The following is a 55,975-nucleotide window of genomic DNA, read 5'->3' as shown; positions in this document are numbered from 1 at the left end:
CGCGATCGTAACCGCAGCCGCCGGGACGCGGTACGGCAGGTACAAAGGGCGCGGCAGGCGCGGCAGGTACGACGGCACCGCGTACCGGCGTCCCGGACGCCACCGGTCATACGGCGGCACCGTCCGCGCCCCTGCCTTCCGTACCCGTGTCCGCCGTACCGCCGCCTCCCGCACTCCCGCCCGCGCCCCCACGCAACCGGAAGCGCTGGAGCTTGCCCGTCGGCGTCCGGGGCAGCGCGTCGTGGAAGACGATCTCGCGCGGGCACTTGTACGGCGCGATGGCCGCCTTGGTGAACGCGCGCAGCTCGGCCTCGGTCTCCGCGCCGCGCGGCACCCCCGTACGCAGCACCAGGTGGGCCACCACGACCTGGCCGCGCTCCGCGTCGGCCCGCCCGACGACCGCTGCCTCGGCGACGTCGGGATGGCGCAGCAGGGCGTCCTCGACCTCGGGTCCGGCGATGTTGTACCCGGCCGAGATGATCATGTCGTCGGCCCGTGCCACGTAGCTGAAGTAGCCGTCCGTGTCCCGGACATAGGTGTCACCGGTCAGGTTCCACCCGTCGCGTACGTACTCCCGCTGCCGCTCGTCCGCCAGATAGCGGCAGCCGGTCGGGCCGCGCACCGCGAGCAGCCCCGGCGTCCCGTCGGGCACCGTCCGGCCGTCCGCGTCGACCACCCGCGCCTCGAACCCGGGCACCGGCAGGCCCGTCGTCCCCGGCCTGGCCTGCTCGTCGGCGGCCGAGACGAAGATGTGCAGCAGTTCCGTCGCGCCGATGCCGTTGATGAGGCGCAGCCCGGTCGCCCGCTCCCACCCCCGCCAGGTCGCGGCGGGCAGGTTCTCGCCCGCCGACACGCAGCGGCGCAGCGCGGAGATGTCGTGTCCGGGCAGCTTCGGCAGCATGATCCGGTAGGCGGTCGGCGCGGTGAAGAGAACGGACACGCGGTGCCGCGCGATGTCGCGCAGCAACTGCTCCGGGCCGCCCCAGTCGGCCAGGTACGACGACGCGCCGGCCCGCAGCGGGAAGATCATCAGCCCGCCGAGCCCGAAGGTGAAGCCGAGCGGCGGGCTGCCGGCGAACACGTCGTCCGGTGTGGGCCGCAGCACCTGCGCGGAGAAGGTGTCGGCGATGGCCAGCACGTCGCGGTGGAAGTGCATACAGCCCTTGGGCCGTCCGGTGGTGCCCGAGGTGAAGGCGATCAGCGCGACGTCGTCGGCCGCGGTCGGCACCGCCTCGTACGGACCCGGGTGCCGCCCGGCGAGCCGCAGCAGGTCGTCGGGGCCGTCCCCGCCGTACGGGATGATCCGCAGCCCCGGCACCCCGGCCGCCGCCAGGTCCCCGACCACCCGTACGTCGCACAGCGCGTGGTGCACCCGGGCCAGGCCGCAGAGGGTCGCCAGCTCGTGCGGGCGCTGTGCGGCCAGCACGGTCACGGCCACCGCGCCCGCCTTCATCACCGCCAGCCAGCAGGCGGCCAGCAGGGGAGTGGTGGGGCCGCGCAGCAGGACCCGGTGGCCGGGCAGCACGCCGAGGTCGTCGGTGAGGGCGTGCGCGATGCGGTCCACCCGGTCACGCAGCTCCCCGTACGTCCAGACCGCGCCGGACGCGTCCCGGAAGGCCGGGCGGCCGGTGCCCAGCCGCTCGATCGTGGCGTCGAGCAGTTCGGCACCGCAGTTGAGCCGGCCGGGGTAGCCGAGGTCCGTGAGGCGTGGCCACTGTCCGGCCGGCGGGAGGTGGTCGCGGGTGAAGGTGTCGATGTGCGCCGAAGGCGTCAGGTCCATGCCGGTGTGCCCCCTTGCGGACGACGGCGGGGACGCTCGGAACCTTGCTCGGACCTGCCCGGCGCCCCGGCTGTGACGTGCTGGGGAAACCGTCCGGGTACTGCCGTGCCGGCCCGCCGTCAGCGTAACGTGTCGGTGACGACAGTCAACAGAGCGCGATACGGTCCGGCGGCGCGGGCCGTACCGCACAGCCCACCGGCACCGCCGCACCCCGACCGCGCAGCACCCCGCACCGCACCGCCCCACCCCGCACTGCCCCGAGCGACCCGCCCGGCCACCCCGGGCCCGAGACGAGGGAGCCGCCCGTGACCGCATTCGCGCTGGAACCGCAGGACCGGAAGTGGTGCGCCGAACTGCGCGCCCTCGCCGCCGAGCGACTGCGCCCGCTGGCGGAACGCGGCGAACCCGGCCGCGTCAACCGGCCCCTGGTGGCCGCCCTCGGCGAACTCGGCCTGCTGCGCCGCATGTTCCCCGCCGAAGGCCCGGTGCGCGCCCTCGACCTGTGCCTGCTGCGCGAGACGCTGGCCCAGGAGTCGACCGAGGCCGAGACCGCGCTCGCGCTCCAGGGCCTGGGCACCTACCCGGTCGTCCAGTCCGGTACGGCCGCCCAGCGGGACCGCTGGCTGCCCGAGGTGGTCGCGGGCCGCGCGGTGGCCGCCTTCGCGCTGAGCGAGCCGGCCGCGGGCTCCGACGCCGCCGCGCTCACCCTGGCGGCCGAGCCGGACGGACCGCCGAGCGCCGGACGCTGGCGGCTCACCGGCGAGAAATGCTGGATCTCCAACGCGCCCGAGGCGGACTTCGCCACCGTTTTCGCCCGTACCGGCGGCGGCGCGGGCTCCCGCGGCATCACCGCATTCCTCGTACCCGCCGGCCGCCCCGGCCTGTCCGGCACCCCGCTGGACATGCTCAGCCCGCACCCGATCGGCACCCTGGCCTTCGACGGCGTCCCGGCCACCCGTGACGACGTGGTGGGCGAGGTGGACCGTGGCTTCGGCGTCGCGATGCGCACGCTGAACCTCTTCCGCCCGAGCGTCGGCGCCTTCGCGGTGGGCATGGCCCAGGCCGCCCTGGACGCCACCCTCGCGCACACCGCGGACCGCACCGCGTTCGGCGGCCCGCTCAAGGACCTCCAGGCCGTCTCCCACCAGCTCGCCGAGACGGCCACCCGGATCGAGGCCGCCCGCCTCCTGGTCTACGCGGCCGCGTCCGCGTACGACAGCGGCGCCCCCGACATCGCCAAGCGCTCCGCGATGGCCAAACTCCTGGCCACCGAGACCGCCCAGCACGCCGTGGACACCGCCGTCCAGCTCCACGGCGCCCGCGCCCTGCGCCGCGGCCACCTCCTGGAACACCTCTACCGCGAGGTGCGGGCGCCCCGCATCTACGAGGGGGCGACGGAGGTCCAGCGGTCGGTCATCGCGAAGGAGCTGTACCGGGACCGGTGAGCGGGCCGCGCGGCGGTCGGGTCATCGGCGGCAGTGGTCGAGGCGGGCGGGGGTGGGCCAGCGGACGTCGGTGGCCCAGCCGAGGCGTTCGAAGAGGCGGATGGCGGCGGCGGTCGGGTCGAGCTGGCCGCGGTCGACGCCGTGCCGGGCGCAGGTGGGGTCGGCGTGGTGGAGGTTGTGCCAGCTCTCGCCGAAGGAGAGCAGGGCCAGCGGCCACAGGTTGGTGGCGCGGTCGTGGCGGCGGGTACGGAACGGGCGGGTGCCGACCATGTGGCACAGCGAGTTCACGCTCCACGTCACGTGCTGGAGCAGGGCGATGCGTACCAGGCCGGCCCACAGCAGCGCGGTGAGGGCGCCGTGCAGAGTGCCTCCGACGCCCCAGCCGATGGCGAACGGCAGCGCGAGGCTGAGGGCGCACCAGGCCGGGAAGGCGCGGGAGACGGTGCGCAGCCCGCGGTCGGCGAGCAGGTCGGGTGCGTAGCGTTCGGCGGGGACGGTGGCGCTGGTTTCGCGGTGGAAGAGCCATCCCACGTGGGCGTGTGCCAGGCCGCGGAGCTGACCGCGCAGGCTGGTGCCGTAGCGGAACGGTGAGTGGGGGTCGCCGGGGCGGTCGGTGAAGGCGTGGTGGCGCCGGTGGGTGGCGACCCAGCCGATCACGTCGCCCTGGAAGCTCATCGAGCCGGCCACCGCCAGGACGAGACGCAGCGGCCGGGCGGCGGTGAAACCGCGGTGCGTCAGGCCCCGGTGGAATCCCGCGGTGACGCCCAGACCGGTGACGACGTAGAAGACGAAGGCGATGAGGAGGTCGGCCGGCCCGAGCAGGCGCCCCCACAGCACCCAGCCGGCCAGGACCACGGCCAGCAGCGGGAACGCCACGATGGTCCCCGTCAGAAGCATCTGGAGGCGTTGGGCACCGGTGCGGGGGCCGGGCCGCCCCTCCGGGAAGGGGGAGGACCCGTCATAAGCGTGTGGGCTCCCGTGCCGTTCGGGCGGTGCCTGGGGCGCGGTGGTCGTGGTCATACATGGCTCCTCGGCCTGGTCGGACGGGTCAGGTGCGGCCGGGGTCCTGGGCCTGTGGGGAAGGAAGGTGCGGGAACGGCGGGAGGCGGCACGCTGAGTACGGCCGCGGGAACCGTCAGGTGGGGAGACGGTGCGGGCCGTAGCCCGCTGGGGCGGCCGGCGCTTCGGTGTCCCCGCCCGCGCGGGAGGCGGCGGTCATGATGTGCTCGGCCCGGTCCGGTGGGGTATCGGGCGCTATGACGCGCAGGTCGCACCGGCCGGTGCCCAGGGTGAGCAGGCATACGCTGTGGTGGTGCCCCACCCCGACGGACCGGCTGATGTGGATCACCCGTCGGCCGAGCACCAGGCGGTGGGGGCCGGAGTTCCACATCGAGCTGTCGACGGTGACCCGGGTGATACGGCCCCAGCGGGGGGCCAATGCATCCAGCAGAGGCGGCAGTTCGGTGGCAAGGTGGCGGGTGCGTGGCCACCATGCCCCGTCGATCCGGTGCAAGCCGGTGCCCTGCGGGAGCAGGGCGAGCCGGGCGGGAAGGGACCGTTGAGGGGCGGTCGGGGGCACGCTGGTGGTGGTCATGGCGTCAGCCTCTCTCCGGACGGTTCGTCCGGGGTGGTGGGTGCGGACCTCCACGGGACGCCGTTCACGAGTTCGTCGTGGTGGGGCCGGCCGGCGATCGGCCACGGCCGGGGGGCTTCTGCGGCGTCGGGGGTGCGGGTGGTGTCGACCGTCAGGTGGAGCCTGGTGCCGCCGTCGGGCGCGTCGGGATAGCTGCGCTGCTCGGCGCCGGCGTAGCGCTCGCGCAGCGTCTGGGCGACCAGCCGGGCCGCTTCGGGAGACGCCGCCTCGATGCGGACATCGGCGTAACCGGGTGCCACCAAGGACTCCTGGGCGGCCTCGGCGGGCTGCGGAGCGGGAGTGGTGCGCTCGGGGCGGTCGGTCAGTGGGTGGTCTGTCATGAAATATCCTTCCGGGCCGCACGGAGGCGGCATCGGGGGCGCGGTGGTCCGTAGGGGGCGGCCGAAGAGGATTCCTCCGGTGCGGTGCGGTGCGGTGCGGTGCGGTGCGGTCGCGAAGCCGGGGCCGAGCAGCGGGCTGCTCAGGCGCCGCGGTCACCGTGGCGACCCGCCGAACGCGCGACAGCCCGTTCTACCTGGTCGGGGCCGGGGCCGTGCGGACGGCTCCGCCCTCGCTCTCCCACTCGGCTGTGCCGGGCGGCACGGTCCGAGTACCCGCTGTCCGGTGGCTACACGCAACGTTCAGCGGACCGACGGTCTCCAACAGGCCGCTCGCCGTGCGGGTGTTGTGCGGATCGGCGGCCGCGCGCATGAGGGCCGCCGCACGGTCGGGAGCGGTTTCGGGCGGCACGATCAGCAGGTCCCAGCGCCCCACGGTGTACGAGGCGAGGAACAGCTCGTGCGGGTCCTGTTCGGCCCCGAACGCGCCCACCCGGACCACATGTCCGTTGACGGGCACCCTGCGCGGGATCACCGGCCAGCAGGCCGGGTTCACTGTGACATGTGTGATGCGGCCCCACAGGGGGTCCAAGGCGGCGGTGAGGTCAGGGAGTTCGCGCGCCAGGTCGCGGGAGCAGGGCCACCAGGCGCCGTCCAGCGGGCCACTGCGGCGATCCGCCGGCGTCAGAAGGATCCTGGCTGCCCGGGGGCCGGTGGAAGCAGTCGTTGGTTCGTCGAGCACGGTCATGGCTCGGTCCCACCTGAGAGGCACCACGACGGGCGACGTCGTCTGCCTGGGGGTCGTCGTTCTCCGAGAGCGACTCCAGCTCTGAGCCAGCGTGCGAAATGCTCTCGGTGACACCCAGTCTACCGCGACCGGCGAGCGATCGGCCTGGGCGAAGGGCTCCGGCTTGCTCACACCGGTGCCGCTTGGCTGGTGAAGCAGCCTCAGTGCCGACTGTGCAGTTCCGTTTGGATCGCCTTTCGAGTCCCAGACCGGCACACAGCGGGGCCACCTGCCGGACAAGTACGGCAACCGTCGAGGCGCCTGCAACCGGCTGCGGTGGTGAGCCACCGACGGCACCTGGGAGGGAGTGCGCACCGCGCTGATGGCTCAGACCGACGCGGACGAGGACATCGACCGGGTTGTGCCGGTGGGCCCCATCGGCCCCGGCTGCCACCTGTACGAACGCCGCGACTGCGCCCAGCAGCGCCAGCCCTCCGACGGCCGGTCGGCTCAGCGTCGCCCCGGACCGGTGACGGATGCATGTGCCGTATCCGGTGGTCGGGGCCCGCCCCGGCGCGGCGGGCCCCGAGGGCGCTCACCGGTGCCTGAACTCCGCCGCCCGCTTCTCCACGAACGCCGTCATGCCCTCCTTCTGGTCCGCTGTCGCGAACACCGCGTGGAACAGGCGCCGTTCGAAGCGGACGCCCTCGGCGAGGGTGGTTTCGAAGGCGCGGTTGACGGCTTCCTTGGCCATCATGGCGACCGGCGCGGACATGGCCGCCACCGTCTCGGCCACGGCGGCGGCCTCGGTCAGGAGGTCGGCGGCCGGTACCACCCGGGAGACCAGGCCGGCGCGCTCGGCCTCCGTCGCGTCCATGGTGCGGCCGGTCAGGCAGAGTTCCATCGCCTTGGCCTTGCCGACGGCGCGGGTGAGGCGCTGGGAGCCGCCGATGCCGGGGATGACGCCCAGCTTGATCTCGGGCTGGCCGAAGACGGCGGTGTCCGCGGCGAGCAGGATGTCGCAGAGCATGGCCAGTTCGCAGCCGCCGCCCAGCGCGTGGCCGGCCACCGCCGCGACGGTGGGGGTGCGCAGGGCGCCGAGGCGGTCCCAGGCGGTGAACCAGTCGCTGAGGTACATGTCCATGTACGACTGCGGGCGCATCTCCTTGATGTCGGCTCCGGCGGCGAACGCCTTCGCCGAGCCGGTGATGACGATGCAGCCGATGTCCGGGTCGCGGTCCAGTTCCTCGGTGGCCGCCACGACCTCGGTCATCACCTGGAGGTTGAGGGCGTTGAGTGCCTTGGGGCGGTTGAGGGTGAGGGTGGCGGTACGGCCGGTGCGCTCGACGAGGATCGTCTCGTACGGGTGGGTACGGGCGTTCATGGGTGTGGTGGCGCCGGTCATATGGCGGTTGTTCCGTTCTGGTCGGTTTCCTGCGGGTCCGCGCCGCCGCCGGAGCGGTGCCGGATGGTGCGTACGATCCCGGAGAAGTCCTCCGCCGCGCCGTCCCCCTCGGCGAACGCCGCGTACAGTTCGGCGGCGCGCAGGCCGAGTTCAGCGTCCACGCCGCCCGAGCGGACCGCGTTGGCGGCCAGGCCCAGGTCCTTGGCCATCAGCGGTGCCGCGAAACCCGGACGGTAGTCGTGGTTGGCGGGGCTGCCCGGGACCGGGCCCGGCACCGGGCAGTTGACGCTCAGCGCCCAGCACTGGCCGCTGGCGGTGGACGCCACGTCGTACAGGGCCTGGTGGGACAGGCCCAGGCTCTCCCCGAGGACGAACGCCTCGCTGACGCCGATCATCGATATGCCGAGGATCATGTTGTTGCAGATCTTCGCGGCCTGCCCGGCGCCCGCCGCGCCGCAGTGCACCGCCTTCTTGCCCATCGCCGTGAGCAGCGGCTCGGCGCGCGCGAACTCCGCCGCGCCGCCGCCCGCCATGAACGTCAGCGTGCCGGCCTCGGCCCCGACCACACCGCCCGAGACCGGAGCGTCCAGCGCCTGGTGGCCCGCGCGTACGGCGGCCTCGTGGGCGGCACGGGCGTCGGCCACGTCGATGGTCGAGCAGTCGACGAACAGGGTGCCGGGGCGGGCTGCCGCGAGCAGCCCGCCGTCCTGGTAGAGGCCCAGGACGTGCCGTCCGGCGGGCAGCATGGTGAGCACCACGTCCGCGTCCGCCACCGCAGCCACAGCCGAAACGGCGGGTTCGACACCGGCCTCGGCGGCGGTCGCCAGCGCTTCCGGTACGAGGTCGAAACCGGTCACCCGGTGACCGGCCTTGACCAGGTTGGCGGCCATCGGGCCGCCCATGTTGCCGAGTCCGACGAATCCGAGGGTGAGGGGCGCGCCATCCCCCTGGCGTGTTTCCGTGGTCACCAGGGCACCTCCTGCGTACCGGCGCCGCCGGCGAGGCCCAGTTCGCGGGCGCCGAGCGGGGCGAAGAAGCGGGCCACGTCCTCGTCCGTGACCTCGGTGAGCCCGGCGGGGGACCAGCGCGGCGCGCGGTCCTTGTCGATCACCTGCGCGCGGATGCCCTCGACCAGGTCCGGCGCGGCCAGCGCCGCGCACGAGACGCGGTACTCCTGGTCCAGTACCCGTTCGAGCGGCCCCAGGTCGCGGGCCCGGCGCAGTGCGGCCAGGGTGACCTTCAGAGAGGTGGGGGACTTGGCGAGGATCGTCTCGGCGGCCTCCTTGGCCTCCGGGACGCCGCTGCTGAACAGCCGGTCCACGATCTCCTCGACGGTGCCGGCCGCGTAGCAGGGGTCGATCCACTGGCGGTGGGCCGCCAGTTCGCCCTCGGGCACCTCCTGTACGTACCGGGGCAGTACCTCGGGCACCGGGGCGGCGGCGAGGTCCGCCAGCAGCCCCGCCACCCGCTCCGACGGGACGAAGTGGTCGGCGAGCCCGCACAGCAGCGCGTCACCGGCCCGCACCGGTGCCCCGGTGAGCGCCAGGTGCGTGCCCAGTTCCCCGGGTGCGAGTGCCAACAGGTACGTGCCGCCGACGTCCGGTACGAAGCCGATGCCAGTCTCGGGCATGGCGACCTGGGAGCGCTCGGTGACGATCCGTACGCTGCCGTGCGCCGAGACGCCGACGCCGCCGCCCATCACGATGCCGTCCATGACGGCGACGTACGGCTTGGGGTAGCGCGCGATCCGGGCGTTGAGCCGGTACTCGTCGCGCCAGAACGCGGCGGAGGCCGAGCCGTCGCCGGTCCGCGCGTCCGCATGGATGGCGCGGATGTCGCCGCCGGCGCACAGGCCGCGCTCGCCCGCTCCAGTGATCACGACGGTCTCGACCGTCGGGTCGTGCTCCCACGCGTCCAGGGCCGCGTCGATCCGGCGCACCATGGCGTGGTCGAGGGCGTTGAGCGCCTTCGGCCGGTTGAGCGTGAGGTACGCCGCGCCGCCCTCGATCCGCAGCAGTACGGAGTCGTCGGTCATCGGGCGGCCCCCGTCCCGGCGCGGGCGCCGCCGGTCTTCGCCCCGGTCAGCCCGCGGGCCACGATCAAGCGCATGATCTCGTTCGTCCCTTCCAGGATCTGGTGCACCCGAAGATCGCGGACGATCTTCTCGATGCCGTACTCACTCAGGTAGCCATAGCCCCCGTGCAGTTGCAGCGCGCGGTCGGCGACGGAGTAACCCGTGTCGGTGGCGAACCGCTTGGCCATCGCGCACAACTGCGGCGCCTGCGGGTCCGCCCGGTCCAGCGCCTCGGCCGCCTGCCGTACCAGCGCGCGGGCGGCGGTCAGCTCGGTCGCCATGTCGGCGAGCCGGAACTGGAGTGCCTGCGCCTCCAGCAGCCGCCCTCCGAACGCCTCCCGGTCCGCGAGGTACGCCTGCGCGGCGTGCAGCGCGCTCTGCCCGCCGCCGAGGGAGCAGGCGGCGATGCCCAGGCGGCCGCCGTTCAGCCCGCTCATCGCGATACGGAAGCCGTCGCCCTCCGCACCGAGCCGCCGGCCGGCGGGGACGCGCACCTCGTCGAGGATCACCTGCCGGGTGGGCTGCGCGTTCCACCCCATCTTCTTCTCGTTGGCGCCGAACGACAGCCCCGGGTCGTCCCGCTCCACGAGGAACGCCGAGATGCCGCCGGGGCCGTCCTCGCCGGTACGGGCCATCACCACGTACACCTGCGAGGTCCCGGCGCCGGAGATGAACTGCTTCACTCCGGTCAGCACGTAGGAGTCGCCGTCGCGCACCGCACGCGTGCGCAGCGCCGCGGCGTCCGACCCGGCGCCCGGCTCGGTCAGGCAGTAGCTGCCCAGGTCGGCCATCGAGCACAGGCCGGGCAGCCGGCGGGCGCGCTGCGCGTCGTCGCCGTACCGGTCGATCATCCAGGCGACCATGTTGTGGATGGAGAGATAGCCCGCGATGGACGGGCAGGCGGTGGCCAGCACCTCGAAGACCAGCACGCCGTCCGCGCGGCTCAGCGCGGACCCGCCGTGCTCCTCCCGTACGTAGATCCCGCCGAGCCCGAGCCCGGCGGCCTTGCGCAGCACGTCCACGGGGAAGTGCTTGTCCTGGTCCCAGGCCACGGCGTGCGGCGCGATGTGCTCCTGCGCGAAGTCCAGCGTCGTCTCGACGATGGCGAGCTGGTCGGCGGTGAGTGAGGTCAGCGAGGCGGCCGTGGTGGCGGTGGTCATGACGCTCATCGCGCTCAGCCCATCGTCGGGAGGGTGAAGCTCGCGCCTTCCTTGACCCCGGGGGGCCAGCGCGAGGTGACGGTCTTGGTACGGGTGTAGAAGCGGATCGCGTCCGGGCCGTGCTGGTTCAGGTCGCCGAAGCCGGACCGCTTCCAGCCGCCGAAGGTGTGGTAAGCGACCGGCACCGGGATCGGCACGTTCACGCCGATCATGCCGGTGTCCACCCGGCGGCTGAAGTCCCGCGCGGTGTCGCCGTCGCGGGTGAAGATGGCCACGCCGTTGCCGTACGGGTGCTCCGTGGGCAGCCGCAGCGCCTCCTCGTAGTCCGCGGCCCGTACCACCGACAGGACCGGGCCGAAGATCTCCTCCTGGTAGATCCGCATGTCCGGGGTGACCCGGTCGAAGAGCGACGCGCCCGCGAAGAAGCCGTCCTCGTGGCCGGGCAGGGTGAAGCCGCGTCCGTCGACGACGAGTTCCGCGCCCTCGGTGACGCCGAGGTCCACATAGGCGCGGACCCGGTCCAGCGCGTCACGGCTCACCAGCGGCCCGAAGTCGGCGTGCGGGTCGTCGGAGCGGCCGACGCGCAGCGTGCCGACCCGCTCCTTGAGCCGCGCCACCAGCGCGTCGGCGGTCTCCTCGCCCACCGGCACGGCGACCGAGATCGCCATGCAGCGCTCACCCGCCGATCCGTACCCGGCGCCCACCAGCGCGTCCACCGCCTGGTCGAGGTCGGCGTCCGGCATCACGATGAGGTGGTTCTTGGCGCCGCCGAAGCACTGGGCGCGCTTGCCGTGCGCGGCGGCGGTCGCGTAGATGTGCGCGGCGATCGGCGTCGAGCCGACGAAGCCCAGCGCTTCGACGCGCGGGTCCGCCAGCAGCGTGTCCACCGCCTCCTTGCCGCCGTGGACGACATTGAATATGCCCGGCGGCAGTCCCGCCTCCAGGAACAGCTCGGCCAGCCGCAGCGGCACCGAAGGCGCCCGCTCGGACGGCTTGAGAAGGAACGCGTTGCCGCAGGCGATGGCCGGCGCGGCCTTCCACAGCGGGATCATCGCGGGGAAGTTGAACGGGGTGATCCCGGCCACCACGCCGATGGGGCGGCGCAGCGAGTGCACGTCGATGCCGGTACCGGCGTTGTCGGTGAACTCGCCCTTGAGCAGGTGCGGGACGCCGGCCGCGAACTCCACCACCTCCAGGCCGCGCTGGAGATCGCCGTGCGCGTCCGCGACCGTCTTGCCGTGCTCGCTCGACAGCAGCCGGGCCAGCGCGTCCCGCTCGCCCTCCACCAGGCGCAGGAAGTTCAGCAGGACGCGGGCGCGCCGCTGCGGGTTCCACTCGCCCCACTCGGGCTGGGCGGCCGCGGCGTCGGCGACGGCGGCCGCCGTCTCGGCCTGGCCGGCGAGCGGCACCCGGGCCTGCACGGTGCCGGTGTTGGGGTCGTACACCTCGCCGTGCGCGCCCGATGTTCCCGGTACGTGCTCGCCGCCGATGAAATGGGTCAGTTCTCGGACCATGGGGGCCTGCTCTCGTCAGGTGAGATCCGGGGATGGCACGGCCGGGCCCACGGGCGGCGCGGATGGCGCGCGGACCGTGGCGGGGCCGTGGGACGCGAAAGGCGTGGAACCGTCAGCGCGCGGGCGGTGCCGCGGGCCGGGCCGGATCACCTGGGTTGTGGGTACGCACCGATGCCATGCGTGTCTGCTCCATCCTCGTGGACAACACGGAACAACACCCGCGGCCGGTATCCTGGCTTCCGGATCGTCGTGCGCCGCCCGCCTTCCCGACGCACCCGCGTCAGTGGCGTGTTGCTCGGCGTCGCACTCCCCGGTCACAGTGGCGGGACCACGCCGGATTCGCACCGGCTTCCCTGCACCGCGGGCCTACGTCACGAACATATAGTTGGACGTCCTAGTAAGTCCAGGGGGATCGGTGATCTTCCGGGTGCCCCGGGGCGGGCCGCTGGGACCGCGTACGCCTCTCAGCCGTCCCGTACCCCTCAGCCCTCCCGCACCGGATACGGCACGAACGTGCTGCTGTTCTCGTCGATGGCCAGGGGACGGCCGAGCGGCGGCACGGCGCGCTGCGGGCACTCCAGGCGTTCGCAGACCCGGCAGCCCATGCCGATGGGGATGGCGGCACCGGCGTTGTCCAGGTCGAGGCCGTCGGAGTAGACCAGCCGGGAGGCGTGCCGGATCTCGCAGCCGAGGCCGATGGCGAAGGTCTTGCCCGGATCGCCCCAGCCGCCGCGGTGCCGGGTGACGGTGCGGGCCGTCCACAGGTAGCGGCGGCCGTCCGGCATGGCGGCGATCTGCACGTGGATACGGCTGGGCGCGGTGAACGCCTCGTAGACGTTCCACAGCGGGCAGGTACCACCCGCCCGGGAGAAGTGGAAGCCGGTGGCGGACTGCCGCTTGGACATGTTGCCGGCCCGGTCGACGCGGACGAAGGAGAACGGGACCCCGCGCCGGCGCGGCCGTTGCAGGGTGCTCAGCCGGTGGCACACCGTCTCGTACCCGAGGCCGAACCGGTCGGTCAGCCGCTCGATGTCGTACCGCAGCTCCTCGGCCGCGGCGTGGAACGGGCCGTACGGCAGCACCAGCGCCGCCGCGAAGTAGTTGGCGATCCCGATCCTGGCCAGCGACCAGGCCGTCGTGCCCTCCTCGAAGTCCTCGGAGGCGGGCCGCGACAGCTCCTCGCCGGCCTCCAGCAGCGCGAGCTGGGTCGCCATGCGGAAGGCGCGCTGCCCGGGCCGCAGTCCCGCCGACAGGCGCAGCACCCGGGCGGACGGATCGTAGTGGTGCAGCGGCCCGTCGGGCGTGTCGACGAGGCGTACGCCGTGCCGTCCGGTGAGCCGGGCGGTCAGGGCGCGTCCCGCCTCACCGGGGCGGATGCCCAGCTCGGCGGCGAGTTCCTCGGCGGCGGTGTCGGCCTCGTGCAGGTAGTTCTGCCGCCGGTAGAAGAACTCGCGGATCTCCTCGTGCGGGGAGAGCGGCGCGGCCGGGTCGGTGCCGCCGCCGTCCCGGCCCTCCGCCACCTCCGCCAGCCGCTCGGTCAGCGCCAGGTTGCGCCGCCCGAGGCCGAGCAGCACCGACGCCACCGCGGGCTGCCGGGAAGCGAGTTCGGACAGGTCGGTGGGGGAGATCCGGCCGGCGGCCAGCTCGTCGGCGAGCGCCTCGCGCAGGTCGGCCAGCATCCGGCTGGTGTCGCGCTCGGAGAAGAAGCCGGGGTCCACCCCGAAGGTCTCGGTCAGCCGCAGCAGTACGGGCACGGTCAGCGGCCGTGAGTCGTGCTCCATCTGGTTCAGGTAGCTGGGCGAGATGGCCAGGACGCGGGCCAGCGCCGCCTGGCTGAACCCGCGCTCCTCCCGCAGCCGGCGCAGCCGCGCCCCGGCGTAGATCTTGCTCACGGTGTCCCCTCCGTCGCTGCCGCCCGGCTCACCCTAGTCGCCGTACGGCGGTCACGGACCTTCGCAACCTTGGCAGAAAGGTGCCACAAGATGGGCAGAACTTGGCTGCGGGCCACCGTTGATGGCACCAAGTGCCACTGCCAGAGTCGGTGGTGCGGCCCCCCGGCAGCATTGCTCACCCCGCCACCGGGACCTCCGGCGGGCCGCACCTCAGCAATTCGTGGCGCTGCTACGGCACTCGGTGCACGCGGTGCCGAGGATTCGCACCCTTCACCGGCAGTCCACCACAGCAGCCCACCACCCACCACCACAGAGCAGTCCACGGCTCAGCACAGCGGTCCGAGCGAACACCCGGGAGATGGTCATGGCACAGACAGGTACCGAGACGGCCGAGGAACTGGCCCGGCGGTGGGCGACCGACCCGCGGTGGCAGGGCACCACCCGTACCCACAGCGCCGCCGACGTGCTGCGGCTCTCCGGCAGCGTCCGCGAGGAGCACACCCTGGCCCGGCGCGGCGCCGAGCGCCTGTGGCGGCAACTCCACGAGCAGGACTACCTCCACGCCCTCGGCGCGCTGACCGGCGGCCAGGCCGTGCAGCAGGTCAAGGCCGGTCTGCAGGCGGTCTACCTCTCGGGCTGGCAGGTCGCCGCCGACGCCAACCAGGCCGGTCACACCTACCCGGACCAGAGTCTCTACCCGGCCAACTCGGTGCCGCAGGTGGTGCGCCGCATCAACAACGCGCTGCTGCGCGCCGACCAGATCGCCACCGCCGAGGAGGCCGGAAACACGACGGACTGGCTGGTGCCGATCGTCGCCGACGCCGAGGCCGGGTTCGGCGGCCCGCTCAACGCCTTCGAGCTGACCAAGGCGATGATCGAGGCGGGCGCGGCCGGCATCCACTACGAGGACCAGCTCGCCTCGGAGAAGAAGTGCGGCCACCTCGGCGGCAAGGTCCTGGTGCCCACCTCCCAGCACCTGCGCACCCTGGGCGCGGCCCGCCTGGCCGCCGACATCGCCGATGTGCCGACGGTGCTCGTCGCCCGCACCGACGCCCTCGCCGCCAACCTGCTGACCAGCGACGTCGACGAGAACGACGCCCGCTTCTGCACCGGGGAACGCACCGCGGAGGGCTTCTACCGCGTCGAGAACGGCATGGCCCCCGCCATCGCCCGCGGCCTGGCGTACGCCCCGTACGCGGACCTGCTGTGGATGGAGACCGGCACGCCCGACCTGGCCCAGGCCCGCGAGTTCGCCGAAGCGATCCACGCCCACCACCCCGACCAGATGCTGGCGTACAACTGCTCGCCGTCCTTCAACTGGCGCGCCGCGCTGGACGACGACCAGATCGCCAAGTTCCAGCGGGAGCTGGGCGCGATGGGATACCGCTTCCAGTTCATCACCCTGGCCGGCTTCCACTCCCTCAACCACGGCATGTTCGACCTCGCGCGCGGCTACGCCGAACACGGCATGACGGCCTACGTCGACCTCCAGGAGCGTGAGTTCGCCGCCCAGCAGCACGGCTTCACCGCCGTCAAGCACCAGCGCGAGGTCGGCACCGGTTACTTCGACCTGGTCGCCGGCGCCGTCAACCCGGCCTCCGAGACGACCGCGCTGCGCGGCTCGACCGAGGAGGAGCAGTTCCACTAGAGACGGCCGCTGGAGACGGCCGCTGGGGACGGGCACCAGGGGCGGCCTCTGAGTACGGTCCTCGACAACGGCCCCTCCAGCCGGGCGGACCCCCCGTACGAGACCTGACGGGCACTGAGTACGTGCCCGCCCGGCCCTGAGTACCCGACCCGATACCGCGCCGTCCCGTCCCGGGCAGGCTGACGACCATGAACGCACCAGCCCCTTCGCCCGCCTCCGCCGACCTGTCGGCGCCCGATCCGTTCGCCCCTTCCACGACCGCCCTGCGGGTGTTCGCCGCCCTCGGCATCCCGCTGCTCGGCGTCGCGTACGTGCTGTTCGCGATCATCGTCCTCAACCAGGCGCACAGCGGCGACGGAGCGAGTGGACCGCTGGTGGGCGTGGCCCAAACGGTCATGTGGCTGTCCCTCGTCTCCGGTCTGGTCGCGCTCGCCGTCCCGATGAGCTACCGGGCACGGCGCGACACCGTGTGGGTCCAGTACGCCCTGCTGGCCGCCGGCCCGGTGCTGGCCGCCGTCGATTTCTCCTGACGGCCCCGCCGGCCGGCCCGCACGGTCGGCCCCTCCGGCCGGCTTCGTCGTCCGGCCGGAGGGGCCCGGGACCGGACCGCGTCACTCCGGTACGAGCACCACCTTGAGCGCCGAGTACGGCGTCCCGGGCGCCGCGGCGAGCGCCGCGAACGCCTCCTCGTGCCGCTCCAGCGGGAAGCGGTGGGTCACCAGCCGCTCCAGCGGCAGCCACCGGGCCAGCTCGATCGCCTTCGGGAACACCTGGCTGTTGTAGTCACCGGCCCCGATGATCTGCAGACCGCGCTGGAGGATCTCCAGCGGCCGCACGGTGGCCGAGGCCTTGCTGTTGTAGCCCATGATCACCACGCGTCCGCGGGCCGCCGCGTACCCCAGGCTCTGCTCCAGCAGGTTGCCCACGGTGTCGATGACCACGTCGCCGCGTCGCGCCAGTTCGGCCTCGTCCGGGGTGTGCACGGTCACCCGGCCCGCACCGTCCTGCGCGAACACCTTGCGGCACAGCTCCTGCCGGTACGGGTCCGGCTCGATCAGCAGGACCCGGGCACCGTAGTGCTGAGCCGCCATCGCACAGACCACGCCCACCGGCCCGCCGCCGACGATCACCGCGGTCTCGCCTGCCTCCAGGCGGCCCGCCTCGATGTTGTTCAGCGCACACGCCAGCGGCTCCACGACCACCGCGCGGTCGAAATCCATGCCCTCGGGCATGGTGTGGACGAACCGTTCGGGCAGCCGGATGAACTCGGCGAACGCGCCGTCCAGGTCCAGCCCGACCTCCGTACCGGCCTTGTTGGCACAGAAGTCCCAGTGCCCGCGCAGGCAGGACGGGCAGCCGCCGCAGTAGAGCGTCGGGTTGACGATGACCCGGTCGCCCGGCTTGAGCGCGGTCACCGCCGCCCCCACCGCGTCCACGGTGCCGACCGCCTCGTGCCCCATCACCACACCGGGCACGGCGGGGAACTTGCCCACGAGCACGCTGCGGTCGGTGCCGCAGATGCCGGTCTGCACGACCCGCACCACGACGTCGGTGGGCGCGGAAGCCTCCGGCTTCGGGTGGTCGACCAGCGACACCGTGCGCCGCTCGTTCAGGATCAGGGCCTTCACCGGGTTCCTCCTGCGGTGGTGGGGGCGGCGCCGGGGAGGTCCCACCGGATGGCGCCGAGCAGTTCCTTGTGGAGCTGGGGGGTGGCCGCCGCGATGCACGACTTCTGGTTCATCGGGTCCAGGTCGAGCAGTTGGGTGGTCCCCAGGTCGTCGCCGTAGGCGTCGGTGATGGTGACCCCGGCGCGCTTGGCGAGGTAGGTCGCGGCGGCGATGTCGTACGGGAACAGGTGCAGGATCGAGCCGCGCCCGGCCGCCAGGAAGTCCGGCTCGGTCGCCGGGTGGTCGCGCAGGACGCGGTTGCCGATGTCCACGTACGCGTCGAGCTGGCCGGTGATGATGCGCGAGATCGAGAAGGTGGCGCTGTTGAACACGAAGATGCCGCCGGTGTTGGCGGACCGGTCCACCAGATGCGCGTACGCCGCCGTCATCAGGTGCATGGGGTGGCCGTTGAACTCGATCGACCAGAACATCTTCGCCGGGTCGGTGGTACGGCTGAGCCGGGGCAGCGCGTGCGGGAAGCCGCCGTGCGTCAGTCCTTCGTCGTCGTCACCGTAGATCCATGCACCCGACTTGATCTCCAGCAGGTACGCCGCGGTGACGTCGTCCAGTGTCGGCGCGGACCGCGCCAGCGGCGCCGCGGCGATCGAGACCATGCCCATCTCCAGCCCGGCCGAGGTCGGCCGGGTGCCGTCGATGGGGTCCACGACCAGCACGTACCGCGGATCGGGTGCCAGCTCGACCAGCGAGCCGTCCTCGGTGTAGACCGCGAGCGGTACGTCCGCGTGCGCGCGCAGATACGTCAGGACGGCCCGCTCGGCCACCTCGTCCACGTCGAACTGCGCGTCGCCGCCGGGGGAGTCGCCGTGCACCTGCCGGGCCAGCCCCTGATCGGCGTAGGTCATCAGCTCGGCCCTGACGTGCTGCCCCAGTCCCGTCAGCAGCTTCTTCAGCCGGGTCATGCGGCCAGCTCCGCGCGGAAGAGGTTCTCCAGGCGGTCGCACAGCAGCTCCGCCTGGTCGAGGGTGAGGATCAGCGGCGGCCGGATCTTGAGCACGTTGCCGTAGCCGTACCGGGAGGTGCGCAGGATCAGTCCGTGCTGCCCGGCCGCGCTCGCCAGGTGGTTGGTCAGCTTGACGGCGGGCTTGCCGTCGGGGTGCGCGATCTCGAAACCGATCATGAGGCCGACGCCGCGGACGTCGGCGATGGCCGGGTGACGGGTCTGCATGTCCGCGAGCCGGCCGAGGATGTAGTTGCCGGTGGCCCGGACGTTGGCCAGGAACTCCGGCTGCCGGACGATGTCCAGGGTGACGTTGGCCGCCGAGGCCGCCAGCAGGTTGGCGCCGTAGGTGAAGGAGTGGTGGTTGGCCGGCAGGCCCGCCAGCCGCTCGTTGGTCAGGATCGCCGCGACCTGCGCGCCCGAACCGCCGAGCCCCTTCGCGGTGGTGATGGCGTCGGGCTCCACGTCGAAGTGCTGCGCCGCGAACATCTGCCCCGTACGGCCGATGCCGGTCTGGATCTCGTCGAAGATCAGCACGATGTCGTGCTCGTCGCAGAAGGCCCGCAGCTTCGGGAAATAGCCGTCCGGCGGGACGATGTTGCCGCCGTTGCCGGAGATCGGCTCCACGATGATGGCGGCGACCTGGCCGGTGCTGGCGTACTCCAGGAAGTCCTCGATGCGGTCGACGCACATCATCCCGCAACTGCCCTGCTGCTGCCCGTAGAAGCAGCGGAAGCAGTACGGGTCCGGCACCTGGAGCGTGCGCGGGAAGAGCGAGGGGAACGGCTCCTTGCGGAAGGCGTTGCCCGACATCGAGGTCATCATCATGGTCTGCCCGAGGTGGCTGCGGAACAGGGAGATGACCTCCGAGCGCCCCGTGGCGTGCTGCGCCATCTTGATGACGCCCTCGTTGGCGGTGGAACCGCCGGAGACCTTCGGGTGCACCTTGGTCAGGTTGTCGGGGGAGACCTCCACCAGCCGGCGCACCAGGCCGTTGATCGGGTCGCTCTGCACGGAGGAGGTCAGATGGGTGAAGACGTCCAACTGGTCCTTCATCGCCTGGATGACCGCCGGATGCGAGTACCCGAGGCTCAGGTTGAAGGTGGCGGAGGCGCAGTCGAGGTATTCGTTGCCGTCCTCGTCGTAAAGGTAGATCCCTTCACCGCGCACCATCTTCTGGGCGCTGACGGGGTAATAGAGCAGATCACGTACGTTTGTGGCGTCCATGAACATTTCTCCTCGAAGAAGACATGCTGTTGCCAGATATGGGTGACGGGATGCATGGGCACGCCTGCCCGGCCCCTGACCTGCGCCACTCGCGCGGGCCTGAACGCCGGCCGGTGGCGGGGTGGTGGCAGGGGTGGCGTGCTCTCCGGTGGCGGGCCCGGACTCCGCGGGGCGGTCGGTCCCCGGCCGGGCACTTCACCTTCTGACGCCAACGACACTAACAGTCAGGATGTTCGTTTCGCTTGATCATCTGTGAATCGGCTGGATTCCATCAGATCGGCGGTCGGCCGGCCTCGCGGGGGAAGCCGTGATGGGGTGCGTGAGCTGCACAGACGGGGTGGTGTGGGGGAGGGTCGGAGTTCGGCCGGGCGGTGGCGGAGTTCTGTCGCCGGGGCCGCAGGAGACTTCGACAAGGCTCTAAGGGGCGGCATACGGAGGGTTGGGGTGTTCGTTTCACGGCCTTACGCAAATTTCAAACACTATTGATGAGAACTTGGGCGGCGTGTTTGTTCGGGCCGGGTGGAGCGGTGGGAGTGGTTGGAGCGGGTGGGGAGGCCGGAGCGATCGGGGAAGTTGCGGAGGCTGGGGAGGCCGGACCGGGGGGCGTCGGGGCGTCGGCCGGGGCGGGCGCGTCGCACGGCGAGGCGCCGGGGCGGGAGTGTCAGGTCACCCGCCCCGGCGCCGGTATGGAAGGGCGGTCCGGGCTTCCGCCGGTCGCACCGGTCGCACCGGTCGCACTGGCCGTACCGGTGGCACTGGCCGCACCGGGGCGGCCGGTCGCACGGTCGATCGCTCGGCCGGCTGTCGTCGGCTCAGCGTGTCGTCAGCTCAGCGCCGGGCGCAGCTCCGCGAGCGACGTGAACAGGTGCCCGCGCATCCCCAGCGCCTCGGCCGCCCGGACGTTGTCCGCCCGGTCGTCGACGAACAGGATGCGCTCGGGCGGCAGGCCGAACGCCGTACTGCACCACGTGTACGCGCCGGGCTCCGGCTTGGCGTGTCCGATGCGGCAGGAGAAGGCCAGGACCGAGAAGTGCTTCAGCCACTCCTGGGTCTCCTCGTAGTGCGCCGCCAATTCCTCCGGAATGTTCGACAGCAGACCGAGGGTGGTGCCGCTGTCCGCAAGTCCCGCGACGCATTCCACCATCTCGTCGTCGGTCCGGCTCCAGCTCGCCACATCGGCGGCGATGAGTTCCGCGACGCGTTCCTCGTCGAAGTGCGTTCCGAGCGCCTCGGCGACCGTCCGCCAATACCGCGCACCGTCCTGGTCACCCCGGTCGTAAGGCTGCCGCAGTCCCCAGTAGCTCTCCCAGAAGGCGGCCCCGGACCGTCCGGCCGTCTCCTCCAGCCGGGCGTAGGCGGCGGGGGACTGCTGCCGGGCGATCACGCCGAACATGTCGAAGAGCACCGCGGTCATGACATCACCTCTCCGGGAGCCGGCCCCGTATGCACACAGTGTGCGTGTGAGTACACACTCAGCATGGTCGGATGTCAACCGCCGAGGCTCCGGCAGGCCCGGGAGCCCTACGGGCGGAAGGGAAGCAACTCGCAGCGGGCGTGTTGATGTGCTACATCAGCGGCATGAATGTCTCCGAACGCCACCGGTTCATCCTGGCCCTGCTGGCCGAGCGCAACCGGGCCTCCGTGGCCGAACTCGCCCGCTCCACCCAGACGTCGGAGATGACCATCCGCCGGGACCTGGAGCTCCTGGAGTCCCGGGGCGCGCTCCGCCGGGTGCACGGCGGCGCCGTGACCGCCCTGCTCAGCGGGGTGGAACCGCCGTACGCGGTGCGGTCCATGGTCGGCAGCGAGACCAAGGCGAAGCTGGCGGACGTGGTCGTGCGGATGCTCAACGACGGGGAGACCGTCGCCCTGGACACCGGCACCACGGCGGTGGCCGTCGCCCACGCGATGGCGGGCCGCCGGCTCACCGTCACCCCGCTGTCCCTGCACGCGACCATGCCGCTCGCCGAACACGAGGGCATCCGCCTGCTGCTCCCCGGCGGGCAGGTCCGGCCGGGAGAGCTGTCCTTCTACGGCGAGACGGCCCTGCGCACCTTCGAGGACCTGCGGTACGACACCTTCATCCTGGGCTGCTGCGGGGTGGACGCGGCCAGCGGCGCCACCGCCTACAGCCTGGACGACGTGCACGTGAAGCGGGTCGCGGCGCGGGCGGCGCGGCGCATCATCCTGGTGGCCACCGCCGAGAAGCTGGGGCGGGTGGCGCTCGGCAGGATCTGTTCGGTCGAACAGCTCGACGTGGTGGTGACCGACGCGCCCCAGGGCACGACGGTGGTCGAGGAGATGCGCGCGGCGGGCGTGAACATCGTGCACGTGTGACGCCCCCGCCGCGGCTCGACCGTCAACTCCGACGCACGGGTGCTCAGTTGGACGACGACCGGCCGCCACCGCAGAGCCGTCCGGCGTCGCCGCCCCACCCCGGCCGAGAACGTGCCGGAAGTCACCGAAACCCCTTACGCACATACTCGGTGTGCGTTATGGTCAGCCGTGATGAGTGAATCGACTGCCCCCACCACCGGGTCGCCGCCGTCGCGGCGCTTGCGTACGGCGCGCGCCTGCACCTTCCTGGCTTTCGCGCTCAACGGTTTCGTCATGGGGATGTGGATCGTGCACATCCCCGCGATCGAGCACCGGGTCGGCATCACCCATGCCGTCCTGGGCTGGCTGCTGCTCTTCCTGGGCGGCGGCGCCTTCGCGGGGATGCAGATCTGCGGGGCGCTGGCCGACCGGTTCGGCAGCCGCACCGTCGTGCTGGCCGGCGGCACCCTGTGCAGCGCCACGGTCCTGCTGCCCGGCCTGGCGGACTCGCCGTGGACCCTGGCGGCGGCCCTGCTGGCGCTCGGCTTCGGCAACGGCTGCCTGGACGTCAGTATGAACACACAGGCTGTTCAGGTGGAGCGCGGTTACGGCCGTCCCGTCATGTCGGCCTTTCACGCGGTGTTCTCGGTCGGCGGTGTCATCGCCGCCCTGATCGGCGCCCGCACCATCAGTTGGGACTGGCAGCCCTCCCTCACCCTCGCCGTCGTGGCGGTGGCCGGCGTACTGATCACACTCGCGCTGGTGCCGGGCATGCTGCCCCCGGAGAAGCCCGCACCGGCTCCGACCGGCCCGAAGACGGCGGAACCCGGCACCTCGCAGGCCCCGGTCCCGGCCGCCAGGCGCCGTACCCCGTCCCAGGTCTGGGCGCTGGGCGTGCTCGCCTTCATGCTCATGCTGTGCGAAGGCGTGGCGAACGACTGGAGTGTGCTGCACCTCAAGGACGTGCTCGACGCTCCCGCCGCGACCGCGGCCCTGGCGTACGGCGGATTCTCCACCGCCATGACCGTGGGCCGGTTCGTCACCGACCGGGTGGTCGCCCGCTTCGGCCGGGTCTTCGTCGTACGGTACGGAGCCGGCCTCGCGGCCCTCGGCCTGGCCCTCGCCTCGCTCTCCCCCTGGGTGCCCCTGGCCCTTCTCGGCTGGACCCTTTTCGGTATCGGCCTGTCCGGGTGCATTCCGCAGTTCTTCACCGCGGCGGGCAATGTCGACCCGGCGTCGTCCGGCGCGAATGTGTCCCGCGTGGCGGGCATGGGATACGTCGGAATGCTGGCGGGCCCCGCCATCATCGGACCGCTCACCCACCTGGTGCCCCTGAACCTGGCCTTTTTCCTGCCCGTCGCCTTCTGCGTGGCAGCGGTGTTCTCCGCCGGAATCCTCCGCCCGGCCCGCACGACGACGACCGCTCCCGAACCGGAGCCGGCCGAGGCATGACCCGCGCCCGTACGGTGGCCGGCGGCACCGGCAGCCTCGCCGACTACCTGGACAAGCGGCACATCCACCCCCGCGCACAGGCCGCCACCCGGGACGAACTCCTCGAAGCCCTGGCCGGCGGCCTGCACGCCGCGGGCGCCCTCGGCGACGTCCGCGCCTTCGTCCGCGCGGTACGCCTGCGCATGGCACAGGGCGCCAACGGCTTCCACGGCATCGCCCTGCTGGCCGCCCGGAGCCGGGCGGTCAACGGCCCGGCGGCCGCCTTCGCGCGGGTACCGGCCGAACTCGGCTGGCACGGCGCCGACGACCGCCCGGTCCGCGACGTCTTCCTTCTCGCGGCCCCCCGCAAGCTCCGCGACGCCGGCTGCGTACGGGCCTACTCCGTCCTCGCCCGCCACACCGCCCACCCGGGCTTCCGCCGCATGCTGGCGGCGGCGCGCACCACCGACGACCTGTACGAACTCTTCCGCCTCGTCCGCTGAACGGCTGCCCGCGCCCGTCCGCCCCGCGGAGCTACCGCGTCAGGCCGTACGCCAGAAAGCTCATGACGACGACAGAGGCGACGGCGGCCACCAGGTAGCGCGCGGGGAACGGGTACTTCTCCCGCTTCACGCCCCGGCTGATCTCCTCGGCGTAGCGGTACATGAGTTTCCGCGACGGGAACAGACCGATCGTGATGCCGACCCAGGCGAACGAGTACAGCACCAGCATGTGCTGCGGGGACCAGTGCTGATACTGGAACTGCCCGACCAGCACCATGCCGAGACAGCAGGCGAGGGAGACGAGAGGGAACACAACTCTCCCCTTGCGCCCGGGTATCCACGCGGCCATCGCGAAAGAGAAGACAAAGGTCGCCACGGCCGCCATGAGTAACAGCCAGGCGAGGGGGAGGGATGCGAGCACGAGGTGGTCCTTTCCGCGCTTGGAAGCGCGTGGTGGCGCGTGGGCGGGCAACGCGAGGTGATCGGCGTGGCCGACGGCAGTATGCCCCCCGCCCCCATGCGGCACGGCTGCGGCCAGCCCTCCGCCAGCGGGCCCCACTTCGGCCGTTCCCTCCCGTACGCCGAAGCGCCGGTACTACGATGCCATCGGGGAGTCTCGTGGGGGGGATCTCGCAGAAGCGGCACCTCGTGGGAGCGGGGCCTGACAGGGGCCCGCGTCCTCGGCATGCGCCGTTCCGGGACCGGGACGTCACCGCGCCGTGAACGTTCCTTCCGACCACCTCCTCCCGGCGGCTTCCTCCCGACAACCCCCTTGTCTTCCTCGCCTTCGCCACCCGCCGGGAGCGCACCGTGCCGTACACGGCCGAGATCAGCCGCAGCAATCCGACGAGCATCATCTTCCTCGTCGACCAGTCGACCTCGATGAGCGATCCCATCGGCGGGGAAATCCCGCAGCAGAAGGCCGATGTCGTCGCCGACGCCATCAACCGGCTCCTCACCGAACTGTCGGTCAAGTGCGCCAAGGAAGAAGGTGTGCGGGACTACTTCCACGTCGCCGTCATCGGCTACGGCGCCACCGTCGGCTCGGCGTTCGCCGGCTCGCTCGCGGGCCGGGACATCGTTCCCCTCAGCGAGGTGGCGGACCACCCGGCCCGGATCGACGAACGCAGCAAGCGGGTGCCCGACGGCGCGGGCGGCCTGGTCGAGACGACGGTCAGCTTCCCGCTGTGGATGGACCCCGTCGCCAGCGGCGGTACGCCGATGAACCGGGCCCTGCGGTACGCCGCGAACCTCGTGGCCGACTGGACCGAGCGCCACCCGGCCGGATTCCCGCCGATCGTCATCAACCTCACGGACGGCGAGTCGACCGACGGTGAGCCCAGCGCGGCCGCCGAGGCCGTCACCTCGCACGCCACGGCCGACGGCGCCGCTCTGCTGTTCAACCTGCACGTCTCCGCCGCGGGCGGAACACCCACCGCCTTCCCCGACACGGCCGACGGGCTCCCCGACAGCTACGCCCGCACCCTCTTCGCCATGTCGAGCCCGCTGCCCGGCCACATGCGCGCGTACGCCGCTTCGCAGGGCCAGCGGGTCAGCGAGACCACCCGCGGCTTCGTCTACAACGCGGACATCACCTCGGTCGTCCAGTTCCTCGACATCGGCACCCGCGCCACCGAGCTGCGGTGACCACGTCGCTCTCCTGCGTGTACGTCACGCACCTCGTGACTCCCAAGTACGGGAGCACGGAAGCGGAATGCGAGGACGCGGTCGCGGTGCTCCCGGGCTGTGCGCACGACGACATGCTGCGCGGACCGCTCACCGCCGGCGTCTGCGACGGGGCGACGGAGAGCGCCCTGGCCAAGGACTGGGCCCGGCTGCTGTCCCGCGCGGCGGCCGAGCAGGCCATGGAGTGCCCCGAACTGCTGGCGGGTGGCGCCGCGTTCGAGAGGTTCGCGTCGTCGGCCGTGGCACGGTGGGAGCCCTGGCTCGCGGCCTACACGCGGGCGCGCGTCGCGGACGGACGCCCGCTGAAATGGTACGAGCACACCAAGCTCGCCGCCGGCGCGTACGCGACCCTGCTCACCGTACGGATCGACCCCGAGCCCGGCCCTGGCCCGGCCCTCACCCCCGGCCCCGACGCGTGCGAGCCGGCGGCCTGGCGCTGGCGGGCCGCCGCCCTGGGCGACAGCTGCCTGTTCCAGCTACGGGACGATCGGCTGCTCCAGGCGTTCCCCGTAGCGACGCCCGAGGAATTCGGTACCGCGCCCGATCTGTTCGGCAGCCGCAACCACGACGCCGGACTGCTGGCCCGCCGCGCCCGGTTCGCCCGAGGGCGGTGCGAGCCCGGCGACCGGCTGTTCCTGATGACCGACGCACTGGCCGCGTGGTTCCTGACGGCCGCCGACCAGGACAGCGCCGTACGCGAACTGCTGGACTTCTCCGGCCCCGACGACCTGGACGCCTTCCGCACCTGGCTGGACGGCCTCAGAGAACGCCGGCAGTTGCGCAACGACGACGTGGCCGTCGTACGGATCGATTTCGAAGGGAGGTGACAGTGGGCTCGCCCACCGGCCCGCAGCGGCAGTTCCCCAGCGGTGCCGCCTACGCGGAGGCCTTGCAGCACACACGGCTGTGCTTCCAGCACCCCGAACTGAAGGGCGCCCGCGCCGAACTGACCGGACTCGGCCTGCCGCGTGCCGTGTCCGGCGCTTTCGCGAGCGTCTTCTCGTTGACGTCCGCCGCCTCGGGGCAGCGGTACGCCGTCAAGTGCTTCACCCGCCACGTCCCGGACCAGGAGCAGCGGTACGAGGCGATCAGCTCCCGGCTCGCGCTGCTGGACCCGGCCGGGCTCTCCCAGCCGTGGAAACTCGGCTTCGAGTACCTTACCGACGCCGTTCGCGTCGGAAACGACCTCTACCCCGTCCTCAAGATGGACTGGATCGACGCCGTGACGCTGTCCGCCTGGCTCGACGCCCACCACGCCGACCGGTCGGCCGTCAGCGGGCTGGCGGACCGGTTCGAGGCGCTGACCCGGGACCTGTCGGCCCACGGCATCGCCCACGGCGATCTCCAGCACGGCAACCTGCTGGTCGCGAGCGACGGCACCTTCCGTCTCGTCGACTACGACGGCATGTACGTCCCCGCCCTGGCCGGCCTGGGCGGCACCGAACGGGGCCACCGCAACTACCAGTCGCCGCTGCGCGGGAGCGACGACTTCGGCGCGGAGCTGGACCGGTTCTCCGCCTGGGTCATCTTCCTGTCGCTCAAGGCGATCGCCGCCGATCCCGCCCTGTGGAACCGGCTGCACGAGCCGAGCGGTGAGTTCCTGCTCCTCACCGAGGAAGACTTCACGAGCCCGGCCGGCTCCACCGGCCTGCGGACACTGCTCGCCCACACGGACCGGACGGTGAGCGACCTCGCGGAGCAGGTGAGATCGCTGGCCTTCCAGCCGCTGGAGTTGCTTCCCCCACTGGCCCGGGCCGTACCGGGACCGCGGACCTCCGCCACGGCGAGCCCCACGCCGCCGGCCGCGGGCCCGACCGCTCCGGGCGCCGGCGGACTGCCCGGCTGGATGTCCGGGCACCTCGCGGAACAGCCCGCGACCACACCGGCCACTCCCGTCACGGCCTCGCCGGACGGTTTCCACACCCGCACGGCGCTAGACGTCGTCGCAGTCGTGCTGTGGTGCCTCGCCCTCATGGCGACGCTCCTCCTGCCTCTCGTCCTGCCTCTCGCCGGATCTCCGGCGGCCTCCCCCGTTCTCGTCGCCCCGCTGGCCCTCGCCGCCACAGCCACCGCGTTCGCCCGGAGCCGCCGTACCGAACGGGTCCGGTCACGGGCCGACCTGGCCGCCCTGACGAAGCAACTGGCCCAGGTCGGGGACCCGGTGAAAGCCGCCGCGAAGCTGCGCAAGGAACGGACGAAGTTCGAAGCAGCGGAAACACACCGCCAGGCTGCCTACCCACGGGCCCAGGACGAGCTCACCGCCCAGTACCACGCCGCGCTCAAGGACACCGAGCAGCGCAGGACACGCAAGCTCCGTGACATCGCCAAGAAGATCGACGGCCTCTCGGAGGAACGCCGCAGGGCCCTGGCCGAGGCCCTGGCCGACAAGCAGTCCGCGTACGTCCAGGCCCAGCTCGCCCGGCGGCTCGTCGCACAGTCACCGCCGCACGGTGTCGGCCCGAAGCTCGTCGCCCGTCTCGCCGATGAGCACGGCATCCGGACGGCAGCCGACTTCACCGGCTACCGCACCGTACAGAACAGCTCCTACAACAGCACGGGAGCCGTACTCGTCCTGCCTGGCGGCCACCGCGCCGACGTCCGCGGCATCGGCGAGGCCAAGGCCGCCGCCTTGGTCGCCTGGCGCCGAGAAGTGATCGCTTCCGCCGTGGCCCGGCAGCCGACCACCCTCAGCTCGGCAGAGCAGCAGCCGGTCGAGCAGAACATCGCCCACCGCCGGGACCGGCTCACGACCCGGCGCACCGCCGTCGAGTCCGAAGCCGACACTGCCCGCACGCAGGCGAAGAAGCGCCTGGAGGAGGGACGCGAACAACTCGCCAGGGAGAACACCACCGCCGGGGACAGGGCCCGCCGACAACGCCAGGAGTTCAGCCGTCGTACCGCTGAAATCCAGCAGAGCAGCGCCCTTCACGGGGCCCTCACCGTCGCCCTGGAGGCGGCCCGAAGCCGGCAGAGCGGGCTGACCTACGCGCGCTACGTACGGTTTCTGTTCAGCGGCCGGTGAGGTGCAGGGCCGCCTCCTGACGCCCGCCCCTCAGGTGTACCGGGCGGCTCCGTGGCCTGCCCAGACGGGTAGCTGTGAGGCGCTGACCCGTGCAGACGGCGAATGCCCGGCTGCCCGGTTGCGGCCATTGAGTGGCGCGTTCGACCGTTCTGATCCGTCCAGGACTTGCCCCCCGGATCTGGCTGGTCCCGCCTCCTCACCGAGGTGCTCCCGCTACCCCGGTGACCCGGCGCTGGCGGCTGCCCCGTACGAGGAGCCGATACCGGTGGGACTCACAGGCGGTCACGTGCGGTGGGAGTGGTGCCTCGGGCGAGCAGGATGCGCAGGTCGCGCCGCATCCGTCGGGCATCGGCTCGCTGCTGCTGTGAGCGCTCGCGCATCCGCCGGGCGACTCGGACCACTTCCGCGAGGTCCGGCCGCACCGGGCCGTCGGTGCCGGACGGCGGAATCAGTTCGCCCTGGACGCCAGGACCACGTACCGCGCCCGTACCGGCGGCCGGGAACTGAGGCGGCGGAATCATGACTCTCCCCACGTTGACGCCGCCATCCTCCCCCGCTGAGCACCTGCTATGCCTGCCTTCACCCGCGCGGCCCAAAAACCTCCGGGCCGGCACAGACCGCGAGGGTTCCCGCGCCCGTTCAGTCGATCAGGGCGCGAGCCGTGCGTTCGGCCGTCTCGCGCAGATACGCGGTGACGTCGGGGCCGGCGTCGAGGGTGTAGTCGGTGTCGAGCGCAGCGAGGGTCTGGGCGACGCCGGTCAGGTGGTCGCTGGAACAGTCGACGGTGCAGCTTTTCTCGTCGAGGGGCCGGATGCGGCCGGCCAGCGCCCAGGTGCGGCGGCGGACGGTCTCGGCGGAGGCGTGGACGGTGGCTGTCGCACGGTAGCGGACGGGGGCGGTGGCGATCTTGTCGGCGACGTAGGCGGCGGGGTCGTCACCCGGTACCGGGCGCGGGTCGAAGTGGTGCCGGGTGGGAGAGAGGCGGGCGACGCGGTCGAGGCGGTAGATGCGCCAGTCATCCTTGCCGGTGTCTCGGGCGAGGAGGTACCACAGGCCGCCGGAGGCGATGAGGTGGTGGGGTTCGACGCGACGGGGGGCCTGTGCGCCGCCGCGGGTGGTGTAGTCGAAGGTGACGGTCTCGTGGTCGCGGCAGGCGGCGGCCAGCAGGGCCAGGACCGCGGGGTCGGTGCGCGGGACGTGCTGCCTCCAGTCGATGGTGGCGGTGGCCTGGTGCAGGGCGGCGACCTGGGTGCGCAGCCGGTGGGGCAGGACCTGTTCGAGTTTGGCCAGGGCGCGCAGGGCGGTTTCCTCCATGCCGGTGAGGTGGCCGGCGGCGGTGCGCAGGGCGACGGCGGTGGCGGTGGCTTCGTCGTCGTCGAGCAGGAGGGGCGGCATGGCGGTGCCGGAGGCCAGGCGGTAGCCGCCGGCGTGGCCGGTGGTGCCTTCGACGGGGTAGCCGAGCTCGCGCAGGCGGTCGATGTCGCGGCGGATGGTGCGGGTGGTGACGCCGAGGCGCTCGGCGAGTTCGGTGCCGGACCATTCGCGGCGCGTCTGCAGCAGGGACAGCAGGCGCAGCATCCGTGCGGGAAGGTCGCTCGTCATGTTTTCCAGAATGGCGCCCTTTACGGACGTGAGGTGTCCTAAAAGCCTCCTAGCGTGAGGGCATACCCGAGAACAAACCCCTCCGAACACCCTCGAAAGCGGTCGAACCGCGCAGACGGGCGGCGCCGGCCGTGGTGGACCAGGCTCGACACCACAGCCGTTCCCGCTCCCTCGCCACCCCGTACCGCACCCGCGAAAGGCCTTCTCATCATGGGTTTCCTGTCTCCCGGCCAGGTGGTCTGGTTCGAGATCGGCACCACTGATCCCGATGCCGTCACCGGCTTCTACGGCCCGCTGCTGGGCTGGAGCTTCGAAGCCGACCCGGACTCCTCGGTCGACGGCCGCACCTACACCCGCGTTTTCGCCCCGGGCGCACCCTGGCCGATGGGCGCCGTCCAGCAGGGCGACACCGGTGGCGAGGCGATCAATCTCTCGGTCCTGTCCGCCGACGTCCCCGCGGACGTGGACCAGCTCACCCGGCTGGGCGCCACGGTCGTGGTGCCGGCCACTCAGGTGGCGGACGTGACGGTCTTCGCCCGTCTGAAGGATCCGCGCGGCAACGTCTTGTCCCTGTTCTCCCGCGGCGAGTCGGCCCGGCTCGCCGAGCGGGCGCAGGCGACCGAGGAGCACATGCAGCAGGCCGCGACCGCGCCGCAGCCCGGCGCGATGGCCTGGTTCGAGATCGGCACCACCGACCTTCAGGCCACCACCGACTTCTACGCCGCCGCGTTCGGCTGGCGCATCGAGAAGGACGAGACGGCCGGCGGCAAGCCGTACTTCAGCATCTTCGGCCCCGGAGCCGAGTGGCCGTCCGGCGGCCTGTGGGACCACAGCGGCGGCAGCGCCGAGGGGGCCGGGGCCGACTACATGATGCCCTGCTTCCTGGTCCCCGACGTCGCCGTCACCACCGCCGTGGCGGAGCAGGCGGGCGCCCGCGTCGAGTACGGGCCCGACACCAACCCCGACGGACCGGCCTTCTCCCGCCTCCTCGACCCGCGCGGCAACCGATTCGGGCTGTTCTCCTCGCCCGCCCGGACCGCCGACGCCTGACCCCTGCGGGGAAGCGGACCGCAGCCGGCGCCCCCCCCGCCGCCCGGTCCGCCGACGTCGACTGCACGCTCCGCGGCCCGACACCCGGCGGCCGCGGGAACACGGAAAGGATGTATCCCCCATGAGCACCACCCACTCCACCGGTACTCTCAGCGGCTCGGTGATCTCGTACGCGATCTGGGCCGACGACGGCCGCCGGCTCGCCGAGTTCTACGCCGCCGCGCTGGGCAGCGAGGTCGGACAGCCCTACCCCGACGAGCACGGCAACGAGGTCGCGTTCCCCGTCACCGTCGGCAACGCGATGTACGTCTTCTGGACCTCCAGCTCCTTCACCGCGCCCACCTGGCCCGAGCAGGAGCTGCCCTTCCACATGGACCTGGCCTTTCCCGATGTGGCCGCCGCCGAGAAGCGGCTGCTGGAACTCGGGGCCACCAGGCCCGACTTCCAGCCCGGCGACCACTGGACGGTCCTGCTGGACCCCTCCGGCCAGCCCGTGTGCATCAGCCAGGCCCAGCCCTCCTGACCGCACCAGCACACCTTTTCCAGGCCCACGGCCGCGGCACCGGCCGCGGCCGTGGCCGCACCGCCTCGCTCTCATCCGGAAGGAAGACACATGAAGATCGCACTGCTGGGGACCAACTTCGGCCAGGCGCACGCCGCGGTCTACGCGGCCCGCGACGACGTGGACGTGGTGATGTTCGGCCGCGACGCGGCCAAGACCGCCGAGGTGGCCGGCCGGTTCGGCTTCACCGCCTCCACCGACCCGGAGGCCGCCTTCACCGACGCCTCCTTCGACCTGGTCGACCTGTGCCTGCCCATCGCGCTGCACACCCCGATGGCGCTCCGTGCCCTGGAAGCGGGCAAGCACGTCCTGAGTGAACTGCCCATGGCCGCCACCCTGGAGGAGGGCCGACGGCTGGTGGCCGCCGCCGAGGCCGGCGACCGACACGTGTTCGTGGACATGTTCGAGCGGTTCCTCCCCGCCAACCAGGCCCTCGCCGACGCCGTACGCGAGAACACCTACGGCCGGCTGCGGGAACTGACCTGCTGGTCGGCGATGGCGCCGCTGTGGCCCGGCGCGTCCCTGGGGGCGAAGGTGTTGCCGATGGAGGCCATGCACAGCGACCTTGACCTGATCACCCGCGCCCTCGGCATACCTCGGCAGGTCCACGTCACCGCGGTCGAACGGGACGCGGACGCCGGCGCGGTCGAGGCGGTCATGACCTTCGACGGGGCGATCGCCCGCAGCTCGGTCTCCTCCCTGCGGCCGATGCCGTGGGGCGGGCGCGGCGGCTACACCGCCGCCTTCACCGACGGCGTCCTGGAATCGGTGGGCACCATGGGCTACGACGGCAGACCCACCGCCACCCTGACCGCCTACACCAACGACGGCGCCCACGAGGTGGAACTGCCCCCGGCCGACCAGTACACCGCGATGATCGACCACGTCCTGGCCGTCCTGCGCGGCGAGGCGGACAACCGCATCACCCCGGCCAGCGCCCTGGACGCGCTGAAGCTGACCCTGCGCGTCGACCAGCAGGTCACCACGGGCCACTGACGCACGCGTCGTGTCCACCCCATCGGTGGCCGCCCAGCAACCCCGGCCCCGCCCAGCTCGACGTCCTCGTCCGCGCCACCGGTGAGATCAACCTCCAGATGTGGGCGCCGCATTCGTACCGACCGCTGAGTCCACCCCGTGCCGGTTCACAGGGCGATCACGATTTTGCCGTGAACATGCCTCTCGGCCTGCGTCGTCACGGCTTCGCGAATCTGCTCGACCGGGAAGGTCGCCGCGATCGGCACCGTGATCTCGCCGGAGCGGATCGCGTCGACGATCCGTTCCAGGGCACCCGGACCCGCATCGAGGGCGCCGGCCTTGCGTACACCGGGCGGCGGGGCGGGGCCGTCGGCCACGACGGAGATCCGCTCGGGTGCCACGCCGAGCTTCAGCGCGGTCTCGGCCGTCTCCCTTCCGAACAGGTCGGTCGCGGCGGTGATCCCCTCGGGCGCCAGGGCCCGCACCCGGTCCGCCAGGCCGGGGCCGTACGCCACGGGCTCGGCGCCGAGCCCGCGCAGGAACTCGAACGTGCCCTCGGAGGCGGTGCCGAGCACCCGGGCGCCCGCGAGCCTCGCCAACTGCACGGCGAAGATGCCCACGCCACCCGCCGCCCCACCGATCAGGACGGTGTCCCCGGTGCGGAGCCCGATCGCGGCGAGCGCGGCGGAGGCCGTCAGGCCGGACACCGGAAGCGTGCCCGCCACCTCGTCGCCGATGCCCTCCGGGGTGGGCCACAGCGTTGCCGTAGGTGTCTTGACCAGTACGAAATCGGCGACGGACCGGCCGATCGCAGCTCCGAACACCCGGTCGCCGGCCGCGAATCCCGTGGCGTCGGCGCCCACCTCGTCCACCACTCCGGCGAAGTCGCTGCCGAACCCGGCCGGCAAGGTGATGCCGAACCGCGCCGCCATGTCGGGCTGTGTGGTGATTTGCCAGTCCATCGGATTCAGCCCGGCGGCCGTGACCCGGACGCGCACCTCGTCCGGTGCGGCGTGCGGCTCGGGTATCTCCTGCAGTTCGAGTACTTCGGGACCGCCGAAGCGCCGGTAACGGACAGCTTTACTCATCGGTGACCTCTCTCGGCCAGTGATGGGACTTGGTCTCATCGACCCTACAGCAGTGATGGGACCAAGTCCCGTAGACTGCTCCCATGGCTCGCTGGCAACCCGACGCACCAGGACGACTCGCCGCCGCCGCCCTCGACCTCTTCGAGGAGCACGGCTACGAGAACACGACCGTGACCGAGATCGCGGCGCGCGCGGGGCTCACCAAGAGCACGTTCTTCCGGCACTTCCCGGACAAGCGCGAGGTGCTCTTCGACAAGGGCGCGGTGACCGGGTCGCTCGTCGAAGGGCTCGCCTCGGCGCCGCCGGAGGCCGGGCCGCTCGACGCGGTGGCGGACGCCCTCGACGCGCTCGGCCGGACGTTCTTCACCGCCGACCGCCGCGAGTTCAGCCGCCGGCGCCAGGCCGTGCTGAACGTCAATACGGAGCTGCGTGAACGCGAAGCCCTGAAGAGGCTCGACCTCACCGCCTCGCTGATCGAGGCTCTCCATCGGCGCGGAGCCCCGCGCCTGACCGCGCGCGTGGCCGCGCAACTGGGCGCGCTCGCCTGGGAGATCGCCTTTGAGCGGTGGATCGACACCGGCAGCAGCGAGGGCTTCGGCCCGCTGGCACGGCAGGCCCTCGCCGAAGTGCGCGCGGCCGCAGCCGTGCGCCGGTAACGCAACGGTGCTCCTGGTGACGGCTCGGCGGAGTGTCCCGGCGCTGCGGCAGTAGTCCGGCCGGGTGGCCGCCGACGCGGGCTACGGCTACTGCAAGGAGGCGGCGCCACGGGTGGGAACCGGTCGGCGTCTTCCATGCCGGGGTCACCGCCCGACTGGCCGAGGGGCTGGCCGTCCTCGCTGACCCTGGTGGCGGAAAGACCATCCTCGCCGTACTCGTCGCAACCTGGGTCCCGCGCTCCAGGGGCCGTCACGCCGGTTGCGGGGGACGAGGCGGGAGCCGGGTGGGGTGGACGCGTATCCGGCCTGCGTGCGCGTCAGTCGGTCGTTCTGCCTGCCGGGTCCGTGTCGTCGGCAGCCAGGAACTTGTCGAATATCGATATGCTCCCCTAGTGTTCTACCTATCGAAAGTCGATAGGTAGGGGTGCGATGAACACGCGACTGACGAGGACTCTGGCTTCGGGGACCTTTGTGTTGGCGGTGCTTTGGGGACTTGTCTTCCTCGGCACGGGGGTGACACACCTGCTCGACGACGGGGCGGTCTGTGTGCAGACGGGCTTCTGGGCCAATGCCTCACTGGACGGCAGCCTGCCGATCAGCGAAGGCGTGAAGGCGTCCAGCAGCGCCACGCGACTGTGCCAGAGCAGCCCCTCCGCAGTTCAGCGCGCCGCAGACCTCGGCAGGCAACTGCCCTGGCCGCTGTTCGCGTCCGTCGCGCTGCTGCTCTTCTCCCGGCTGCTGAAGTCCGTCCTGGGGCAGGGGCCGTTCACTCACACGGTGTCGCAGCGTCTCTCCGCGCTCGGCTGGTTCGTCACCGGGGGCACCTTGCTGGCCGGGCTCGTCGCCGGCTGGTCGGAGTCCTGGCTCGTCGGGAGCATGGCGCCGATCGTGGGTTCCGGGCCGACCGTCTCCGGGCCGCTGGTGCTCGTCCTGGCCGGTCTCGCCGCAGTGATCATGGGGAAGATCATGCGTGAGGGCGTGCGCATGCGAGAGGACCTCGAAGGGACCATCTGATGCCCGATGAGGAACTCCAGGCGATCCGGATCCACCTCGACCGCGTTCTCGTCCAGCGCGGTATGACACTGACCCAACTGTCCGAGCAGGTGGGCATCACTGTCGTCAACCTGTCCGTATTGAAGAACGGGCGGGCCAAGGCGATCCGTTTCTCGACCCTGGCGAGGATCTGCGAGGTCCTGCGGTGTCAGCCGGGAGACCTGATCACCTACGACGACTCCGCCGGATCCGCCTAGAAGACCAGGCGAGCGGACGGGCTGCTCCACGGGATGCGCGGCGGGGGCGCGACTGCCGCCCGGACCCACGTCGGGCCCGTCCTGGTCGACGATCGCCGGACGGTTCGTCGTCATCAGCCGCTGACGACCTGCGTCCCCGGCCGGGTCCGCGGCAAGCTGTCGCCCGCCGAGGCTGCGTCCTCCGCGCTCCCATGAGCTTGGGTGTGGTCGCCGGGGATGTGGAGGGTCAGTGGTGTCCGGGGGCGGGCGGGCGGGGCAGGTCGGGCAGGGTCAGACCGTCGTGCACGATGGCCCGGGCGAGGTCGGTCAGGCTGATGTCGTGGGTGTGGGCGTGAGCGCGCAGCAGGGCCAGGGCCTGGTCGATGGTGACGGAGTGGCGGTAGCTGATCTTGCCGATGGCCTGGTGGATCACCGCGTCGGACGGCAGGAACCAGGCATCGGTGGTGTCGTCCTCGGCCGAGGCGAGGGCGGTCAGCAGGAGCAGGTCGGCGGCGTGGGCGTGGGTATGGGCGGTGTCCCGCTGTGCGTCGGACAGCGGGCCGGGCCGGTTGCGGTAGACGGTCAGGATGAGCCCGGCCCGGCCGGTGCCGGGGGGGCCGTGCAGGACCGGGAAGGCGAAGACCGCCTGGATGCCGCAGGCGAGGGCGCGTTCGGCGTAGACGGGCCACCGGCGGGCGGTGTCGGTGTGGTGCAGGTCGGCGACGAGGACCGGGGGGGGGTGCTGGTCCAGGGCCTGGATGCACGGGCCTTCCCCGAGGTCGAGCTGAAGGGCTTCGCCCGGGGCGGCCAGGGGCCCGGCGGCCGCCAGGGTCACCCGCTGGGCCTGTGCGGCGTTCACGGCCAGGGCCAGCCCCACCGAGCAGGACCGGTCGAGCGCGGTGCGGCACGCCGTGACGAGGCTGCGGGCCGGGGCCGGTTCGTTCAGGTGGCGGGCGGCGAGGACGACGGCTTCGGCCCGGGGAACTGTCACGGCAGGCTCGCTACCGACGGAGGGCTCCATGCCCTGTGTGCGCGCATTGTGGTGACCCGATCTGTGGGCATTCACCGATGCCGCCCGGACGGGTCTGGGCCAGGTGTCGTGCAGACAACCCGAAACTATCCGTTCGGGCGGCCTCGCCTCCCCAGCTTACGCCCGTCGTGCGCCCTGGGGGCGGGAAGCCGCGCCGCATTCCGCGCGCCGTCGGGCGGTGGTTGTGCGGGCGGCGGGAACACTAAGCTGGAGGAGCCGTGGACCGGAACGGTACGGGAGGTGACGGGCATGGCATCCAAGGGCGACTTGGCTGCTGTGCTGGGGGACCTTCGCGCCTCGTCCGGTGGAGAAGAGCTGATCGGCGTAGACGCGGTCCGGTGCGCGCAGGTGCTCGGAGTCGACGGCGTCGCCGTCTCGGTGCCGGTGACCGGCGAACTGGGGGAGCTGGTGTGGTCCACCGCTGGGACCAGCGCCCGGCTGGAGGACCTGCAGTACACCCTCGGCCAGGGCCCTGCTCTGGAGGCGGCCGTCATGTGCGCGCCGGTGGCCGAGCCCGACCTGGCGCACGTCGCGGCCGGCCGGTGGCCGGCGCTGCTGCCCGAGGCCATCGAGCTGGGCGTGGGGGCGGTGTTCTGTTTCCCGCTGCTGCTCGGCGGGGCCTGTCTGGGCACGCTGACCCTGCAGCGTACGGCCCCGGGCCCGCTGAGGGAGACGGAGCGGGCCGATGCTTGGCTGGTGGCGGGGGCGCTGACCGCCGTACTGGCGGACGGCGGTCAGCAGTGGGCCGTCGCCGACACCAGAGACGATTCGGTGCTGTACCGGGCGGCGGTGCATCAGGCAGCCGGGATGGTCAGCGTGCAGGCGAAGACCACCTTGGCCCAGGCGCTGATGCGGCTGCGGGCCTACGCCTTCGCCCGTGGCCGGACGGTGGTGGAGGTCGCCGAGGACGTGGTGGCCCGGCGGGTGCACTTCCGCAATGATCAGGACGGGCCGGGCGCGTCCGACCGGTGAAGGGATGAAAAGAGTCATGAATCGAGAGGAACGCCTGCTGGCAGCCGTTCTCGATGCCGTCGATACGCTGGTCGACGACTTCGACCTGATCGAATTCCTGCACACGTTGTGCGACCGCTGCACCGAGCTGCTCGACGTGTCGGCGGTCGGCGTCATGCTCGCCGACCCGGGCGGCCGGCTGCAGTTGATCGCCGCCTCGGACGAGCACGCCCGCCTGCTGGAACTCTTCGCGCTGCAGCACGAGGAGGGGCCGTGCGTGGAATGCCACCGCGACCACGTCGCCCGGCTCAACGTCGATCTCGCCTCGCCCGAACAGACCGACAGCTTCCCGCAGTTCGCCGAGCAGGCCCGCCAGGCCGGTTTCGCCGTCAGCCACGCGCTGCCGATGCGCCTGCGCGAGCGGTCCGTCGGAGCGATGAACCTCTTCCACACCCGCCGGCAGGACCTGTCCCGTGCCGACGCGCGTGTGGCGCAGGCGCTGGCGGACGTGGCGACCATCGCCATCCTGCAACACCGCACCATCGCCCACGGCAACCAGGAACGGGCCCAGTTGCAGGCCGCCCTGTCCAGCCGCATCGTCATCGAACAGGCCAAGGGCATCCTCGCCGAACGCTGGGACACCAACCTCGACGACGCCTTCGACGCGCTGCGCCGGCACGCCCGCAGGAACCACCTGCGGCTGTCCGATCTGTGCCGCCAGGTGACCACCGCAGACATCGACACCGGCGAGATCCCGCCGCCCTGACCGGCACGCGCCAGGCCGCACAGCCCTGCCGGTGCGGCAGCCCGCCATCCCCGACCCGTTGGGATGCCCTATGCATGACGACGACCACAGTTACGTCTGGCACCGCATCACCGCCACCGCCGGCGGCGACGTCACCTTGGCGGCGGCCTGTCAGGCGTGCGCCGCCGACGTGAACGCCGACTGCCTGGGCATCACCCTGGTCGTCGCCGACGACCTGCGCATGCTGGGCCATGCCAGCGACGAACGCGCCAAACTCATGGAGGACGCCCAACTCGTCTCCGGAGAAGGCCCCTGCACCGACGCCTACGTCACCGGCACCCTCGTCGAAGAAGCCGACCTGCACCACGCCTTCGAACGGTGGCCCGCCTTCACCCAGACCGCGGCCGAACAGCACATGCGCAGCGTCACCGCACTTCCCCTGGTCATCGGCGCGCTGCGCTTCGGCGCCGTCGACTTCTACCGCACCGCCCCCGGCCTTCTGAGCCCGGCCGAGAAGACCCGCGCCCTCGCCTACGCCCGCATCCTGTCCCTGCTCACCCTCGACGAGCACCCCCACCTGCTGACCGCCGAATTCCGCCTCCCCCGGCCCGGCCCACAGGGCTACCCGGCCAGCGTCCACGTGGCCGCCGGCATCCTCGCCGAGAAGCACCGCCTCAGCACCGACGACGCCCTGGCCCGCCTGCGGGCCCACGCCTTCCGCCACAACCAGCCCCTCCTGCAGACCGCCGACCACGTCCTGGCCAACCACACCCTCGACTGAAACGGGCATGCGCGCCGCGGGCGATGCCGGCCCTCCGGGAAGCACAGAGGGGTGAGGCGGACGCCGTGTGCCCGTCGAGGTGGAGCACCTGCACCGCGACGCTGGGCCGAGGTGACATCTCCGGCAGATGCCGCAACCGGCCGATCGTGGCCGACGGACTCGCACGGCTTCCGCCGCTGCACAGCGTCATCGGCCAAGTGGTGATGCTTACTCCGCACGGGGCACGTCTGCCGACCCCAGGAATGCCCGCGGACGACGAGGGGACGCCGCAGCAGCGGGTGTTCGGCGCGGCGTCGATGGAGCGCCCGGCGCTGTCGGGGCGGCGCGACCTGCTGTATCCGGTCTGGCGGGACGAACGCGATCAGGCGTTGTGGTGGGCGGTGAGGGACGGACACGGCTGGAGCGGTCCGCGCGCGGTGCCCGGCGCCCGCTCCAGCCATGCCCCGCACTCGTGGCCGGCCTCCACGGACTGCACCTGTACTGGAACGGACAAGACGCGGACGAACGCCTCTTCCACACCGCCTTCGACGGGGGGCTCCGGGCCCCCGGCTCACACGCTGTTCGGCGGCTGGCCCATGTTCGGCGGCTGGCCCATGACCTCCTCCCGCCCCAGCGCCACCACCACCCACACCCGCCGCGTATGGCTGACCTTCACCGGCGCCGGGCAGGACCGGGCGATCCGCCTGTGCCCCCCACCCGACGGCGCGACGTGGAGCCACCGCAACGTCCAGCGGGCGCCGGCCACGGCGGTCAGCTCCTGGCCCTCGGCGGTCGGCCGGACCGGGGCCGGGCGCGGCGACCGTCTGCTGCTGGCCTGGCCCGATCACGACGGCGCCGTGTGGTGCGCGTTCTCCGAGTACGCCGCCCGCCGGTGGTCGCAGCCGGCCCTCGTCCCCGCCCGCACGCTCCGCGGGACCGCCTTCACCGCCTGGTACACGGTGGACGCCCACGCCGCCTGGGGCGTGGCGCCGGGCGACGAGTACGGAACCAGCCTTCGAGCTGACCGTAGCGGTCGCGGGGAAGCGCCGTGCGCTGGCTGGAGGCCCCCAAGGGTGGTGGTCGTTGACCGGCTAACAAACAACTTCCCGCCCTGGCCGGAAGGGGACGGCTCCGACCAGGGCGGGGTGCCAACCTCCCGGCGGGGCCGCCTGATGGGGGCGAGTTGTTGTTCCGCGGGGTCGGCCGACTTTCAGAGCAGGTCCAGAGCCGGCGGGTCTCCCTGGTCGCAGTTAGGGGCTGTCCCGTCTCCGCTATTGAGGACGTCCGGGACGCCCGTCCCGGTAAGACCTGGCGCCACAGCGGTATTTTCCACGTCCTGGGCGCATTCGGCGCTGGGGCCGGGGTCGTTGGCCACTTCTTGGGCGTCGGCCAGCCCAGTACTACCGAGTACGGCAGTGGAGGCGAGCGCTGCTGCGGCGAGAGCGGTACCCAGACGCATAATGTCTCTCCAGGTCAAGGGGTGGCTACTGCAATCAGGCTGGCAACGCCCGACCACGGACGCACCTTGGCTTCCGCCGTTTGGGCAGGACCTCACCGCAGCATGGCGAGGCCCCTCCGCTGTACGCGGAAATGCGGCCACATCCCGTGATGAGTTCCGGCTCTGCACGCTGTTCCGGCCCTGTCTCATCCTCGGGAACAAGGCCAGACTGTCCTTGGCCACTGAAGTTGACCGGTGGCCGGTGACTCGCCGAGTTCCGGGGCCGCGACCATGTACCGCTGCATACGTGAAGCCGTCGAGGCCCTGACCGCCCTCGCTCCGTCCCTGGCCGAGGCGGTGAAGACGATTTGGGCGAAGGCGTTCGTCATCCTCGACGGCATTTTGCTGCCGATCGACCGCATTGCCGCCACCACCCCGTGCTACTCCGGGAAAGATAAACGCCACGGCATGAACGTCCAGGTCCTCACCGATTCCTTCGGGCCGCGCGTCACATCGGCCTCGCCCATGTCCACGGCAGATTCAACAGCTTCGTGGGTGCGATCTGGACGGGCGAGCGAGTGGAGGACTGCGCCCTGCACGTCGTAATCGACGCGTACTCCATCGACACCGCAGTCAAGATGTGCGACGACCATGTGCGCTCAAGTGACTTCCTGGACGTAGCGCGGTTTCCGACGATGGAGCACAAGAGCGGCAATCGCCGGGCGATATCCGGTGGGTGGGCTGACCCTGCACGGTGTGACGCGGACGGTCACGCTCGATACCGAGTACCTCGGAGTGGGCCACGGGCTGGGGGCGAGAACCGCGCGGCTTGCCGCGCTACCACCGAGCTGCCCAGCGCCGACTTCACGGTCACCTGGCCGAAGATGCTCGCGCGCGGTATCGCGGCCGTCGGGCACAGAATCATGGTCGACCTCGACATCCAGGCCATCCTCAAGAGCTGACCACCTCCAGCGCGTTCCCGCGTCCACCAGCAACTCGACACACCATCTGCCGTCGGAGGCGGGGGCGGCACATACCTCTGTCGTATGACGTCGATTCAGCCTGTGTGCTGATCACACGGGCGGCCTGAGTTCGTAATGTCGGACACACCTCTGTTACGGCGCCCCCGAGACGGGGCTGCGGTGCAAGGGGGCGCGGCAAGAGACGAGAGCAAGGACGTTGATATGTTGCGCAGACCTCGTAAAAAGGTGCTTTTCACCGTTTCCGCAGCAGCCGTCGCGGGAACGGTTGCGGCCGCCGTCGTGGCCCCCTCGACCCAGGCCGGTGAGCCCACCGGCCGAGTGGGAGCGGAGAGCGCCGGCGACCGGCTCTTTCCGAAGCTCGGCAATGGCGGGTACGACGCTGACGCTGTACGAGCACGATGCGAAGGAGCGCCAAGAGAGCGGCCCGGCCGGCAAACTCACGTCCCCCTCCGCGGTGATGTTCCATACAGACGCTCCGGGCGCGCTGATGCTCCACGGTCTGCGCAACCAGGTCGGTGACTCGACGTTCCGCCGCATCGAGCAGAGCTTTTTCGACCGGTACCGCGACAAGGCGACGTCGACCCAGGATTACATCGATGTCGCCGACAAGGTCTCAGGCCGCGACCTCGCACCGTATGTCAAGAGCTGGCTGTACGACGCCAAGACTCCGCCCATGCCCGGGCACCCGGACTGGAAGTCCAAGCCATGGGGATGGCGAGCGCCTCTGAGCTCATCGTCCGCGAACCCGTCTTGACGGCCTCGGCCGGCTGATCCCGCGGGAAACCAGACCGGATCACCTGCCGACCGACCCGCCTCCACATCATGGCCGCACCCCGAGTGCCTTGGCGGCAAATCCTGGCCCGATCAGGAACAGTGCGAGAGGCACTGCGAGCACCAGGCGAACTGCACGGTCGCCCTTCGCGACAGACAGCCTGCACCCTGTGCCCTCACGCACACTCGCATCAGCGGAAATGATCATGCCGCCCGATTCTCCGCCTGTCGCGGGCAGCGGCGTTCATATCCGGCAACCTGCACAAGGGAGATATCGTTAGCGCAACCGAGAAGGCCGAGGTCGAGCAGCTCACAGGCGCCGTCAAGAAGGAGATCGGGCGCGCGGCGGGAAACGCTCAGACGGCGGCCGAGGGCGCAGGCGACAAGGTGAAGGGAAACCTCCGGGAAGCCAAGGAAAAGATCAAGCACGCCTTCCGGGGCTGAATGTCCTATCGGTATGATACCGCCGGGGTAACAGCATGCCCAGGCTGCTGCCCCGGCCTCGCATCCTTGGTTCACCAAGCCCCGCCTGCGTACGGCCGGACAGGCGGGCCGACATACCGCCCCCTTTCGGCCTGCCTGCTCGCTCGGAATGCGCGAGCCGGACCGCGGGGGGGGCGACCCCTCCAATTCCGCAGGCCAATGCAGCGCCATGACGGCAAACGATGTCCTACGGACCGCGCCGAATGGGTGACCAGGAAGGCCGGGAGGCGAAATAATGACAGTACAGAGCACACTTTCCAGGAGGCACAGGTGGTCGAGACTCTGAAGAAGAGCAGCTGGGTGACCGGCGCCGCGCGCGAGAAGCTCGCGGCAGACCTGAAGAAGAAGTACGACTCCGGAGCGAGCATCCGGGCGCTGGCCGAAGAGACCGGCCGCTCCTACGGATTCGTGCACCGGATGCTCAGCGAATCCGGTGTGACCCTGCGTGGCCGTGGCGGAGCCACCAGGGCCAAAAAGGCCGCCTCGGCCTGACCGACGGGGCCGCTCGCCTGGACCCCGTCGCCCAGCAGAGCAGCCGGAGAGCCTTCGACAGCGCGCCTTCGTGCCGACAGGCCGTCGAGGTATGGACCGGTCAGGCGGCGGCTGAGGGCCTGGGCTGCCTGGAGATCAGGGCAGGCAGCGTGACACCGCCACCCTGCGCAACGACCACCGCCCCGTTGCGGACACCTTCTCCGGGTGCGCCAGGAAGCTCGGTCCGGGCGTTACCGCTGCTCAGCGCGACGGCGCAGGATCGCGTCGTACACGTCTTGGTCGATGTAGCCGTATTCCAGTGCGCCGCGCACCTCGTCGAAGGCGCCCGGTACCGGCAGCGCGGCCCCGCCGTCGGGCAGTCCCACAGGGAGCGCGCGCGGGGCGTAGGGCCAGGTGGCCAGCGCCTGGACGAGGGTGTCCCGGTCGATCTCGCCGGCGGCGTAGCGCATGGCGATGTCCAGCGGGCTGCGGCCGACGCGTCCTTCCACGAGAGGCGGAAGCGCCCGGGCCTTGGCGATCAGGGCGCCGACGGCGACATGGGAGATGTCCATCGTCGCGGCGATGGCGCGGTGAGAGGCGCCGGCGTCGGCCGCGGCCAGGGCCGCCAAGGCGGTGCGTTCGTGGGCGAGCGCGGCGCGGGCCTTGTTGCCGATGCGCACCGCCAGTTCGGTGTCGCGGGCCCGGCCGACCGCTTCAAGGGCCTGCTGAGGGACCGGATTCATGACACTACCTCCTTGGTAACCTTTACTTACCAGGGCTGGTAAGTAAAGGTTACCAAAACGGGCAGACCACAGCGCCCGGCCAGTGCGCGCAAGCGTCCCTGCGCGGGTTCAAGCGTCCCTGCGCGGGTTTTCGGCTCGTCCTTTCCGTCTGTTCAGCCCCTGTGTCTGCTCGGATCCTTCTCGCCACAAGGCATCGGATCTGTCGGAGCATGGCTGATCCCCGGCGCCTCGCTGAAGACGCGGCCTGCGGGGGGCGACGAAGATCTCATCGTTGTCTTTTCCTTCGTGCAGGCAGGTTTGCGCGTCGCCTTTCGGCTTGGCGTACAAGGGTGCTGTGCAGGTCGTGCGCGGCTGTGCGTGCCATGTGTGCGTGACGTCGCTGGAGCACGACGCGGAATCCGGTGTTGTCGTCGGCGAGGGGGCGGTAGGTGATGGTGCCGCTTCGTTCCAGTGGATCGCCGTGCACGCTGTAGTCAGGTAGGACGGCGGCGCCGAGCCCTTCTGCGACCATGAGTTTGCCCATTTCGGCGCCGTCGGCCGAGTAAGAGAAGGGTGGTCTGCTGCCGCAGATCTTGTGGGTCGCCGTGGATCTTTGAACGGAGGGCATACCGCGTGGGGCGACTCGCTCGAACGGAGGAGTGGCCTGCCGCCGTCTCTGTCGCCCGGACTCTGGTTCGTACAGCTTTGATTGGCCCAGACGCGACCGGCTGAGCAAGAGCGGACGCACGGCCGACGCCGTGTCCCAGGTTCCGCCGCGCAGGTGCACGCACCCTCACCGAGCGGTATACGCGGTGAAGTGACGGACCGTCAGGGTGTCATTGGCCAGAGGTGGAACACGGCCGCGGTGGGTGGGCGCCGGGGCGCCCGGTGGTGAAGCGCGAGTTCGGGGCCGTCGGAGGTGGTGAGCGAGAGAGCCGTACGGTCCTGGGAACGTGCTGTCGCCGCGCTCATCGGGCCGCACCGGCCCCGGTCGATACGGGGACGAGCGTCAACCCCGGTTCCGTGGTGGTCGTGAGCAGCCCCTGCTCTGCCAGGTGGTCGAGTATGTCCCGGCCGCTACAGCCAGTGGTGTTCGACGCGACGCAGGGCGGTGCCGATGTCCCTGGCGAAGGACTCCAGGCCGGCCGAGCCGAGGCCGGCGACTCCCCCGGCGACCACGTGGTGGCGCGGCGGGGCGTCCCGTACGGGAACGCAGGTGAACAGCGGGCGCCCGCACAGACCGCGGGCAGGGCGGTCGCGACGGCCTCGTGGCCCCGACTCTCGGTGAGCTTCTCGCCGGTAAAGGAAGAGCGGAAGCCGGCCCCGGCCGGTGAACTCCAAGCGCGGGGTGGCGCCGTAGTACCAGAGGAGCCGCCGCACCCCCTCCTGACCCGCATACATGCAGGTCAGGCAGGGCGCGGCGGCACCGTCCCGTCAGATGTCGCGGAAGATCTCGATCTGCGCCCCGATCGAGTTCAGCCGCTCCGCCAGATCCTCGTAACCCCGGTTGATGACATAGACGTTGCGCAGGACGGACGTGCCTTCCGCCGCCATCATCGCCAGCAGGATGACGACCGCGGGGCGCAGGGCCGGCGGGCACATCATTTCGGCGGAGCGCCAGCGGGTGGGGCCGTCGACGAGGACGCGGTGCGGGTCGAGGAGTTTGACCTGGGCGCCGAGGCGGTTGAGGTCGGTGAGGTAGATGGCGCGGTTGTCGTAGACCCAGTCGTGGATCAGGGTCTGGCCCTGGGCGCTGGCCGCGATGGCCGCGAAGAACGGGACGTTGTCGATGTTCAGGCCGGGGAACGGCATGGGGTGGATCTTGTCCAGGGGGGCCTGGAGCTTGGAGGGGCGGACCGTCAGGTCGATCAGGCGGGTGCGGCCGTTGTCGGCGGCGTACTCCGCGCTGCGTTCGTGGTTGAGGCCCATCTCCTCCAGGACGGCGAGTTCGATCTCCAGGAACTCGACCGGGACGCGGCGGATCGTCAGTTCGGACTCGGTGACGACGGCTGCCGCCAGCAGGCTCATCGCCTCGACGGGGTCCTCGGACGGGGCGTAGTCCACGTCGCGGTCGATGCGCGCGACGCCGTGCACGGTCAGCGTGGTGGTGCCGACGCCCTCGACCCGTACGCCCAGCTCCTCCAGGAAGAAGCACAGATCCTGGACCATGTAGTTGGAGGAGGCGTTGCGGATGACGGTGACGCCGTCGTGGCGGGCCGCGGCCAGCAGCGCGTTCTCGGTGACGGTGTCCCCGCGCTCGGTCAGCACGATCGCGCGCCCGGGGGAGATGGAGCGGTCCACGTCCGCGTGGTAGGTGCCTTCGGTGGCGGTGATCTCCAGGCCGAAGTGGCGCAGCGCCGTCATGTGCGGCGTGATCGTCCGCGTGCCGAGGTCGCAGCCGCCCGCGTACGGGATCTTGAAGTGGTCCATGCGGTGCAGCAGCGGACCGAGGAACATGATGACGCTACGGGTGCGGCGCGCCGCCTCCGTGTCCATGGCGTCCAGGTCGAGTTCGGCCGGCGGCACGATCTCCAGGTCGTTGCCGTCGTTGATCCAGCGGGTGCGGACGCCGATGCTGCCCAGCACCTCCAGGATCCGGTAGACCTCCTCGATGCGGGCCACCCTGCGCAGCGTGGTGCGGCCCGCGTTGAGGAGCGTGGCGCACAGCAGCGCCACGCACGCGTTCTTGCTCGTCTTGACGTCGATGCTTCCGGACAGGCGCCGGCCACCGACGACGCGAAGGTGCATGGGTCCCGCATACCCGAGCGAGACGATTTCACTGTCCAGGGCCTCGCCGATCCTCGCGATCATCTCAAGGCTGATGTTCTGGTTACCGCGTTCGATGCGGTTGACCGCGCTCTGGCTCGTGCCGAGCGCCTCCGCGAGCTGCGTCTGGGTCCAGCCCCGATGCTGCCGCGCGTCGCGGATGAGCCTGCCGATACGTACGAGGTAGTCGTCTGCCATGAGCAAGACGGTATCTCAGATATGAGATCGGCGAACAGTCGGGTGGGGGTAGGGCGTGTTGTGCCGGTCCGGTTTCGGCGGGGTGGCTCCATGACCGGCTGATCCGTGACGGGCTTATAGTTGTTCTATTACTAGGCAAACAATGATGGGGGTGCTCATGAATGCCGTGCATGCCGGATCCGCCGTCGGGCCGCCCGATGCGCGTCGCCCCGGGCGGGCGCTGATCGCCGTACTGCCGTTCCTCCTCGCCTTCGCGACCGTCACCACGGTCTTCTGGACGCTGCGCGACCGGCTGCCCGACCCGCTGGCCGTGCACTTCAGCGCCGACGGCACCGGTGACGGTGCGGCCGCCGCCTCCGATTTCCTCATGACGTGGTCGGTGACGCCACTCGTCTTCGGTGTCGTCATCGGCGTACTGGTGCTCTACAACGGAGCGGCGGGCGCCCTGCGCTGGGCGATCGGTGTCGGCTACGCACTGGCGGGCCTGTTCGGCTGTCTGGGGGTGTCGAGCCTGCTGGCGAACGCGGACGCCGGTGACGCGTCGGCGGTCCGGCTTCCTCTGGAGCATCTGGGTGTGGCCCTGGGAGTGGCGGTACTCAGCGGCGGGGTGGGGTGGCTGTGCGCCGGACCCGACCGGGTACGGGCGGACAAGGTGGCCGGGCCGTCACGGAGCACGCCGCCCCTCACCCTCGCGGACGGAGAGCGGGCGAGCTGGTCGCGGACCGTCGGTTCGCCCGCCCTGCTCGCCCTCGGCCCCGGGCTCCTCGTCGCCGGTGTGTTCATCGGCATCTCGGGGAGCTGGGCCGGGGCGGCCGCCTTCGCCGTCGCGTGTCTGCTCTGTGTCGCGTTCGCGGGTGTACGGGTCACCGTCGACCACCATGGTCTGACCGTCGCCTCGCCCGTGGTACCGCGTCCCCGTCTGCGTATTCCCCTCGCCCGTGTGGCCGAAGCGGGTGTCCAGCGGATCAACCCACTGATCGACTTCGGCGGCTGGGGGTACCGGATGCGGTCCGGGCGCAGCGGCATCGTGCTGCGTGCCGGCGAGGCGCTGGCGCTGCGGCTGACGAACGGCCGCGCGTTCGTGGTGACCGTCGACGACGCGGCCACCGCGGCGGCACTCCTGAACGGGCTCGCGGCCCGGACCCCCGCGACCGGCTCCGGCCAAGGAGGCTGATGTGCTCTTCCGTGTCGACCACACCTCCCCGGTCCCGCTCGGTGACCAGATCGCCGCCTCGGTACGCGGCGCGCTCGCCGAAGGCTCCGTGAAGTCCGGCGAACGGCTGCCCGCGGCCCGTGCGGTCGCCGAGTCCCTGGGCGTCAACGTCCATACGGTGCTGCGCGGTTACCAGCGGCTGAAGGACGAGGGCCTGATCGAACTCCGCCGCGGCCGTGGCGCCGTGGTGACCGGCGACGCCTCCCCGGCCCGCGTACGCCTCACCGAACAGGTGGGCCAACTGGTGGCCGAGGCCCGCACCCTCGGCCTCACGGACGACGAAGTCGTGACGCTGGTCCGGACGAGGCTGTCGACGGGGTAGGGGAGGGGCCGCGGCGCTCCGTCCCGTGACGGCCGCGGGTGACGCAGTTCACTCGGGCCCGCTGTCACAGATGCGTGGCCCGGAGCCGTCCCGTGTGTGAAGTGACGACACAACGGGAGGCGCACATGAAGGTCTTGGTGGTGGGAGCCGGCTACGCGGGGACGATCGCGGCGAACCGGCTGGCCAAGAAGGTGAAGTCGGCGGAGATCACGGTGCTCAACCCCCGGCCGGACTTCGTCGAACGGGTACGGCTGCACGAGCAGGTCGCGGGGACCGGAGCCGCGGCGGTTCCGCTGGCCTCCATGCTGGGCGAAGGGATCACGACGCGGGTGGGCACCGTCGACAAGATCGGTGACGGGCAGGTCGCTCTCGACGACGGGACGAGCCTCGCCTTCGACCACCTGTTCCTCGCGGTGGGCAGCACGGCCGTACCGCAGCCGGGCACCGTCGCGGTGGGGACCTGGGAGGGGGCGCAGAAGGCGCGGGCCGCGCTGGCCGAGCTGCCCGGCGGGGCAGCGGTGACCGTCGTCGGCGGCGGCCTGACGGGCATCGAGACGGCCGCCGAGATCGCCTTCGGGCGGCCCGACCTCCGTGTGCGCCTCGTGGGGCGGACAATCGGCGCGAGCCTGTCGGCGGGGGCGCGGAAGCGCGTGCGTACGGGGCTGGAGCGGTTGCGCGCGGAGGTCGTGGAAGACACGGTCACGCGGGTCGTCCCCGGCGCCGGGGACGGCGGTGGCGACATGGTGCATCTCCGGGCGGGCCGGCGGTTCATCTCCGACCTCACGCTGTGGGCGGTCATCGGGAGCGTGCCCGATCTGGCTGCCCGTAGCGGACTGGAGGTGGATGGCGCCGGACGTGCGGTGGTCGACGGATTCCTGCGCAGCGTCACCGATCCGCGGATCTTCGTGGTCGGTGACTGCGCGGCGGTCCCCGGCGCGCGGGCGGCCTGTGCGACGGCCATGCCGCAGGGCGCACACGCGGCGGACACGCTGGCACGGACGGTCCAGGGGCGCCGGGCCAAGCCGTACGCCATGGGGTACACCGGGCAGGGGGTGAGCCTGGGCCGCCGCGACGGGCTGCTCCAGGTCGACCGCGGGGACGGTACGGCGCGGCGGCTCTACTTCGCCGGGCGCGCCGCGGCCGTGTTCAAGGAACGGGTCTGCCGTTACGCGAAGTTCGGCGCCCGCACCGCCGTCTACACCTGGCTGCGGGCCTGAAGCGCCCACTCCGGCATCCACACCCCGCTCTCGGGGGGCCCGGGGTACGCGGACGTGAGGTGGTCGCGCAGCGCGGTCAGGGCGGGGTGCGGGTTGTCGGTGCGCCAGACCAGTGAGTGCGGGTAGACCGGGGTCGGGTCGTGCAGGGGGATGCTGCGCAGGTCGTGGCCGGCCGGCCAGACCAGGGGAGTCTGCTCGCTGACGAAGGTCGCCAGGGTCGAGGAGGCCGCGATGGTGTCGAGGAGGTGCTCGATACCGAAGTGGGGGCCGGTCGCTTCGACGGTGAAACCGAAGGCGGCGGCGAGTTCGTCGTAGTAGGCGGCCCACTCGGTGCCGGGCATGTTGCCCGGCATCCAGATCCGGCACCCGGCGAGCTGGGCGGGCGTGACCGCGCGGGCGGTGGCGAACTCGTGCGCCGGTCCGGTGAACAGCATCAGCGGTTCGTCGAAGACCGGCGTGGCCCGCACCTCGTCGGGAAGCCGCCGGCCCGGCATGGTCACGGCGCGGAAGGTCGCGTCGATGGCCCCGGACCGGACGGCGGCGATGGCCGCGTCGGAGTCGAACAGGGTCACCACGTCGAGCTCGGTCCCGGGATGCGCACGGTGGAAGCCGCGCAGCAGCCCGGCGACCGAGACCCGGCGGCCGATCACGTCGACGCGCAGCGCCCGCCGCCCCGGCCGTACCGAGGCGGCGGCCCGTTCCTCGGCCTGGAGGAGGGCACGGGCGTACGGCAGGAACGCCTGCCCGTCGATGGTGAGCCGGGCCCCGCGGGCCGTACGGCTGAACAGCGGCACGGCGAGGTCCTTCTCCAGTACGGCGATGCGCTTGGAAACGGCCTGCGGGGTGATCGACAGGTCGGCGGCGGCTTCCTGGAACTGTCCCGCGTCCGCGGCGGCGACGAAGGTGCGTACGGCAGTGAGATCCACGCCGACATCCTAGGCGGACGGACGGCCTGGGCGGACAACCGATCGTTGAGCATGGGCGGCCACCTGGTTGCTTGATCCAGGCTCTCCGCGCTCGCTTTGATGTGCGGCGATCAACCTGCGGTTTGGCAGGCTCCCCCCTTGGCTCCCTCCCGGAGGCGATGCACCGGTGCCGGATTCCTTCGTCCACCTGCACAATCACACCGAGTACTCGATGCTGGACGGCGCGCAGAAGCTGCGGCCGATGTTCGGCGAGGTGGCCCGGCAGGGCATGCCGTGATCGCCATGAGCGATCACGGCAACATGTTCGGGGCCTATGAGTTCGCGCAGGTCGCCAAGGGCTTCGAGGGCATCAGGCCGATCATCGGCATCGAGGCGTACGTGGCGCCTTCGTCCCGGTTCGTACGGAAGCAGGAGTTCTGGGGGCCGGGAGGCCGGCGTGCCGTCGGCGCGGACGGGGAGGGTTCGAAGGATGTCTCCGGTGGCGGCCGGTTCACCCACCTGACCATGTGGGCGCGGAACAGCCAAGGCCTGCGGAACCTGTTCCGGCTCAGTACGCAGGCCAGTTACGAGGGCCAGTTCCCCGCCGGGAAGCCGCGCATGGACCGCGAGCTGATCGCCGGACGTCCGGAGGGCATCATCGCCACCACCGGCTGCCCCTCCGGCGAGATCCAGACCCGCCTGCGGCTGGGCCAGTACGCCGAGGCGAGGGCCGCCGCCGCGGCCTATCAGGACATCTTCGGCCGCGAGCACTACTTCCTGGAGCTGATGGACCACGGCCTGGACATCGAGCGGGAGGTCAGGGAGGACCTGCTGCGCCTGGCCAAGGACCTGGACCTTCCCCTCCTGGCCACCAACGACGCGCACTACGTCACCGAGGACCAGGCCGACGCCCACGACAGCCTGCTGTGCATCGGTGTCGGCAAGAACAAGGACGACCCGAACCGCTTCCGCTTCAACGGCTCCGGCTACCACCTCAAGAGCGCCGCCGAGATGCGCGCCCTCTTCGCGGAACTGCCGGCGGCCTGCGACAACACCCTGCTGGTCGCCGAGCGCGTCGAGTCCTACGACGAGGTCTTCGACCACGTCGACGAGATGCCGCGGTTCCCGGACGTGCCCGAGGGCGAGACGCAGGAGTCGTGGCTGCGCAAGGAAGTCCTCGAAGGGCTCGCGATGCGGTACGGGAGTCCGGTGCCCCCGCACATCCTGGAGCGCTTCGAGACGGAGATGTCGGTCATCGGCCCGATGGGCTTCAGCTCCTACTTCCTCGTCGTGGCGGACATCTGCCGCCACGCCCGGCAGCACCGGATCCCGCTCGGTCCGGGCCGCGGCTCGGCCACCGGCTCCCTCGTCGCCTACGCCACCCGTATCACCGAGCTGTGCCCCCTGGAGCACGGCCTGCTCTTCGAACGGTTCCTGAACCCCGAGCGCATCAACCCGCCGGATGTGGACCTCGACTTCGACGACCGGCAGCGCGACCGGATGGTCCGCTACGTCACCGAGAAGTACGGCGACGAGTACACCGCCATGGTGAACACCTTCGGCAGGATCAAGGCCAAGAACGCGATCAAGGACTCCTCGCGCATCCTGGGCTACCCCTACGCCCACGGCGAGCGGATCACCAAGGCGCTCCCGCCGGACCAGAACGGCAAACCGGCCCCGCTGGCCGCCGTCTTCGACCCCGCCCACGAGCGGTACGCGGAGGCCGCCGAGATCCGGCGCCTGTACGAGAGTGAGCCGGACGTGCGGCGGGTCGTCGACACCGCCCGCGGGGTGGAGGGCCTCACCCGCGGTACCGGTGTGCACGCCGCCGCGGTGATCCTGTCCAAGACGAAGCTCACCGACCGCATCCCGCTGCACATGCGCGCCGCGGACGGCGTGAAGATCACCGGCTTCGACTACCCGTCCTGCGAGGCCATGGGCCTGGTCAAGATGGACTTCCTGGGCCTGCGGAACCTGGGCGTGATCGACCAGGCCATCGAGAACATCCGGGAGAACCGGGGCGTCAGCCTGGCCACCGTGGACCCCCTGGACGGCGACCCGGTCACCGTCGTGATCCCGCTGGACGACCCGAAGACGTACCGGCTGCTGGCCGAGGGCAACACGTTCGGTGTCTTCCAGCTCGACGGCGGCGGCATGCGCGTCCTGCTCAGGCAGATGGAACCCACCCGCTTCGAGGACATCGCCGCGGTCAACGCCCTCTACCGGCCCGGCCCCATGGCGGCCGACGCGCACACCAACTACGCGCACCGCAAGACCGGCCGCCAGGAGATCACCCCGATCCACCCCGAGCTGCGGGACGCCCTGGAGCCGATCCTCGGCAACACCTTCCACCTGCTGGTCTACCAGGAGCAGATCATGGCCATCGCCCGGGAGCTGGCCGGGTACACCCTCGGCGGCGCCGACCTGCTGCGCCGTGCGATGGGCAAGAAGAAACCGGAGGTACTGGCCGCCGAGTGGGACAAGTTCCACGACGGTATGCGCAGCAACGGGTTCAGCGAGGAAGCCGTCAAGGCCCTGTGGGACGTCATGCTGCCGTTCTCCGGCTACGCGTTCAACAAGTCCCACACCGCCGGGTACGGACTCGTCTCGTACTGGACCGCCTACCTCAAGGCCAATTACCCGGCCGAGTACATGGCCGCGCTGCTCACCTCGGTCGGTGACGACAAGGACAAGGCCGCGGTCTATCTCGCCGACGCCCGCAAGAACGGTGTCCGCGTCCTCCAGCCGGACGTGAACGAGTCCGTCGCCGAGTTCACCGCCGTCGGCGACGACGTACGGTTCGGGCTGCGGTCCGTACGCAACGTCGGCGAGAACGTCATCGCGGCCGTCGTCGACGCGCGCCGCCGGGAAGGCAGGTTCACCTCCTTCGCCGACTTCCTCGGCAAGGCCGGCCTGCCCGCACTGAACAAGCGGGCCGTGGAATCCCTGATCAAGGCCGGCGCGTTCGACTCCCTGGGGCATTCCCGCAAGGGCCTCGCGGCCGTCCACGAGGACGCCGTCGACGCGGTCATCCCCGTCAAGAAGGCGGCGAGTCACGGACAGGGCGATCTCTTCGCCGGTCTGGGCGGAGACGGCGACGGGAGCGGGGGCGGCGGGCCGGTCTTCGGTCTCGACTTCCCCGTCGACGACACGGAGTGGCCCCGCAGGCAGCTCCTGTCGACCGAACGCGACATGCTCGGCCTCTACGTCTCCGCCCACCCGCTGGACGGCGCCGAACACATCCTCGCCGGCGCCCGGGACCACTCCATCGCCGAACTGCTCGCCTCCGGCCGCACCACCGCAGAGGTGCGGCTGTCGGGGCTGATCACCGGCATCCAGCTCAAGGTGACCCGACAGGGCAACGCCTGGGCCGTCGTGCAGCTCACGGACCGCGACGCCGCCGTCGAAGTGCTCTTCTTCCCCGCCGCCTACCAGCTCGTGCAGCACGCCCTGGCCGAGGACAACGTCGTCTCCGTCCGGGGCAGGGCCGAGGAGCGGGACGGAACCGTGCAGGTCTTCGGCAAGGAACTCGCGGTACTGGACGTGTCCTCCGCCGAGCACGGCGGCCGCCCGCCCGTGCGGCTGGCCCTCCCCGCCCACCGGATCACCGAAGAGTCCGTCCGGGAGCTGAAACGTATCCTCGCGGACCACCCCGGCGACAGCCCGGTCCACCTCAGCGTCCGCGGCCCTCGCAGGACGACCGTGTACGCCCTCCAGGCCACGGTGGACGCCGCCACCGTCGCGTCCGACGTGAAGGGCGCGTTCGGAGCTGACGCGTGGACGGGCATCGCATGACGTGCCCGTAACCCGCGCCCCCGTACCCCGCCCCCGCGCCTCCTCACCCCCGCAGGAACTCCGCCACAGCGTCCGTCTGCCCGAGGACCGCGTGCCCGACCCCGGGCAGCAGCCGCACCGTCGCGTCCGGAACGTTCTCCCGTACGCGACGGGCGGTCTCCGCCGAGTCGAAGAAGGCGTCGTCGGTACCGGCGATCAGCAGCACGGGGACGTCCAGGCCGCGCAGCGCGTCGTCCGAGAACCGCGGCAGCCGATCCCTGCGGGGCTTGAACTGGGTGAACGTCAGCACCACCTGGTCGAGGACCGGCCTTGCCTCGGGCGTGTGCAGCCCCGTGGCGCTGCGCACCGTCCGGTGAACCCCCCAGCGCCCGAACGGCCGCAGCAGCAGGGACTTGAAGAGCAGCCCCATCCGCTGCTTTCCCAGGCCGCCGGGGCACAGCAGGGCCAGGCGGGACACCCGGCCGGGGCGGCGGGTGGCGTAGTCCAGGGCCAGCCAGCCGCCCAAGGAGGTGGCGACGAAGGAGGCGGCCGAGATGCCCAGTCCGTCCAGTACCTCGTCCAGCCACCGCGCGTACGCGTCGGAGGCCAGGGGCGGGCGGGACGGCGCGCTCAGGCCCGGTTCGCCGATGACGTCGACGGCGTACGTACGGAAGTGCCGCGACCAGGTGGCGGCATCGTCCTGCCACATGGTCGCGTTGGCCCCCGAGCCGTGCAGCAGGACCACCGGAGGTGCGTCCGGCGGCCCGGAGACGAGCACGAAGGTCTCGCCCTCGCGGGTCGGCACCCGTATCCGTTCGGTGGAGACGGGCCAGTCGTCCAGGGCTTCCAGGTAGCGCCGCCGGATCTCGCGCTCCCCGGCCGCCGACTTGTAGAGCGTGGCTGTGTGCGGGTCGGTGCCCGTGCGCGTGCTCACGAGTCGAGCACTCCCTCCATGTAGTCGAACAGCCGGGCCGTGTCCGCCAGACCGCCGAGAATCACGACCTTCATCCGGGCCCGCTCCGGGTCGTACACCGTCTCGATCCGCAGCGGCCGGTCGCCGGGGCCGCGATGGGCCGCCGCGCTGGTCAAGAGGGTGGACAGCCGGTCGGCGGTCCGGCGGTCGACCGCGTCGATCTCCACGATGCCCGACACCTCGCTGTGCAGCGGCCCCCCGGCCGGTTCCCCGGGGGCGGCCGGGACCGGGCGGCCGGTGAAGGCTTCCAGGTCCTCGTGCGCGATGCGGTACTGCTTGCCGATGCGGACCGCGGCGAGCCGCCCGTCCCGCACGTAATTGCGGACGGTGCGGACGTGCAGGCCCAAGTGCTCGGCTACTTGGTCGACGGAGTAGAAGCGGTCGTTCACGCAAGGACTCTAACCTTCCCTACCCGGAGGAGCAATAGGGAAGGTTAGGGAAGTTCGCGGAAGCTTAGGGAACGGCCGGATGGTGCGGGCGCTAGTGATCCCCGCGGGTGGGCAGCGGCATGAGGGCGCGGGCCGGAGCGATGGCGGGCAGAGGGCGGGAAGCCGGCCGGGCAGAAGCGGGCGGGGGGGGGGGGGGGGGGGGGGGGGGCGGGGGCCCCCCCCCCCCCCCCCCCCCCCCCCCCCCCCGCGGCGGGGGGCGCCCCCAGCCCCCTGGCC

General features: G+C 71.6%; 51 protein-coding genes, 2 pseudogenes and 1 riboswitch. Of the genes and pseudogenes, 26 read left to right on the top strand and 27 right to left on the bottom strand.

Translation table 11 applies throughout. From position 1 onward, the window contains the following. Positions 1-106: 106 nt before the first annotated feature. Entirely contained in the window at positions 107-1,780 is a 1,674-nt protein-coding gene (locus tag ACZ4QV_RS23945) for an AMP-binding protein (RefSeq protein WP_467763388.1), read from the bottom strand. 305 nt (positions 1,781-2,085) lie between these two features. On the opposite strand from ACZ4QV_RS23945, the gene ACZ4QV_RS23940 reads away from it, so the two are divergent. Next, positions 2,086-3,225, top strand: coding sequence for an acyl-CoA dehydrogenase family protein (locus tag ACZ4QV_RS23940; RefSeq protein WP_361588924.1), 1,140 nt, complete (start codon positions 2,086-2,088; stop codon positions 3,223-3,225). Positions 3,226-3,246: 21 nt separating this feature from the next. Here the strand turns inward: ACZ4QV_RS23940 and ACZ4QV_RS23935 are convergent, their stop codons facing one another. The 10 genes from ACZ4QV_RS23935 to ACZ4QV_RS23890 all read right to left on the bottom strand — a co-directional run bounded on the left by ACZ4QV_RS23935 (position 3,247) and on the right by ACZ4QV_RS23890 (position 13,968). Beyond that, positions 3,247-4,245 carry an acyl-CoA desaturase gene (locus ACZ4QV_RS23935; RefSeq protein WP_361588927.1) on the bottom strand — a complete coding sequence of 333 codons (999 nt, stop codon included), beginning with the start codon at positions 4,243-4,245 and terminating at the stop codon, positions 3,247-3,249. A gap of 115 nt (positions 4,246-4,360) precedes the next feature. Continuing rightward, positions 4,361-4,819 carry a DUF5994 family protein gene (locus ACZ4QV_RS23930; protein ID WP_361588931.1) on the bottom strand — a complete coding sequence of 153 codons (459 nt, stop codon included), beginning with the start codon at positions 4,817-4,819 and terminating at the stop codon, positions 4,361-4,363. Then, entirely contained in the window at positions 4,816-5,199 is a 384-nt protein-coding gene (locus ACZ4QV_RS23925) for a hypothetical protein (RefSeq protein ID WP_467763387.1), read from the bottom strand. Before ACZ4QV_RS23925 ends, ACZ4QV_RS23930 begins: the two co-directional genes overlap by 4 nt. Positions 5,200-5,389: 190 nt before the next feature. Continuing rightward, a complete protein-coding gene (locus ACZ4QV_RS23920) occupies positions 5,390-5,944 on the bottom strand; it encodes a DUF5994 family protein (RefSeq protein ID WP_361588934.1) in 555 nt (184 codons plus the stop codon). Between the two features lie 574 nt (positions 5,945-6,518). Next, positions 6,519-7,328: an enoyl-CoA hydratase gene (locus ACZ4QV_RS23915; RefSeq protein WP_361588937.1), complete on the bottom strand. Its 810-nt coding sequence runs from the start codon at positions 7,326-7,328 to the stop codon at positions 6,519-6,521. Beyond that, positions 7,325-8,296, bottom strand: a complete 972-nt coding sequence (gene mmsB, locus ACZ4QV_RS23910) for a 3-hydroxyisobutyrate dehydrogenase (protein ID WP_361151233.1) — start codon at positions 8,294-8,296, stop codon at positions 7,325-7,327. The genes ACZ4QV_RS23915 and mmsB overlap by 4 nt, the downstream gene beginning before the upstream one ends. Beyond that, a complete protein-coding gene (locus ACZ4QV_RS23905) occupies positions 8,293-9,363 on the bottom strand; it encodes an enoyl-CoA hydratase/isomerase family protein (RefSeq protein ID WP_361616367.1) in 1,071 nt (356 codons plus the stop codon). The genes mmsB and ACZ4QV_RS23905 overlap by 4 nt, the downstream gene beginning before the upstream one ends. Next, positions 9,360-10,571: an acyl-CoA dehydrogenase family protein gene (locus ACZ4QV_RS23900; protein WP_467763386.1), complete on the bottom strand. Its 1,212-nt coding sequence runs from the start codon at positions 10,569-10,571 to the stop codon at positions 9,360-9,362. The genes ACZ4QV_RS23905 and ACZ4QV_RS23900 overlap by 4 nt, the downstream gene beginning before the upstream one ends. A gap of 5 nt (positions 10,572-10,576) precedes the next feature. After that, a complete protein-coding gene (locus ACZ4QV_RS23895; RefSeq protein ID WP_361616370.1) occupies positions 10,577-12,076 on the bottom strand; it encodes a CoA-acylating methylmalonate-semialdehyde dehydrogenase in 1,500 nt (499 codons plus the stop codon). A 205-nt stretch (positions 12,077-12,281) separates the two neighbouring features. Beyond that, positions 12,282-12,454: riboswitch (cobalamin riboswitch) on the bottom strand. Between the two features lie 104 nt (positions 12,455-12,558). After that, positions 12,559-13,968: a short-chain fatty acyl-CoA regulator family protein gene (locus ACZ4QV_RS23890; RefSeq protein WP_361616372.1), complete on the bottom strand. Its 1,410-nt coding sequence runs from the start codon at positions 13,966-13,968 to the stop codon at positions 12,559-12,561. A gap of 364 nt (positions 13,969-14,332) precedes the next feature. Between ACZ4QV_RS23890 and aceA the strand changes: the two genes are divergently transcribed. Together aceA and ACZ4QV_RS23880 are read left to right on the top strand one after the other, a co-directional pair. Next, positions 14,333-15,616: an isocitrate lyase gene (gene aceA / locus ACZ4QV_RS23885; RefSeq protein ID WP_361636389.1), complete on the top strand. Its 1,284-nt coding sequence runs from the start codon at positions 14,333-14,335 to the stop codon at positions 15,614-15,616. Between the two features lie 188 nt (positions 15,617-15,804). Further along, positions 15,805-16,146: a hypothetical protein gene (locus ACZ4QV_RS23880; protein ID WP_361151243.1), complete on the top strand. Its 342-nt coding sequence runs from the start codon at positions 15,805-15,807 to the stop codon at positions 16,144-16,146. Positions 16,147-16,227: 81 nt separating this feature from the next. Here the strand turns inward: ACZ4QV_RS23880 and ACZ4QV_RS23875 are convergent, their stop codons facing one another. The 4 genes from ACZ4QV_RS23875 to ACZ4QV_RS23860 all read right to left on the bottom strand — a co-directional run bounded on the left by ACZ4QV_RS23875 (position 16,228) and on the right by ACZ4QV_RS23860 (position 20,882). Further along, positions 16,228-17,244, bottom strand: a complete 1,017-nt coding sequence (locus ACZ4QV_RS23875) for a zinc-dependent alcohol dehydrogenase (RefSeq protein WP_361151245.1) — start codon at positions 17,242-17,244, stop codon at positions 16,228-16,230. Next, positions 17,241-18,203, bottom strand: a complete 963-nt coding sequence (locus tag ACZ4QV_RS23870) for an inositol monophosphatase family protein (protein WP_361151248.1) — start codon at positions 18,201-18,203, stop codon at positions 17,241-17,243. Before ACZ4QV_RS23870 ends, ACZ4QV_RS23875 begins: the two co-directional genes overlap by 4 nt. Next, entirely contained in the window at positions 18,200-19,468 is a 1,269-nt protein-coding gene (locus ACZ4QV_RS23865; RefSeq protein WP_361151251.1) for an aspartate aminotransferase family protein, read from the bottom strand. Before ACZ4QV_RS23865 ends, ACZ4QV_RS23870 begins: the two co-directional genes overlap by 4 nt. 823 nt (positions 19,469-20,291) lie before the next feature. Further along, entirely contained in the window at positions 20,292-20,882 is a 591-nt protein-coding gene (locus ACZ4QV_RS23860; protein WP_467763385.1) for an HAD family hydrolase, read from the bottom strand. Positions 20,883-21,046: 164 nt separating this feature from the next. Between ACZ4QV_RS23860 and ACZ4QV_RS23855 the strand changes: the two genes are divergently transcribed. From ACZ4QV_RS23855 to ACZ4QV_RS23845, 3 genes are all read left to right on the top strand, one after another. Next, a complete protein-coding gene (locus tag ACZ4QV_RS23855) occupies positions 21,047-21,805 on the top strand; it encodes a DeoR/GlpR family DNA-binding transcription regulator (RefSeq protein ID WP_361151257.1) in 759 nt (252 codons plus the stop codon). A 171-nt stretch (positions 21,806-21,976) separates the two neighbouring features. After that, positions 21,977-23,236, top strand: a complete 1,260-nt coding sequence (locus ACZ4QV_RS23850; protein WP_467763384.1) for an MFS transporter — start codon at positions 21,977-21,979, stop codon at positions 23,234-23,236. After that, positions 23,233-23,718, top strand: coding sequence for a PTS sugar transporter subunit IIA (locus ACZ4QV_RS23845; RefSeq protein WP_467763383.1), 486 nt, complete (start codon positions 23,233-23,235; stop codon positions 23,716-23,718). Before ACZ4QV_RS23850 ends, ACZ4QV_RS23845 begins: the two co-directional genes overlap by 4 nt. A gap of 31 nt (positions 23,719-23,749) precedes the next feature. Here the strand turns inward: ACZ4QV_RS23845 and ACZ4QV_RS23840 are convergent, their stop codons facing one another. Further along, on the bottom strand, positions 23,750-24,139 hold the full coding sequence (locus ACZ4QV_RS23840) for a hypothetical protein (RefSeq protein WP_467763382.1): 390 nt from the start codon (positions 24,137-24,139) through the stop codon (positions 23,750-23,752). 389 nt (positions 24,140-24,528) lie between these two features. Here ACZ4QV_RS23840 and ACZ4QV_RS23835 point away from each other — a divergent pair, with 389 nt between their 5' ends. The 3 genes from ACZ4QV_RS23835 to ACZ4QV_RS23825 are packed head-to-tail and all read left to right on the top strand — an operon-like array spanning position 24,529 to position 28,426. Further along, positions 24,529-25,365 carry a vWA domain-containing protein gene (locus ACZ4QV_RS23835; protein ID WP_361151268.1) on the top strand — a complete coding sequence of 279 codons (837 nt, stop codon included), beginning with the start codon at positions 24,529-24,531 and terminating at the stop codon, positions 25,363-25,365. Further along, complete coding sequence (locus ACZ4QV_RS23830; protein WP_361151271.1) at positions 25,362-26,231, top strand: hypothetical protein; 870 nt, start codon at positions 25,362-25,364, stop codon at positions 26,229-26,231. Before ACZ4QV_RS23835 ends, ACZ4QV_RS23830 begins: the two co-directional genes overlap by 4 nt. Positions 26,232-26,233: 2 nt before the next feature. Beyond that, positions 26,234-28,426: a hypothetical protein gene (locus ACZ4QV_RS23825; RefSeq protein ID WP_361880808.1), complete on the top strand. Its 2,193-nt coding sequence runs from the start codon at positions 26,234-26,236 to the stop codon at positions 28,424-28,426. Between the two features lie 272 nt (positions 28,427-28,698). Here the strand turns inward: ACZ4QV_RS23825 and ACZ4QV_RS23820 are convergent, their stop codons facing one another. Continuing rightward, on the bottom strand, positions 28,699-28,947 hold the full coding sequence (locus tag ACZ4QV_RS23820; RefSeq protein ID WP_361151277.1) for a hypothetical protein: 249 nt from the start codon (positions 28,945-28,947) through the stop codon (positions 28,699-28,701). Between the two features lie 118 nt (positions 28,948-29,065). After that, entirely contained in the window at positions 29,066-30,028 is a 963-nt protein-coding gene (locus tag ACZ4QV_RS23815; protein WP_467763381.1) for a helix-turn-helix transcriptional regulator, read from the bottom strand. Between the two features lie 210 nt (positions 30,029-30,238). On the opposite strand from ACZ4QV_RS23815, the gene ACZ4QV_RS23810 reads away from it, so the two are divergent. From ACZ4QV_RS23810 to ACZ4QV_RS23800, 3 genes are all read left to right on the top strand, one after another. After that, positions 30,239-31,078: a VOC family protein gene (locus ACZ4QV_RS23810; RefSeq protein ID WP_361588972.1), complete on the top strand. Its 840-nt coding sequence runs from the start codon at positions 30,239-30,241 to the stop codon at positions 31,076-31,078. Positions 31,079-31,199: 121 nt separating this feature from the next. Further along, positions 31,200-31,601 (top strand): VOC family protein, encoded by a 402-nt coding sequence (locus tag ACZ4QV_RS23805; RefSeq protein ID WP_361151283.1) that lies wholly within the window; start codon positions 31,200-31,202, stop codon positions 31,599-31,601. A 90-nt stretch (positions 31,602-31,691) separates the two neighbouring features. After that, positions 31,692-32,636: a Gfo/Idh/MocA family protein gene (locus ACZ4QV_RS23800; protein ID WP_361636405.1), complete on the top strand. Its 945-nt coding sequence runs from the start codon at positions 31,692-31,694 to the stop codon at positions 32,634-32,636. Between the two features lie 146 nt (positions 32,637-32,782). On the opposite strand, the gene ACZ4QV_RS23795 is transcribed toward ACZ4QV_RS23800, so the two are convergent. Continuing rightward, positions 32,783-33,703: an NADP-dependent oxidoreductase gene (locus ACZ4QV_RS23795; protein WP_361588978.1), complete on the bottom strand. Its 921-nt coding sequence runs from the start codon at positions 33,701-33,703 to the stop codon at positions 32,783-32,785. 83 nt (positions 33,704-33,786) lie between these two features. Between ACZ4QV_RS23795 and ACZ4QV_RS23790 the strand changes: the two genes are divergently transcribed. From ACZ4QV_RS23790 to ACZ4QV_RS23780, 3 genes are all read left to right on the top strand, one after another. After that, the gene (locus ACZ4QV_RS23790) at positions 33,787-34,359 is read left to right on the top strand and encodes a TetR/AcrR family transcriptional regulator (protein ID WP_361588981.1); all 573 of its coding nucleotides are present in this window, start codon (positions 33,787-33,789) and stop codon (positions 34,357-34,359) included. A gap of 480 nt (positions 34,360-34,839) precedes the next feature. Next, entirely contained in the window at positions 34,840-35,373 is a 534-nt protein-coding gene (locus ACZ4QV_RS23785) for a DUF2975 domain-containing protein (RefSeq protein WP_361151293.1), read from the top strand. Then, positions 35,373-35,609, top strand: a complete 237-nt coding sequence (locus ACZ4QV_RS23780) for a helix-turn-helix domain-containing protein (RefSeq protein WP_361151295.1) — start codon at positions 35,373-35,375, stop codon at positions 35,607-35,609. The genes ACZ4QV_RS23785 and ACZ4QV_RS23780 overlap by 1 nt, the downstream gene beginning before the upstream one ends. Positions 35,610-35,835: 226 nt before the next feature. Here ACZ4QV_RS23780 and ACZ4QV_RS23775 read toward each other — a convergent pair whose 3' ends face one another. After that, complete coding sequence (locus tag ACZ4QV_RS23775; protein ID WP_361636412.1) at positions 35,836-36,579, bottom strand: ANTAR domain-containing protein; 744 nt, start codon at positions 36,577-36,579, stop codon at positions 35,836-35,838. Between the two features lie 288 nt (positions 36,580-36,867). On the opposite strand from ACZ4QV_RS23775, the gene ACZ4QV_RS23770 reads away from it, so the two are divergent. The 7 genes and pseudogenes from ACZ4QV_RS23770 to ACZ4QV_RS23740 all read left to right on the top strand — a co-directional run bounded on the left by ACZ4QV_RS23770 (position 36,868) and on the right by ACZ4QV_RS23740 (position 43,241). Continuing rightward, positions 36,868-37,590, top strand: coding sequence for a GAF domain-containing protein (locus ACZ4QV_RS23770; protein ID WP_361151299.1), 723 nt, complete (start codon positions 36,868-36,870; stop codon positions 37,588-37,590). 16 nt (positions 37,591-37,606) lie between these two features. Beyond that, a complete protein-coding gene (locus ACZ4QV_RS23765) occupies positions 37,607-38,335 on the top strand; it encodes a GAF and ANTAR domain-containing protein (protein ID WP_361151301.1) in 729 nt (242 codons plus the stop codon). A gap of 70 nt (positions 38,336-38,405) precedes the next feature. Beyond that, positions 38,406-39,095 (top strand): GAF and ANTAR domain-containing protein, encoded by a 690-nt coding sequence (locus ACZ4QV_RS23760; protein ID WP_361151303.1) that lies wholly within the window; start codon positions 38,406-38,408, stop codon positions 39,093-39,095. 1,696 nt (positions 39,096-40,791) lie between these two features. Next, positions 40,792-41,037, top strand: a pseudogene (locus ACZ4QV_RS23755) (IS5/IS1182 family transposase); the annotation flags it as partial. Positions 41,038-41,063: 26 nt separating this feature from the next. After that, positions 41,064-41,474, top strand: coding sequence for a YceI family protein (locus ACZ4QV_RS23750; RefSeq protein WP_361636418.1), 411 nt, complete (start codon positions 41,064-41,066; stop codon positions 41,472-41,474). A gap of 385 nt (positions 41,475-41,859) precedes the next feature. Next, complete coding sequence (locus ACZ4QV_RS23745) at positions 41,860-42,249, top strand: gluzincin family metallopeptidase (protein WP_361636421.1); 390 nt, start codon at positions 41,860-41,862, stop codon at positions 42,247-42,249. Between the two features lie 770 nt (positions 42,250-43,019). Beyond that, the gene (locus tag ACZ4QV_RS23740) at positions 43,020-43,241 is read left to right on the top strand and encodes a helix-turn-helix domain-containing protein (protein ID WP_467763380.1); all 222 of its coding nucleotides are present in this window, start codon (positions 43,020-43,022) and stop codon (positions 43,239-43,241) included. 230 nt (positions 43,242-43,471) lie between these two features. On the opposite strand, the gene ACZ4QV_RS23735 is transcribed toward ACZ4QV_RS23740, so the two are convergent. The 4 genes from ACZ4QV_RS23735 to ACZ4QV_RS23720 form a co-directional block, all read right to left on the bottom strand. Then, the gene (locus tag ACZ4QV_RS23735; RefSeq protein WP_361636424.1) at positions 43,472-43,963 is read right to left on the bottom strand and encodes a hypothetical protein; all 492 of its coding nucleotides are present in this window, start codon (positions 43,961-43,963) and stop codon (positions 43,472-43,474) included. A gap of 265 nt (positions 43,964-44,228) precedes the next feature. After that, a complete protein-coding gene (locus ACZ4QV_RS23730; protein WP_467763379.1) occupies positions 44,229-44,570 on the bottom strand; it encodes a LysR substrate-binding domain-containing protein in 342 nt (113 codons plus the stop codon). A gap of 449 nt (positions 44,571-45,019) precedes the next feature. After that, a complete protein-coding gene (locus ACZ4QV_RS23725; protein ID WP_361592385.1) occupies positions 45,020-45,343 on the bottom strand; it encodes a hypothetical protein in 324 nt (107 codons plus the stop codon). 33 nt (positions 45,344-45,376) lie between these two features. Further along, positions 45,377-46,906, bottom strand: a complete 1,530-nt coding sequence (locus ACZ4QV_RS23720) for a helix-turn-helix domain-containing protein (protein ID WP_361151321.1) — start codon at positions 46,904-46,906, stop codon at positions 45,377-45,379. Positions 46,907-47,063: 157 nt separating this feature from the next. Here ACZ4QV_RS23720 and ACZ4QV_RS23715 point away from each other — a divergent pair, with 157 nt between their 5' ends. From ACZ4QV_RS23715 to ACZ4QV_RS23705, 3 genes are all read left to right on the top strand, one after another. Beyond that, the gene (locus ACZ4QV_RS23715; RefSeq protein ID WP_361636427.1) at positions 47,064-48,080 is read left to right on the top strand and encodes a DUF1648 domain-containing protein; all 1,017 of its coding nucleotides are present in this window, start codon (positions 47,064-47,066) and stop codon (positions 48,078-48,080) included. A gap of 1 nt (position 48,081) precedes the next feature. Then, complete coding sequence (locus tag ACZ4QV_RS23710; protein WP_361592389.1) at positions 48,082-48,441, top strand: GntR family transcriptional regulator; 360 nt, start codon at positions 48,082-48,084, stop codon at positions 48,439-48,441. A 125-nt stretch (positions 48,442-48,566) separates the two neighbouring features. Next, on the top strand, positions 48,567-49,658 hold the full coding sequence (locus tag ACZ4QV_RS23705; protein WP_467763378.1) for an NAD(P)/FAD-dependent oxidoreductase: 1,092 nt from the start codon (positions 48,567-48,569) through the stop codon (positions 49,656-49,658). On the opposite strand, the gene ACZ4QV_RS23700 is transcribed toward ACZ4QV_RS23705, so the two are convergent. Continuing rightward, a complete protein-coding gene (locus ACZ4QV_RS23700) occupies positions 49,637-50,584 on the bottom strand; it encodes a LysR family transcriptional regulator (RefSeq protein WP_361151330.1) in 948 nt (315 codons plus the stop codon). The genes ACZ4QV_RS23705 and ACZ4QV_RS23700 overlap by 22 nt on opposite strands. 166 nt (positions 50,585-50,750) lie before the next feature. Here ACZ4QV_RS23700 and dnaE point away from each other — a divergent pair. After that, positions 50,751-54,358: pseudogene (gene dnaE, locus ACZ4QV_RS23695) on the top strand (DNA polymerase III subunit alpha). Positions 54,359-54,401: 43 nt separating this feature from the next. Here the strand turns inward: dnaE and ACZ4QV_RS23690 are convergent. Both ACZ4QV_RS23690 and ACZ4QV_RS23685 read right to left on the bottom strand, forming a co-directional pair. Beyond that, positions 54,402-55,271 (bottom strand): alpha/beta fold hydrolase, encoded by an 870-nt coding sequence (locus ACZ4QV_RS23690; RefSeq protein ID WP_361592395.1) that lies wholly within the window; start codon positions 55,269-55,271, stop codon positions 54,402-54,404. Next, positions 55,268-55,699 (bottom strand): helix-turn-helix domain-containing protein, encoded by a 432-nt coding sequence (locus ACZ4QV_RS23685; protein WP_361592397.1) that lies wholly within the window; start codon positions 55,697-55,699, stop codon positions 55,268-55,270. Before ACZ4QV_RS23685 ends, ACZ4QV_RS23690 begins: the two co-directional genes overlap by 4 nt. Positions 55,700-55,975: the final 276 nt, after the last annotated feature.

The organism is Streptomyces sp. NPDC026394 (assembly GCF_055567735.1).
The sequence above is the reverse complement of the archived record's forward strand: the minus strand, read 5'-3'. Positions and strand labels throughout refer to the sequence as shown.

What these genes read in the sequence shown, in the direction of transcription:
- ACZ4QV_RS23945 (WP_467763388.1), bottom strand. Translation starts at nt 1,780, where the DNA reads ATGGACCTGACGCCTTCGGCGCACATCGACACCTTCACCCGCGACCAC.
- ACZ4QV_RS23935 (WP_361588927.1), bottom strand. Translation starts at nt 4,245, where the DNA reads ATGACCACGACCACCGCGCCCCAGGCACCGCCCGAACGGCACGGGAGC.
- ACZ4QV_RS23930 (WP_361588931.1), bottom strand. Translation starts at nt 4,819, where the DNA reads ATGACCACCACCAGCGTGCCCCCGACCGCCCCTCAACGGTCCCTTCCC.
- ACZ4QV_RS23925 (WP_467763387.1), bottom strand. Translation starts at nt 5,199, where the DNA reads ATGACAGACCACCCACTGACCGACCGCCCCGAGCGCACCACTCCCGCT.
- ACZ4QV_RS23920 (WP_361588934.1), bottom strand. Translation starts at nt 5,944, where the DNA reads ATGACCGTGCTCGACGAACCAACGACTGCTTCCACCGGCCCCCGGGCA.
- ACZ4QV_RS23915 (WP_361588937.1), bottom strand. Translation starts at nt 7,328, where the DNA reads ATGACCGGCGCCACCACACCCATGAACGCCCGTACCCACCCGTACGAG.
- ACZ4QV_RS23905 (WP_361616367.1), bottom strand. Translation starts at nt 9,363, where the DNA reads ATGACCGACGACTCCGTACTGCTGCGGATCGAGGGCGGCGCGGCGTAC.
- ACZ4QV_RS23900 (WP_467763386.1), bottom strand. Translation starts at nt 10,571, where the DNA reads ATGAGCGTCATGACCACCGCCACCACGGCCGCCTCGCTGACCTCACTC.
- ACZ4QV_RS23895 (WP_361616370.1), bottom strand. Translation starts at nt 12,076, where the DNA reads ATGGTCCGAGAACTGACCCATTTCATCGGCGGCGAGCACGTACCGGGA.
- aceA (WP_361636389.1), top strand. Translation starts at nt 14,333, where the DNA reads ATGGCACAGACAGGTACCGAGACGGCCGAGGAACTGGCCCGGCGGTGG.
- ACZ4QV_RS23880 (WP_361151243.1), top strand. Translation starts at nt 15,805, where the DNA reads ATGAACGCACCAGCCCCTTCGCCCGCCTCCGCCGACCTGTCGGCGCCC.
- ACZ4QV_RS23870 (WP_361151248.1), bottom strand. Translation starts at nt 18,203, where the DNA reads ATGACCCGGCTGAAGAAGCTGCTGACGGGACTGGGGCAGCACGTCAGG.
- ACZ4QV_RS23865 (WP_361151251.1), bottom strand. Translation starts at nt 19,468, where the DNA reads ATGGACGCCACAAACGTACGTGATCTGCTCTATTACCCCGTCAGCGCC.
- ACZ4QV_RS23860 (WP_467763385.1), bottom strand. Translation starts at nt 20,882, where the DNA reads ATGACCGCGGTGCTCTTCGACATGTTCGGCGTGATCGCCCGGCAGCAG.
- ACZ4QV_RS23855 (WP_361151257.1), top strand. Translation starts at nt 21,047, where the DNA reads ATGAATGTCTCCGAACGCCACCGGTTCATCCTGGCCCTGCTGGCCGAG.
- ACZ4QV_RS23850 (WP_467763384.1), top strand. Translation starts at nt 21,977, where the DNA reads ATGAGTGAATCGACTGCCCCCACCACCGGGTCGCCGCCGTCGCGGCGC.
- ACZ4QV_RS23845 (WP_467763383.1), top strand. Translation starts at nt 23,233, where the DNA reads ATGACCCGCGCCCGTACGGTGGCCGGCGGCACCGGCAGCCTCGCCGAC.
- ACZ4QV_RS23820 (WP_361151277.1), bottom strand. Translation starts at nt 28,947, where the DNA reads ATGATTCCGCCGCCTCAGTTCCCGGCCGCCGGTACGGGCGCGGTACGT.
- ACZ4QV_RS23815 (WP_467763381.1), bottom strand. Translation starts at nt 30,028, where the DNA reads ATGACGAGCGACCTTCCCGCACGGATGCTGCGCCTGCTGTCCCTGCTG.
- ACZ4QV_RS23810 (WP_361588972.1), top strand. Translation starts at nt 30,239, where the DNA reads ATGGGTTTCCTGTCTCCCGGCCAGGTGGTCTGGTTCGAGATCGGCACC.
- ACZ4QV_RS23805 (WP_361151283.1), top strand. Translation starts at nt 31,200, where the DNA reads ATGAGCACCACCCACTCCACCGGTACTCTCAGCGGCTCGGTGATCTCG.
- ACZ4QV_RS23800 (WP_361636405.1), top strand. Translation starts at nt 31,692, where the DNA reads ATGAAGATCGCACTGCTGGGGACCAACTTCGGCCAGGCGCACGCCGCG.
- ACZ4QV_RS23795 (WP_361588978.1), bottom strand. Translation starts at nt 33,703, where the DNA reads ATGAGTAAAGCTGTCCGTTACCGGCGCTTCGGCGGTCCCGAAGTACTC.
- ACZ4QV_RS23790 (WP_361588981.1), top strand. Translation starts at nt 33,787, where the DNA reads ATGGCTCGCTGGCAACCCGACGCACCAGGACGACTCGCCGCCGCCGCC.
- ACZ4QV_RS23780 (WP_361151295.1), top strand. Translation starts at nt 35,373, where the DNA reads ATGCCCGATGAGGAACTCCAGGCGATCCGGATCCACCTCGACCGCGTT.
- ACZ4QV_RS23770 (WP_361151299.1), top strand. Translation starts at nt 36,868, where the DNA reads ATGGCATCCAAGGGCGACTTGGCTGCTGTGCTGGGGGACCTTCGCGCC.
- ACZ4QV_RS23765 (WP_361151301.1), top strand. Translation starts at nt 37,607, where the DNA reads ATGAATCGAGAGGAACGCCTGCTGGCAGCCGTTCTCGATGCCGTCGAT.
- ACZ4QV_RS23760 (WP_361151303.1), top strand. Translation starts at nt 38,406, where the DNA reads ATGCATGACGACGACCACAGTTACGTCTGGCACCGCATCACCGCCACC.
- ACZ4QV_RS23745 (WP_361636421.1), top strand. Translation starts at nt 41,860, where the DNA reads ATGGCGGGTACGACGCTGACGCTGTACGAGCACGATGCGAAGGAGCGC.
- ACZ4QV_RS23735 (WP_361636424.1), bottom strand. Translation starts at nt 43,963, where the DNA reads ATGAATCCGGTCCCTCAGCAGGCCCTTGAAGCGGTCGGCCGGGCCCGC.
- ACZ4QV_RS23730 (WP_467763379.1), bottom strand. Translation starts at nt 44,570, where the DNA reads ATGCCCTCCGTTCAAAGATCCACGGCGACCCACAAGATCTGCGGCAGC.
- ACZ4QV_RS23725 (WP_361592385.1), bottom strand. Translation starts at nt 45,343, where the DNA reads ATGTATGCGGGTCAGGAGGGGGTGCGGCGGCTCCTCTGGTACTACGGC.
- ACZ4QV_RS23720 (WP_361151321.1), bottom strand. Translation starts at nt 46,906, where the DNA reads ATGGCAGACGACTACCTCGTACGTATCGGCAGGCTCATCCGCGACGCG.
- ACZ4QV_RS23715 (WP_361636427.1), top strand. Translation starts at nt 47,064, where the DNA reads ATGAATGCCGTGCATGCCGGATCCGCCGTCGGGCCGCCCGATGCGCGT.
- ACZ4QV_RS23705 (WP_467763378.1), top strand. Translation starts at nt 48,567, where the DNA reads ATGAAGGTCTTGGTGGTGGGAGCCGGCTACGCGGGGACGATCGCGGCG.